Origin of the sequence: Streptomyces sp. NPDC048516 (genome assembly GCF_043199875.1) — a bacterium.
Lineage (GTDB): Bacteria > Actinomycetota > Actinomycetes > Streptomycetales > Streptomycetaceae > Streptomyces.
On sequence record NZ_JBICWS010000011.1, the window covers coordinates 197,097 to 254,047 of the forward strand.

Sequence of the window (56,951 nt, forward strand, 5' to 3'; positions counted from 1 at the left end):
AGAAAACGACAGGGTTGAGCGTTTGCAGCGCACATATGATGCCGTGCGCGACCTGGCGTTGTCCCCGGCCGAGTCGCAGAAGTTCATCACGCGTTTGTTGGAGGAAATGCCGTGCGAGCCATCGACCTGAGAAGCGCGACGTGGCGTAAGAGCTCCTACAGCAACTCCGACGGCGGCAACTGCATCGAGATAGCCGGCAACCTCCCCGCCCTCGCCCCCGTACGTGACAGCAAGAACCCCCAAGGGCCCGCGCTCGTCTTCAGCGCCACCGCCTGGGGGTCCTTCGTTGCCGCCGTGAAGAACAGAGCCGTCTAGAAGACGACCAGCGCCCGCCCGCCCTTGCCCGCCAGCATCGCGTCGAACGCGGCCGGGATGCCGTCGAGGCCGATCCGCTCGGTGACCAGCGCGGAGAGATCGAGCGCGCCGGAGCGGACGTGGTCGGCGATGACGGGGAGGTCGCGGGCGGGGTCGCTGTTGCCGTAGACGCAGCCGGAGAGCGTCCGGCCGAAGTAGAAGAGCTCCAGGGCGGAGAAGGTCACCTGCTGGTCCTGGCCGCCGATGCCGACGACCGTCGTACGGCCGCCGCGGCGGGTCGCCGACCAGGCCGTACGGATGGTGTCGGCGCGGCCCACACACTCCACGGCGACATCGGCGCCCACACCCGAGGTGAGCTTGCGGATGCGCTTGGCGGTGTCGTCGCCCGCCACCACGAACTCCGTGGCGCCGGCCGCGCGGGCCAGCTCCTCCTTCTCCGCTGAGACGTCCACGGCCACGATCGGGCCCGCGCCGGCGATCCGCGCGGCCTGCAGCGTGGCCAGGCCCACCCCGCCGACGCCGAAGACCGCGACCGACTCCCCGGCCCGTACCCGGGCGTTGTGGTGCACGGCGCCCCAGCCGGTGAGCACCGCGCAGCCGAGCAGCGCCGCGTCGGCGAGCGGCACCCCGTCGGGCAGCGGCAGCGCGGCCCGCGCGGGCACCACGGTCTCCTCGGCGAACGCGGCGGTGCCGAGGCCGGGGTAGAGGTCGGTGGCGTCGGCGGCGAGGGTGGCGTACGGAGTGTCCGCGGCGTGGCCTGAGCGGGCGCACAGCCAGGGCTCGGCCAGCCCGCAGAAGTGGCAGTCACCGCAGGACGGCGCCCAGTTGAGGACGACCCGGTCGCCGGGGGCCACCGTGGTCACCTCGGGGCCCACCGCGGTGACGGTGCCCGCGCCCTCGTGACCGAGGACGGCCGGGGCCGGCTGCCGCAGGGTGCCGTTGGACAGGGACAGGTCGGAGTGGCAGACGCCGGCGGCGGCGAGCCGGATGCGGACCTGGCCGGGGCCGGGCTCGGGCAGGTTGATCTCGGTGACCCGCAAGGGGGCGTTGACGGCGGACAGTACGGCGGCGCGGACCACGGAAGGACTCTCCTCGGTGCGGAGGCGGGACGGGCGGGACTGGTGCGGGGCGTGGGTGCGGTGGCGCGGCCGGTGGGGGCGGGGTCGGCCGGCCCGGCGGATCAGAACTGCAGCGACTTGGTCTGCAGGTATTCGGTCAGCCCGTGCGGGCCCAGCTCGCGGCCGATGCCGGACTGCTTGTAGCCGCCGAACGGGGCAAGGGGGTTGAACCGGCCGCCGTTGATGTCGACCTGCCCGGTGTCCAGGCGGCGGGCGAAGGCGACCGCCTCGGCGTCGTCGCCGGCCCAGACCGCACCCGCCAGCCCGTAGACGGTGTCATTGGCGATCCGGGCGGCGTCGTCCTCGTCCTCGTACTTCAGGATCGACAGGACCGGGCCGAAGATCTCCTCCTGGGCGATGGTCATCTCCGGGGTGACGTCGGCGAAGACGGTCGGTGTGACGTAATAGCCCGGCCCGGCGGGCACCTGCGGTCCGCCCGCCACGACCCGGGCGCCCTCGGCGATGCCCTGCTCGATGTAGCCGCGCACCCGGTCCCGCTGCTCGGCGCTGACCAGCGGGCCGACCCTCTCCCCCGGGACGTACTTGGCGGCCGCCGTGGTCGCCAGCTCGACGGCCTCGGCGTACCGGTCCTTGTGGACCAGCATCCGGGTCCAGGCGCTGCAGGTCTGGCCGGAGTTGGCCATGACATTGGCGACGCCGACCGCGACCGCCTTGGGCAGATCGGCGCTGGGCAGGATGACATTGGCGGACTTGCCGCCCAGTTCCAGCGCCACCCGCTTGACCGCGGCACCCGCAAGGGCACCGATCCGCTTGCCCACGGCCGTCGAGCCGGTGAAGGAGACCAGGTCGACCCCCTCGTGCCCGGCGAGCGCCTGTCCGGCGACCGGGCCGAGTCCGGTGACGAGGTTGAAGACACCGGCGGGTATCCGGGCCGCGTCGACGCACTCGGCGAAGAGCTGGGCGACCAGCGGGGTGTCCTCGGCGGGTTTGAGCACCACCGTGCAGCCGGCCGCGAGCGCCGGGGCGACCTTGGCGACGACCTGGTGCAGGGGGTAGTTCCAGGGCGTGATCGCGCCCACCACACCCACCGGTTCGTGCAGCACGGTGGAGTTGCCGATCTTCTCCTCGAAGGAGTAGCTGCCGGCCAGTCCGGCGTACGAGTCGCAGACCGCGAGCGGCACCCCGGCGTGCACCATGGTGCTGAAGGCGAGCGGCGAGCCGAGTTCGGCGGTGACGGTCTCGGCGATCTCCTCGGCGCGCGCGGCGAGTTGGTCGCGCAGCGCGGCCAGCCGGGCCGCGCGCTCGGCGGGCGGGGTGGCGGCCCAGCCCGGCAGCGCCGCGCGGGCGGCGCGGACCGCGGCGTCCACGTCCTGCGCCGAGCCGGCCGGGACGGTGGCGATGACCTGCCCGTCGGCCGGGTTGACGACCTCGATCGTGCCGCTGCCCTCGGCGGGCCGCCAGCTTCCGTCGATGTACATCGCGTCGTGCTGCTTCACGTCGTGGTCCTCCCGAGCCGGCTGCTGGTCGTCCACCCAAACTAGCGCCGGTAGTTTTGTGCGCGCCAGGAATCCGCCACACCGTCCGGGGTGACGGTCACCACGAGCCCAGGACGCGCCCGCAACCTCCCATCCTGGCGGTGGGCCCCATATTCCGGGTCATACGGGGGGAATTCCCAGGGCGAGGGCCCGGTAGGAGACGGAGGGCCCGGCCGTGGTCATCGCTCCATGGGTGAAGGAGAGGGTGCGGACCGGGCGCGGCAGCCGGCTCCTGCCGGGCCTCGCGGTTCCGGTGCCGGTGTCGCCGCCGGCGCCCGTACCGGCGCCGGTCATCTAGAGGATGCCGAAGAGCACACCGGCGCACAGGACCACCAGGGAGGTCAGCGCGGCCCACTTGACGGTGAACTTGGTGTGGTCGCCGAACTCGACCTTGGCCATGCCCACCAGGACGTAGACGGCGGGGACCAGCGGGCTGGACATGTGCAGGGCCTGTCCGACGAGGGAGGCACGGGCGATCTCGATGGGGGCCACGCCGTGGGCGGCGCCGGCCTCGGCGAGGATCGGCACGATGCCGAAGTAGAAACCGTCGTTGGACATGAAGTAGGTCAGCGGGATGCTGAGGACGCCGGTGACGATGCCCATGTGCGGGCCGAGTGCGTCGGGGATGCCGCTGACCAGCCAGCGGGCCATGTGCTCGACCATGCCGGTGCCGGTGAGCACGCCGGTGAAGACGGCGGCGGCAAAGACCATTCCGGACACGTTGAGCACGTTCTCGGCGTGCGCGGCGACGCGGGCCTTCTGGTCCTTCATGTGCGGGAAGTTGACGGTCAGGGCGAGGGCCGCGCCGAGGAGGAAGAGGACCGGGATCGGCAGGGCCTGCAGGATCAGCAGGGTGAGCAGCGCGACGGTGAGCGCGGCGTTGAACCAGTAGAGCTTGGGGCGCAGGGTGGCCCGCTGCGGGTCCAGGACCTGAAGGCCCTCGTCGTCGGCGCCTGTGTCGGTGTCGGTGTCGGCATCAGCGTCGGCGTCGGCGTCGGGCCGGCCGTCGGAGCCGGTGGCCGCACCGCGGTCCGCGTCGGCGTCCGTGCCGGTGCCCGCGCCGCCGGTGCCGCGCTGCGCACCACCGCCGCCGAGCCCCTTGCCGCCGGCACCCGCGCCGACCAGCACCTGCTCGGTCTCTTGCACGCTCCGCTGCTCGTCCGCCGTCTCGGTCACCAGCCGCGTGTCGCCGAGGGTCAGCCTGCCGAGCCGCTTGCGCTCGCGCCGGCCGAGGACGTACGCGAGGGCGAAGACCGCGACCAGGCCGACGGCCAGGGCCGGGATCATCGGGACGAAGATGTCGCCGGCGTCGAGCTTGAGGGCGGTGGCGGCGCGGGCGGTCGGTCCGCCCCAGGGGAGGGTGTTCATCACGCCGTTGGCGGTGGCGGCGACACCGGTCATGACCACGAGGCTCATCTTCAGCCGCTTGTAGAGCGGGTAGAGCGCGGAGACGGTGATCATGAAGGTGGTGGAGCCGTCGCCGTCGAGCGAGACGATCGCGGCGAGCAGGGCCGTGCCGAGCACCACCCGCACCGGGTCGGCCTTGCAGAATTTCAGGATGCCGCGGACGACCGGGTCGAAGAGCCCGACGTCGATCATCACCCCGAAGTAGATGATGGCGAACATCAGCATCGCGGCCGTGGGGGCCAGGTCGCCGATGCCCTTGAGGACGTAGTCGCCCAGGTGTGCGCCCTGTCCGACCAGGACGCAGAACAGCGCGGGGATGAGCACCAGCGCGGCCATCGGTGACATCTTCTTCATCATGATCAGCGCCAGGAAGGCGGCGATCATGACGAATCCGAGGGTTGTCAGCATTAGGGGTACCTCACGTTCGCCCTTGAACATCTGCCGGGGGGTGGCAGTTCAGGTGACGGTAGGTCCCTCCAACTTTTGTTAACAAGGTCTTGACGCGCGAGCAATACGAGCAAAACCCCAGGTCAATACGGATCTCCCCAAACGGGCGTGCGCACAACCGGCAGCCCGCCGCCGACCGGGGCGCCGGGGAGCGGAGCCGGTGCACCCGGCCGGCCCCTCACCCCTCCCCCGCGCCCGCCCCGTCCAGATAGCGCGCCAGATAGGCCCGGAGCAGTTCCTTGGTCTCCGTGACGATGGCGGGATCGCCGGCCGGGTCCGTGCGGAAGGCGAGCTGGAGCAGCGCGTCGGCCGTCTCGACACCGACCAGGAAGGCGGTGCGCAGCCGCTCGTCGGCGGTGTCCAGTCCGAGCGGGCCGGCGAAGAGGGCGCGCAGCCGGTCGGCGACCTCGTAGTTGGCCTGCCGGGAGGCGTGCGGGGCGGGGACGGTGAACTCCACCAGGGCGAAGCCCGGCACGGTCCGCTTCATGGCGAGGTATTCGTCGACCACCACGTCCATCGCATGGCGCCACTGGAGCGGCCGGCCGGCCGGGGCGGTGAGCCGGGCGGTGATGCGGTCCGTGTAGGCGTCGAGATTGCGCCGGGCAAGGGCCTCGGCCATGGCGCGCTTGTTGGGGAAGAAGCGGTAGACGGAGCCGATCGGGACGCCGGCGCGGCCGGCCACGGCCCGGGTACTCAGCTCGTCGTATCCGGTCTCCTCCAGGACTTCGGCACAGGCATCGAGGATTCTGGCCAGGCGCTGGGCGCTGCGCTGCTGGACGGGTGCACGGCGCAGGGAGGCGGACGGGGGGCCGGGGCGGGGGGTCGGCTGCTGCACCCGTCCATCCTGCCCGCCGTCCGGACGGGCGGAGCGCCAGCGCCGCGAACCGGCCGCCGCGGCCGGGAGTCTCCGTTGACGACCCCCGGCGGCAATCCTAAGGTCTTGCATAGGATTCCTTGAGCGGCGGGAGTACGCGATGGCAGGCACGGGCAACGAGCAGGCGAGGAAGACGGCCGAAGGGCTGGAGTACACCACCGGCTTCGGCAACGAGCACAGCTCGGAGGCCGTCCCCGGCGCGCTGCCGGTGGGCCGCAACTCCCCCCAGCGCGCACCGCTCGGCCTGTATGCCGAGCAGCTCAGCGGGTCCGCTTTCACCGAACCGCGCGACCACAACCACCGCTCCTGGCTCTACCGCATCCGCCCGTCGGCCGCGCATCCGCCGTTCGTCCGCGCCGGGCAGCGCGCGGTCCGCTCGGCACCGTTCACCGACTGCGCCCCCGACCCCAACCGGCTGCGCTGGAATCCCCTGCCCGAACCCACCGGCCCGACCGACTTCCTGGACGGGCTGTGGACGCTGGGCGGCAACGGCGACGCCACCCAGCGCACCGGCATGGCCGTCCACCTGTACCACGCCAACACCTCCATGGAGCGGCGGGTGTTCGGCAACGCGGACGGCGAGCTGCTGATCGTGCCGGAGCGCGGCGGACTGCTGTTGCGCACCGAACTCGGCCTGCTGCACGCCGAACCGGGCGAGGTGGCGTTGATCCCGCGCGGCATCCGCTTCCGCGTCGAGCTGCTGGACACCGCGCCCGACGGCGGGCAGAGCCCGACCGCCCGCGGCTATGTCTGCGAGAACTACGGCCGCCCCTTCCGACTCCCCGACCTGGGACCGATCGGCGCCAACGGGCTGGCCAACGCCCGGGACTTCCGCGCGCCGGCAGCCGCCTACGAGGACGTCGAGGGCCCCGTCGAGGTGGTGAACAAGTTCTGCGGCAACCTCTGGACGGCCACCTACGACCACTCGCCACTGGATGTCGTCGCCTGGCACGGCAACCACGTCCCCTACGTCTACGACCTGCGCCGCTTCAATGTCATCGGCTCGATCAGCTACGACCACCCCGACCCGTCGATCTTCACGGTGCTCACCGCCCCCTCCGACACCCCGGGGCTGGCGGGTGTGGACTTCGTGGCCTTCGCGCCGCGCTGGCTGGTCGGCGAGGACACCTTCCGGCCGCCGTACTTCCACCGCAATGTGATGACCGAGTACATGGGGCTGATCGAGGGCGCCTACGACTCCAAAGCGGAGGGCTTCATCCCGGGCGGCGGCTCGCTGCACAACATGATGTCGGCGCACGGGCCCGACCGGGAGACCTTCGACCGGGCGAGCGCCGCCGAGCTGCGGCCGCAGAAGATCGACGACTCGCTGGCCTTCATGTTCGAGACCCGCTGGCCACTGACGCTGACCGAACAGGCCCGGGACGCCGGCCATCTGCAGCGCGGCTACGACGACGTATGGCAGGGTCTGCAACGTCATTTCCGCCTGTGACACCGGGGAACGCCTCGTGACCACCTTCGCTCCCGACTCGCTCGCCCTGAACCGCAAGCTGCCGCTGTGGTACCAGGTCTCGCAGTCGTTGCGCGCCTCCATACTGGGCCGCTCACCCGAGGCTCCGCTGCGGCTGCCCACCGAGGACGCGCTCGCCGCGCACTACGGCGTGAGCGTGCTCACCATGCGCCAGGCCCTCAAGGAGCTGGAGGCGGAGGGCCTGATCAGCCGGCACCGGCGCCGTGGCACCTTCATCGAGCCGAGCGCGCAGCGCGGTGCGCCGGTGCGGCTGCTGGGCTCGGTGGACGCGATCGTGGCCCAGCAGTCCGGGATGAGCACCGAACTGCTGGCGCACGGCCCCACCGCGGTACCGTCCGAACTGTCCGAGTATTTCCCGGACATGGCGGAGGTGGCCGGATTCCGCCGGCTGCGCAGCGACGAGAAGACCGGCGAGCCGACCAACCATGCACTCAACTACGTACGCCCCGAGGTCGCCGAGCTGATCGATCCGGCGGATCTGCTGCGCTGGCCGATGACGAAGGTGCTGCGGGACGGGGTGGGCGTACGGATCAGCCGGATCACCGACAGCGTCGAAGCCCGGCTGGCCGACCCGGAGACCGCCCGGCTGCTGCGGGTTCCATTGCTCAGCCCGATCCTGCACTACACGGGTGTCACCTACGGTGAGGACGGCGGCGTGGTCGATGTCGCCCGGATTCATTACCGGGGCGACCGCTTCTCGTTCACGGTCACGCTTGAGGCGTAGCGTCTGGATTTGCTTCCCACGTTTTCGTCTTCCCGCCGTGGAGGTTTCTCTCCGTTGCTCCCCCACTGCCTATAGGGCCGGGGGGGGAGCAACGGCGAGCGCACCGCGTTAGCGGGCGAAAAAGGCGACAAACCCCCGCGTCGGGAAAGCCGAAAACGTGGGAAGGCTCAAATGCGTTCCAGGCTCCGCCCCGTACTCCGCGGTCCGAGCAGTGCCACGTCCAGACACAGCAGCACCATCAGCCCCGCCGACCCCGCGAACACCGCGGACGCCCCGAGGCCGCTCAGTACACGAAGCGCGACGAACGGCAGTACGACCGAGGTGAGCCGGGACAGCGAGTAGGCGATGCCGATCGCGCTGCTGCGCAAGCCGGTCGGGAAGAGCTCGGTCTGGTAGACGTGGAAGGCGTTGGAGAAGACATTGCTGCACACCGTCAGCAGGAAGCCGAAGGTGACGACGGCCCAGGAGGCGGCGGCGAAACCGAAGGCCAGACCGCAGCCGGCGATGCCGAGGGCCGAGACGATGATCAGCGTGCGGCGCTCGATCCGGTCGATGAGCGGGACGGACAGCGCGGAGCCGACCGGATAGCCGCAAAAGCTCAGCGCCGCGTACAGCAGCGACTCGGTGACGGTGTGGCCCTTGGCGGTGAGCACCACCGGTGCCAGCGACCCGAAGCCGTAGTAGCCGACGGTCTGCAGCACCTGGAAGATCCACCACATGACGGTGCGCCGCCGCTGGTCGCCGCGGAACATCTCGGCCAGCGGCACCTTCCGCTCCGGTACGGTCTCCGCCTCCGGTACCGACGGCAGGCTGCCCCCGCTCTCCCGGGCCACCCGCTCCTCCAGCCCGGCCACGATGCGTTCGGCGTCCTCGCCACGTCCTTGCACCATCAACCAACGGGGGGATTCCGGAAGTTGGCGGCGCATCACCTGGAGGAGCCCGGCGCCCAGCGCACCGGCGACCAGCAGCCAGCGCCAGCCCTCGACGCCCAGCGGCTGATGGGCGGCCACCAGCCGGGCGCCGAGCAGCGCGGCGACCGGAACGCCGAGGAACCCGAAGGTGTACGCATGGGCGATATAGCGGCCGCGTACCGCCCGGGGCAGGAACTCCGCGAGATAGGTGTCGACCAGTACGAGTTCGGCGCCCAGCCCCAGACCGGACAGGAAGCGCAGCACCAGGAACCAGGACAGGTCCGGGGCGAAGGCGCACAGCAGCGAGAAGAGCGAGTACGCCGCCAGGTTGATCATGAACATCCGGCGCCGCCCGAAGCGGTCGGCGAGCACCGAGAGCACATTCGCGCCGACGAACATCCCGAGGAAGCCCGCGGCGATCACCCAGGACTTCGCGGTGGGCCCGAGGTGCCACTGTTCGGTGAGGGCCGCGGCCAGCACCCCGCCGAGGAAGATCTCGTAGAGGTCGAAGAAGGCCCCGATGCCGACGACGAGGGTGATCCGGCGGTGCCACCGGGACGGCGGCAGCCGGTCCAGTCGTGCGGCGGCCCGGATGCCGGCGGGGGTCCCCCCGCGCCGTTCAGGCGTGGGAGAGGTGGTGTCCGTCATGGCGGTCCTCCCCTGAGCAGGTCCCGGCGCGCAGGACGGAGCCAGGTCCGCACCGCGCGGTCGGGCGTACGGCGAGGACCGTACTCCTCCAAGATCAGCAAGCGGAAGACCGCCTGCCCCCTCGCCCCGGACGGTGGAAGTGGCCTGCGGATTCGGTACCGCCGCAGGACCGGTGGATACCATGCCGGGGTCAACCGAACGGTCCGGGAGGGGCTCCGCGTGACGGCGAAGCAGGACGCGCCACGGCTGTCCGATCTCATGCCCTGGTCCGTGGCGCCGCTGCGGCTCGGCCGCTCCTGGGTGCTGGCACCGGATCCGGCCACGCTGCGGGCCCGCTGGGCGGCGCTGGTGGACGCCGAGGACGCGGCGGCCCGCGAGCGGCTGTTCCGGCCGTCCCGGGCCCGGACCCTGCACTCCGCCGTCGGCCAGCTGCCGGGCCAGGCCACGGCGACCGAGCGGCTGTACCGTGCGGGCGGCCCGTGTCCCGAGCCGGTACGGGTGGCACACGGTCCGTTCGACCAGCAGTGGCTGCTGCCCGATCACCGGCTGATCGACGGCGCACGGCCGGAGTTGTGGCGGGTGGCGGACGGACGGCAGCTGTTCGTGGTCGAGTGGGGGCAGGTGCCGCAGGTGCCCGGCCCCGCGGTGGCGTGCTCCGCGCTGCTGCCCGACGGGCGTTCACCGGCCGGCCGTCCCGGACGGATCCGTCCGTTCTACCGGCGGCCCGGAGGACACGAGCCCAATCTCACCCCGGGCCTGCTCGCCCTGCTCGGCAGGCGCCTGGACCGCCCTGTGGTGCCGACGGACCTGCTCGCCTGGCTCGTCGCGAGCGCCCGGCACTCCCCCGAGGGCTGCACCGTGCCGCTCACCGCCGACCCGGAGCTGTGGGACCGCGGCGTCGCACTCGGCGAGCGGCTGCTCTGGCTCGCCACCCGGGGTGCCTACGCCCCCGGGGCGGACGGCGGGCACGGCGGCGAGCGGCCCCGGATGCCGGGCGGCCGGCGCCCGTACGTACGCTCCGCGCTCCCCGCCCGCGGGCTGCCGCAGGACGTCGCCTACGACCCGGCGGAGGAGGCGCTGCTGCTCGATGGCGGCCGGATCTCACCGGTGCCGCCGGGCGCCTGGGACTTCCACGCGGGCGGCGTGCGCGTCCTGGAAGCGTGGCTGGCCGAGCGCACCGGCACGGCCGCGGCGGGCCCGGACGCACCCGAGGCCGGTTCGCTGGCGGCGCTGCGCCCCGCCGACTGGCCGCAGGAGTGGACCTCCGAGCTGCTGGAGCTGATCACCGTACTGGCACTGCTGTCCGAACTGCAGCCGCGGTGCGAGGAGTTGCGACGGCACACGGAGGACGGCGGTCCGCAGCTGACGGCCCGCGAACTGCGGGCAGCCGGTATCCTCCCGGCCCCGGTCTCCGCACACCGCCCGGCCTCGGTGCTCGACCACCACGAGGAGGGCCCGGAAGGGCAGTTCGCACTGCTGTGAGCCGCACTGCCGTGAGCCCCGAGGGGCCGCGGCGGATGCTTTCGGGGAAAGGGGAAAGCCGCCGGCCCCGGCCCGGGTCTCGCCGGAGGGGCCCGGAAGAGACCCGGAAGGCCGGAAGGCCGGAAGGCCGGAAGGCCGGAAGGCCGGAAGGCCGGAAGGCCGGAAGGCCGGAAGGCCGGAAGGCACACAAAACCACCCGCTGCCGGGCAACGGGTGGTGGGGAGTGCTGCGCCGGCCGGGTGGGGGACGGGGCCGGAGCAATCGAGCGGGTGCCTCACGGCATCTTCGGGGCAGGGATTCCCGCCCCGGCGAGCACACCGACGAGCTGCCGGCGCCCTGGGCCTGACGAGCGATCGGACCGCGGTGCCGCGCCGGGACGGTGTGATCGCCCGAGATGCCGCTTCAGAAGCGGATCAGCCGTGACCCCCGAACAGCGAGCGCCGCAGCCTGCGCAGCGGCGCGAACAACGACACCCTGGCGCTGCGACTGTTCCTCGCACGCGAGCGATCACGCGCGGTGAGCTCCTGCATCAGCGAGGTCGCGCCCTCCACCTCGCGCTGCGGAATGGCGGGACCACCCAGCACCGCGAAATGGCGGTCGAGACGCGCACTGGACGCACCGCTCCCGCAATTCATGGCAGGGACTCGCGCCCTGCTACGCACTGTTATCTGTTCCATGACTCTCCCCACCCTACGAGGGCACCCGGCCCGGGCAGGGTAACCCTATCTCTCTCGGAGGACACGCGTGCAGACCGGTCAACGGATTCACCTGCCTCGCCTTGACGTTGACGAACACCATACGGAATGTCACGTACACCGCATGGGCCAGGGCGAGTTGAGCGTCATCGGGCTTCCGCGGGGGCGGCGCGGGGCGCCTGACGGGCCGCCAGGGCGCACGGGGAGAGACGGGGATCTCACTTCCTCTCCCCGGCGACCGGCGAGCGGATGTTTACGCAGCGGAGGCGAACACCGGCAGATAGCCGCCGGACTGCCCGGCGGCGGTGGGGTGGTAGGACTCCAGGACGGGGAAGGTCACGCTGTGCAGCCAGGCACTGCCGGAGCACAGCTCATGGCCGGAAAAGGTGGCGTTGACATCGGCGAAGGTGAAGCCGTGGTCGGCGGCCCGCTTGGCGGTGACGCCGTTGATGTCGTCGGCGGCCGCGTTGATCGCGGCACGGGACTTCTCGGAGAGGCCCGCGATACAGCTCCCGCGGAGCTTGTAGAAGTGGGGGTAGCCCACGACCACCACATGCGCGGCCGGAGCCCTTTGGGAGATGGCGCTGTACACCCCGTCGAGCTGACCGGGCAGGGTGGTGTCGATGTAGGTCCTGGCCTGCGCCACCCGGGCCAGGCAGGCGCTCTCGCCCTGGAGCGCACAGGTCGTCATGGTGTCGGCGAAGCCTGCGTCGTTGCCGCCGATGGTGATGCTGACCAGGCCGGTGGAGCTGTTGAGCGGTTCGAGCTGACCGCTGAGAACGTCACCCGTTCGGGCGCCGGAACAGGCGGTGAAGCGGAAGGAGGAGGGGGAGTGCGCGGCGGCCCACAGGGCCGGGTAGGCCTTGGTGCTGCGCTTGCAGGAGCCGCTGGCACTGTCGTAGCTGCCGGCTCCCACACCGGAGGAGTAGGAATCGCCGAGGGCCACATAGCCCGTGGCGGTGGGGAGTTGGGCCGACACGGCGGCGCTCGCGCCGGTGAGCGCGAGCGCCGTGGTGACGAAGAAGGCGGACGTCAAGGCCGCAAATCGGGACAGTCTCATGGAACCTCCCTTAGCAGGGTCTCTGCCACATTCGTCGTAGCAAAACTCACGGGTAGCCGGAAGTGTTCATGCCAAAAATCATCGGCAGTTCACGGCAAATATCCCGATACGAGGGGATGTTCACCCCTCCCCCCGGGTCACGGCGCTGCCTCCGGGGCGCGGGTGCTTCTCCTCTCCGGTGCTCCTCCTCTCCGGTGCTCCTCCTCTCCGGTGCTTCTCCTCTCCGGTGCTTCTCTCTCCGGTGCCGCTCCTCGTCGGGGCTGTCCGGGCCGGATCCGGGCCGTTCCGGGCCGGTGTGCGGCGGACCGGTCATTCCTCGGCGGGGACCGGGCGGCCGGTGAGGCCGGGAACGAGGAAGGCGGTGGCCGCGATGACGACGGCCACCAGCAGGATCACCAGCGTCGGACGCGTCCCCAGACCGAGCAGTCCGGCGCCGAGCAGGCCCCCGGCGAACATCGCGGTGACCGAGACCAGCCGGCGGCCCGCGACGTGGCTGCCGTACCCCAGGCGCTTGTCGTGCCCCAGCGGTGACCCGCTGACCAGGGCCGTCATCGCCCGGGTCTCCACCGTCGTCGTGAAGTCGGGGGCGGCGGTCCGTATGGCGGTGACATTGCGCATGCCCATCGCCACCGCCATCAGCCCGACGACCACCAGTCGCCGCCCCGGCGGCAGCTCCCGGACCGGCCCCCACTCCCATGCGGCCGCCGCGGCCCCGGCCAGCAACGTCGCCTCCGTCGCCAGCGCGACCGGGAACCACTGGCGCCGCCGCACGGCCAGCGCCGATTCCCACCGCGCCCCGAGCGCCGCCCCCAGGGCGAAGGCGCCGAGCGACACCACCGTCGCCAGGACCGGCAGCCCGCCCTGACCGGCGATACCGAACCCGAGGAAGAGCAGATTGCCGGTCTGGGTGGCGGTGAAGACCTGACCGAGCGACAGAAAGCTGACGGCGTCGAGCACTCCGGTGGCCACGGTCAGACACACCATGATCACCGTGAGGGCGATTCCGCTCGGCGGCTCCACGGGCACGGCTCCTTCCGGCGGTCACCTGACCTCGCGGCACGTCCCCCCAGTCTCCGGACGGCCGGCCCGCGTTGCCGCCATTGCGCCGTCCGAGGGCGGCCCGGCGCCTTCACCCCCGCACGGTTGCGTAGGTTTCCGGCCTTCGTCATGTCTTGACGGTGCTCCGAGCGTTGCGCGACATTGAGGCCCGGCATCCGGCGCTTATGGGGGGCAAAGCTGCCAATGCACACCAAGACCATCGCCCGTCACGGCTCGCACGACCTGCCATCACCCGGAGAGCGGCCGGCGAGCGCCACCGCGTCGCTGCTCGCGGGGGTGGCGGTCGGTATCGGCATCATGGGCGCCGTCCTCGCGCTCGCCGATATCGGCTCACCCCTCCGGGCGCCGTGCACTCTCTTCTTCCTTCTGATGGCACCCGCCGGCGCGCTCGCCGTGGCACTGGGCCGGATGGATCCGCTCGGCCGCGCGGTCGCCGCCGGGGCCGGGGCGCTGGCCATCGATCTGCTGGTGGCGCAGACCATGCTGGCGCTGCATCTGTGGTCCCTGCGCGGCGGCGTGCTCGCGGTGGCGGCGCTCAGCGGCGTCCTGCTGCCGGCCGGCGCGGTACGGCGGCGCACGGCCCGGGCCACCGGAAGCCGGGCGGGTTGAGATGGACGTCGCGGTGTACCGCCCCGGCGAACTGACCGGGGCCGACCGGAGTGCCTGGACCGCCCTGCAGTCCCGGGCACGGTCCCTGGGGACGCCGCAGTTGGCGAACCCCTTCCTCTCCCCCGAGTTCGCGCTGGCCGTCGGCCACTGCCGGAGCGGCGTACGGATCGCGGTGCTCCATGAGCACGGCGAGCCGGCCGCGTTCCTGCCCTTCCAGCGCTCGGCGCTCGGGACCGGGCGGGCGGTCGGCCTGGGCGTCTCCGATGCCCAGGGGCTGGTGCACCGGCCCGGGTTCCGATGGGACGCCCGGGAACTGCTGCGGGCCTGCGGGCTGTCGGTGCTGGAGTTCGATCATCTGGTGGCCGGCCAGCACCCTTTCGAGGCGCCCTCGTTCAGCCGTCATGCCTCACCCGTCATCGACGTGCACCAGGGCTTCGAGGCCTATCTGGCGGGGCTGCGGGCCCGGTCGCCGAAGTTCACCCGCACCACCCTCGCCAAGGAACGCAGGCTCGGCCGGGACGTCGGGGCGCTGCGCTATGTCCACGACGAGCGCGACCCGGCGGCGCTGCGGACGCTCATGCAGTGGAAGTCGGCGCAGTACCGCAGGACGGGGCGCAGCGACCGCTTCGCGCACCCCTGGATCGTCCGGCTCGTGCAGCACCTGTTCCATACCCGCAGCGCTTCCTTCGCGGGGCTGCTGTCGGTGCTCTACGCGGGCGAGCGGCCGGTCGCGGCGCACTTCGGGCTGCGTTCGGAGTCCGTACTCGCCTGCTGGTTCCCGGCCTACGACCCCCGGTTCGCGAAGTTCTCCCCGGGACTGGTGCTGCATCTGCGGATGGCGCAGGCGGCGGCCGCGGAATCCCTCGGGTACCTCGACCTGGGGCGCGGCGCGAAGGACTACAAGGAATCCCTCAAGACCCGTGAACTCCTGGTGTCCGAGGGGTGGGTGATGCGGCGGCATCCGGTGGCACTGGGGCATCGGGCGCGGCGGGCGCCGGTGCGTGCACTGCGCCATGCGGTGCTGGCCAGGCCGGAGCTGTTCGCGCCCGCCGACCGCCTGCTCAAGCGGGTGGGCCGGATCCGGTCGGGGCGGTGACGCATAACCCGGCAGCGGCGGTCGTGCCGGGGTTTTGCGGAGTTCCGGAGGGCGCAACGGGGCGTGCGCCGGTGCATCAATACGGGCGTGCCCCCGAGTGCACCGGCCAGTTGCCGCAAGGGGTATTTGACGTGGAAGGGCGTGCCCTACAGTCCCTGACATCAATACCGACGCACATCCACCCGCACCGGACGATCATCGCAAGAAGGCTCTGGGGAGAGCCCGCGCGACACGATGAAGCGACCGGTGCGGTGCGCGGTGGGGGGGTCCCGTGCGTACGGTCGTCTGCTTGCCGATCACAGCTTGCCGAGGGCCGGAGCACGAGCCGCGCAGCCGGAAACACGCGTGTCTGCTCGCCCTGTCCGCACGGTGAACCCTGCCGTGCGACCGGGGTGTGAACCCCCCTTTCGACCCGGATGACCACAGAGACCGCCCGGGGGTGGGCGGTCCACCGGACGAGAGGGCAAGAAACCCGATGAGCTCGTTCCTTCGCCCGGCCGACGCGGAAGAACCGCCGCTGACGCTGCTGCCGGACCAGGCCGTCTACCGTCCCGTTTCCTCGCACCTGGCCATCGCTCCACCGGTCAGTGTCGTCATCCCGGCGATGAATGAAGCGGAAAATCTCCCGTACGTCTTCAAGACCCTGCCGGACTGGATCCATGAAGTGATCCTGGTCGACGGGAATTCCACCGATGACACGGTCCGGGTCGCCCGTGACCTGTGGCCGGACGTCACGGTCGTACCGCAGCGCGGCAAGGGCAAGGGCGACGCGCTGATCAGCGGTTTCGCGGCCTGCACCGGCGAGATCATCGTGATGATCGACGCGGACGGGTCGGCCGACGGCGGCGAGATCGTCAGCTATGTCTCGGCACTGGTCTCCGGGGCCGACTTCGCCAAGGGCTCGCGGTTCGCCAACGGCGGCGGCACGGACGACATGACGCCCGTCCGCAAGCTCGGCAACCGCGTGCTGACCGCCGTGGTCAACACCAAGTTCGGCGCCCGCTACACCGATCTCTGCTACGGATACAACGCCTTCTGGCGGCACTGCCTGGACGAGATAGCCCTGGACTGCGCCGGGTTCGAGGTCGAGACGCTGATGAACATCCGGGTGGTCAAGGCCGGGCTGCGGGTACAGGAGATCCCCAGCCACGAGTACAACCGCATCCACGGCGTCAGCAATCTGCGGGCGGTGCGGGACGGGCTGCGGGTGCTGCGGGTGATCCTGCGCGAGCGGGGCTCCCGGAGGAACCGGGCGGCCCGGCCCGCGCTGATCACCGGGAACGCCCGGTGAGCGCGGCGAGACCGGCGGCCGGCCCGGTGCCACGGATCTCCGTCGTCATCTGCGTCCACACCGAGGACCGGTGGGACGACATCCTCGCCGCGGTGACGTCGGTGGACGGCCAGTCCCATCCCGCCCATGAGCTGCTGTTGGTGGTGGACCACCACCCCGCGCTGCTGGCCCGGCTCAGGGAGCACTTCAGGGGCGCTCACGCGGGCGCAGCTGATTCTTGTGCGCCCGCAACTCCCGTGCGGATCATGGCCAATTCGGGACCCCGCGGGCTGTCCGCGGGGCGTAACACCGGTGTTGCCGTGGCCGGCGGTGAGGTCATCGCCTTCCTGGACGACGATGCGGTGGCCGAGCGGGACTGGCTGCGCCACTTCGCCGCGGCCTACGCCGACCCGGCGGTGATGGCGGTCGGCGGGCGCACCGAGCCGGTCTGGGCGTCCGGCCGCCGTCCTGCGTGGTTCCCCGAGGAGTTCGACTGGGTGGTGGGCTGCACGTACCGCGGTCTGCCGCCGGGCAGGGTGCGGGTGCGCAACGTCCTGGGCGGCAATGCCTCCTTCCGCAGGGTGGCGTTCGATCTCGTCGGCGGGTTCGCCGTCGGTATCGGCCGGGATGCCGGGCGGCGCCCGCTGGGCTGCGAGGAGACCGAGCTGTGCATCCGGATCAGCCGCTCGCTGCCGGACGCCGTGCTGCTGATCGACGACCGGTCGGTCATCCACCACCGGGTCCCGGCCGTGCGGGAGCGGTTCGGCTACTTCCGCAGCCGGGCGTATGCCGAGGGCTTGTCCAAGGCGCTGGTGACCCGCAGTGTCGGCGCACGGGACGGGCTGTCGGCCGAGCGGCGCCATACGACCCGGGTGCTGCCCGTGGGGGTGCTGCGCGGGGTGCGCGACGCGCTGCTGCGCCGGCCGGGCGGCGCCGGGCGGGCGGGCGCGATCGTGGCCGGCGTGACCGCCGCCGCGGCAGGCTATGCGTGGGGCACCGCACGGGCCCGGGCACGGGGGGCACAGCAACGGTCGCGGTCATGGGCCCTCAAAAAGCCCTTGGGGAGACGGGGAGTTGCCCGGCCGGTGGCAGGTGCGGCCGCCGCGGCGGTACCGGAGCGCGAGGGGGCGGAGGTATGAGCGAACGGCCGCCTGCGGTGCCGATATTGATGTACCACGCGGTGACCCCGGATCCGGCACCCGCCGTGCGGGAGCTGTCCGTGCCGCCCGAGGCCTTCGCCGCGCAGCTCGCGGTGCTGGCCGACGCCGGCTTCACCCCGCTGACCACCGCCGCGCTCGCGGCGGCCTGGCGGAGCGGCGGACCGCTGCCGGCCAAGCCGGTGCTGATCACCTTCGACGACGGCTACGAAGGCGTGTACCGGCACGCGCTGCCCGCGCTCGCCCGGCACGGCTTCCCGGCCACCCTCTTCGTCTCGACCGGCTGGCTGCCCGGTCCGTACGACACCGGTGGCGCCCTGGACACCATGCTCGATTGGGACCAAGTGCGGAAGCTGGCCGCGGCGGGTGTGGAGATCGGCGGGCACAGCCACAGCCATCCGCAGCTCGACGGCCTCGGTGACGCACGGCTGCGGCACGAGGTGCTGCGGTGCAAGGAGATCATCGCCGAGCAGGTCGGCACCCCACCGGAATCCTTCGCCTACCCCTACGGTCACTCCAGCCGGCGGGTACGGCGGACGGTGCGCGCGCTGGGCTTCTCGCAGGCACTCGCGGTGAGCAATGCGCTCGCGGCCCGCCGTCAAGGGCCGTACGCCCTGGCCCGGCTGACGGTGCGGCGCCGTACGGACACCGAGGAGTTCGCCCGGATCATCGAGGGCCGCGGGCTGGTCCGCGCCTTCGCCCGGGACCGGGTGCTCACCAAGGGGTACGCGGTGGTCCGCAGGGCGCGGCAGGCGGTGCGGCTGTGCACGCCGGGCGGCTGAGCACACCGCGGCACGCCCGCGGCGGAGGAAGGGGCAACGGAGCCGGTGTCTGACACCACCACCAAGACCGAGGAGCACACGGAACCGGAGCCCCGGGGAGGCGGCGGCCGCGCGCTCCGGCTCCCCGGACGGGGCGGCGGGAGTCCGCTGTTCCGCAACGCCTATGCGCTGATGCTCAACACCGGCGTCTCCGGGCTGCTCGGCCTGGGGTTCTGGCTGGTCGCGGCCCGTTACTACACGGAGTCCGCGGTCGGCCAGGGCTCGGCGGCCATCGCCGCGATGAAGCTGCTGGCCGGGCTGACGGCGGTGACCCTGACCGGCGCGCTGGCCCGCTTCCTCCCGGTCGCCGGGCGGGGCACCGGCCGGCTGGTACTGCGCACCTACGCGGTCAGTTCGGCCGTGGTGGCCGCCGCCGCGGCCGTCTTCCTGCTCACCCTCGGTCTCTGGGGGCCCTCCTACCGCTTTCTGCACGGCCCGCTGAACGGCCTCGGCTTCCTGCTGGCCGTGGTCGCCTGGTCGTTGCTCACCCTGCAGGACGGGGTGCTGACCGGGCTGCGCAGTGCCCTGTGGGTGCCGGTGGGCAATCTCTCCTTCTCCACGGTGAAGCTCGGGCTGCTGGTGGTCTTCGCCGCGGCGCTGCCCACCGCCGGGGTCTTTGTCTCCTGGGCCGCGGCGATCACGGTATCGGTGATTCCGCTGGGCTGGATGGTGTTCCGGCGGCTGGTGCCCCGGCATGTACGGGCCACCCACCACACCGCACGGCCGCCGTCGCTCCGGGAGATGGGCCGCTTCCTGGCCGGCGACTCAACCGGGTCGCTGTTCTCGCTCGCCGTGGTCTATCTCGTGCCGGTCCTGGTGGCCTCGCAGGTCAGCGCGACGGACAATGCGTACTTCTACATCACCACCACCATCGGCGGCACGGTCAATCTGCTCGCCCTCAACATGGGCGCCTCGCTGACCGTCGAGGGGGCGCACGATCCGGCGCAGCTGGCCCACCACACGCGGGCCGCGCTGCGGCGGATGGCCCGCATCATGCTCCCGGTCTGTGCCGTCCTGTTCCTCGGCGCTCCCCATATTCTGGGGATCTTCGGCCCGGGGTACGCGGAGGCGGCCACGCCGCTGCTGCGCTGGTTCGCGGTGGGGGCGGTGCTGCGGGTCGTGATGGAGGTCCATTTCGCGGTGCTGCGTGCCCAGAGCCGTACGTCCGGACTGGCCGCTCTGCAGGGCCTGTTGTGTGTACTGGTGCTCGGGCTGACACTGGTGCTGCTGCCGCGGATGGGGCTGACCGGCGCCGGTGTCGCCGAGATCTCCAGCCTGGCGGTGATCGTCGCGATCGCCGGTGTCCGGCTGAGCCGGGTAGTGCGCGGGACGGTGCCCGCGCCGGCCACCCGCACACCGGCGGGCGGACCCGCCCCCGACGGGGTGGTGGCAGACCTGTCCGTCCACGGGGACCTGGGGGATGCGGTGCGAGGGGACCGGGCGCGGGGCGAGCCGGCGGTCACCACCGTGCCCCGCTCGCTGCCCGGGGGCGGTCCGCCGGGCCGCCGCGCGCTCCGCGTACGCCTGCGAAGCCGCCCCGACCTCGCGGTCTGGGCCCTGCTGGCCACCGCGCTCGCGCTGTTCTGGCTGCCGCTGCGCGGGATGGGCGACACCGCGTTGGACCGGATGAACGGACTCGGGCTGATCTCGGTGCTGCCCGTGGCGACGCTCACCGGGGTCGCCTTGCTGGTGGCGGCCTTCGGCGCGGCGCTGTCGCTCTCCCGGCCACGGCGGGCGCTGCTCGCCGCGGTGCTGCTGCTGACGGTGGTGGCGCTGCATGCGCTGCCGGCCGTACTGGAGACCGAGCCGCGCTTCCCGACCGCCTGGCAGCATCTGGGTTTCCTGGACTACCTCGGCAGGACCGGAACCGCGGTACCGGACCTGGACGCCCGCTGGAGCTGGCCCGGCTTCTTCGCCGCGGCGCAGTTCGTCGCCGGGGCCTGCGGGGTCACGGACTTCACCGAAGTGCTGCGCTGGTGGCCGCTGACCGTACAGCTCCTCTGCCTGGCGCCGCTGTTCCTCCTCCTGCGGGCGGTACGGGCGAGCTGGCGGGCGAAGTGGTGTGCCCTGTGGCTGTTCGCGCTGTGCGGATGGGTCGGCCAGGACTACTTCTCGCCGCAGGGGTTCACCTACCTCCTCTACCTGGCCTTTGTGGCGATCTTGTTGGTGTGGTTCCGCGAGCCCCGGCCGACGTGGGGCCGGCGCCGGCCGGGCGAGGCGGAGGTGCGGCCGGCCGGCCACGGTCAGCTGGGTGCGCTGCTCGGCGTGCTGATCGCCCTGTTCACGGCGTCGGTGGCGGGCCATCAGCTCACCCCGTTCGTGATGCTCGGGGTGCTGACCTTCCTGGTGCTCGCCCGCCGCTCCAGCCTCTACGGCCTTCCGCTGCTGTGCGGCGTCCTGGTCCTGGCCTGGATCGGGTTCCTGGCGGAGCCCTACTGGTCGGGCCACTTCGACGAGCTGTTCGGCGGGCTCGGCGGCATCGGCGGCAATGTCGCCTCGTCCGTCACCGACCGGATCGGCGGCGACCCCACCCACAAGCTGGTGCTCTACACCCGGATGGCGCTGGCGGGCGGGGTACTCGCGCTGGCCTGCTGGGGAGTGCTGCGACGGCGGAGGGCCGGCTTCATCGAACGCGCGCTGCCGGTGCTGGCCTTCGTGCCCTTCCTGGCGTTCGGGATGCAGTCCTACGGCGGCGAAATGGCGCTGCGGGTCTTCCTGTTCGCGCTGCCGGGCGCCGCGGTACTGGCCTCGCTGGCGCTGTTCCCGCGCGACACCGGCACCCGGCGCGGTCTCGGTCCGCTCGCCGCGCTGCTGACGGGCCTGCTGCTGGCCTTCGGCTTCCTCGTCGCCCGCTGGGGCAACGAGCCGTTCGAGCGGGTCCGGCCGGGCGAGGTCGCGGCGATGGACTACGTCTACGCGCACGACCGGCCGACCGCGCGGCTGCTGTGGCTGAGCAGCGACCCCGTCAACAGCGTCACTCCGGCGATGCCCTGGGGCGCCAAGGACATGGAGCGGGTGCAGTACGCACCGGTCCTCGCGCCCCGCGATCCGGACCGGGTGGGCCCGGTCGTGACCGCCCTGCGGGACGCCGGGCCGCAGTCGTACCTCGTCGTCAACCACGGCCAGTCGGAGTCGCTGCGGCTGGATTCCGGGTACCGCAAGGACTGGGAGGCCCGGCTGCGCGCCGCCCTGGACCGGCGCCCCGAGCTGCGGCGGGTGCTGTCCCGTCCGCAGGCGGCGGTGTACGAGCTGACGCGGCGCCCGGCGGGCGAGGTCCCGCCGCCCCGTCCCGGCAGAGCGGGCCCGCAGGTGACCTGGACGCCGTGGTCGGTGCTCGGTGCGCTGGCGGCGCTCGCGCTGGTCGTGGTGCTGACGGCCCGCGAGGTGCTGCGGGTCGCGGTCGCCCCCGGCGTGCGTCAACTGCACTGGATCCAGGGGATGTTCTGGTTCTCACTGCCGCTGCTGGTGGTGTTCGTGGCGTCGCTGGTGCAGCGGTTCCTGACGATGTCGTGAGGGATGCCGCGCGCACGCCGAGGGGCCGTCCGGCAACGCGGCACGCGCGGGTCAGGGGCGGGGCCAGGTGCGGGGGCCAGGTGCGGGTCAGGTGCGGCCGATCCACCGCACCTCGTAGCCGGCGAGGGTGACGTCCTTGCCGTCCACTCTCGCCACGGCGCGGCGGTCCCTGGTGTTGACCAGCAGCGCCGTCCGGTCATCGGCCAGGCCCCGTACCGTCGTCCCGCCGGTGTCGAGGTCCTGCGGCCGCTCCCCGGGTGGAAAGGCGCGGGAGAACCGGGACAGCAGGTCCATCATGGGCAGCCCCGCTCCCCCGTCGTTCCGTGCGGTGCTGGTCCACAGGCATCCGGGGCAGTGCGCTCCCCCGGTCTCCGGGTTCCAGTAGAAGCCGCCGCCGGCGCCGCCGGCCGCCATCTCGATCAGCGCGGTGGCCTGTACGGCGGTGCGGCGGCGCTCGCTCCAGCCCGCCCGGTCGTCGTTCTCGTCCGGGATCTCGACGTACCACTCCGCCCACCACAGCGGCAGCCCGCTCGCCTTGCGCAGCCAGCGTCCCACGTCGGCGAATTTCCGGGTGGCGGCGAACGCGTCCGGGGCGTACCGGTCGTCCTTGCTGTAGCTGGAGCCGTCGACGACCAGGAAATCCGCGCCGGCCTTGTGCCGGTTCCAGTACGTGAAGGCGTCGAGGGTGCGCCGGTCGATGCTGCCCCAGGGGCCTTTGAGGCCGGAGGCATAGGTGTCGTCGCCCGGGACATAGCTGTCCATCACGAGATAGGGGCCGCCCACCTGATTGGCGCTGTTCACCTTCTTCACCGCGCGGTGGACCAGGTTGTACAGGCGGGTATAGCCCTCGTAATTCCAGCGGCCCTTGGCGTCGTCGAAGAATCCCTTGAATTCATTCCAGACGACGAAGTGCCGGACGTCCGGATAGCGCTGGGCAATCTTTCCGGCGAGCGCGGCGAAGTCCGCGTAATGCGCCGGTTCCGGCGCCTTTTCCAGGGCGCTCCAGTCGGTGCGTCCTGCCGTGCCGCCCTTCATCCAGTCCGGTGCGCAGCACAGGGTCAGCACGGGGGTGCCGCCGGTCTGCCGGATCAGCGCGAGCCGGCGGTCCAGGTCGGCGAAGTCATAGCGGCCCGGACTCGGTTCGGGGTTGTCCGCACCCCAGCCCATCAGGTGCTGGTTCTGCGGCATCGGATGGGCGGACAGCAGCCGGGCGGCCCGTGCGGTGGCCGCATCGGTGCCGTCGTCCGCGCTGAACTGGGTGTGGGTGAACCCCCAGCCCACCGTGGGGCCCGCGACACGCGGGCGCGCGGGCCGCTTCGCATCCCCGCCCTCGTCACCCGGAAGGGAGCAGAGGACCAGCAGTATCGCCAGCACCGCCACCCCCGCCGCGATCGCAAAGCCCCGGCCCTGACGTTCCCCACCATGGCGTCGCACAATGGGCAGATTAGCCAGCGAACCACCCGCTACGCCCGGGTTTCTGAGTAACAGTTCTGTTCTGGTGCAGGGAAAACGCCGGGATAATCCGTGTGCGTGGCGGGCAGCTGTGACAGATCATGGCCGCATGTGTGCCGATCACGTCCAGCCGTCCGCCGCCGAGGAGTCCCTTCCGCTCCGGCTGACCATGGACGACAGCGATGCGCCCGCCGATGTCGTCGATGCGCTCTTCCTCGGGCGATTCGCCAAGGGAGAGCAGCCGTACTCCCGCAGCCGGTCCATGGACCGGGTGAAGTCCGGCCTGACGCTGCTGCCGCCGGACGCACGGGTCCTGCGCTCGGCGAAGGACGAGGACCGCAGCGCCACGCTCGCCGAGGGCGACGGTTTCACCCTGCTGGTCTCCCGCTGGAACCGCGGCGCCGATGTGACGGTCACGGCCGTCACCGACGAACTCGCCGAGAAGGTGCTGGGACAGGCCGCCGACGGCGCGCAGGACGAACCGGAGCCGCAGCCGGAGAACGTGGCGATGGGCTTTTGGTACTTCTCGCCGCGTCGCGGACCGCACCGCACGTCCCGGCAGATCTCGGCGGGCACCTGGGAGGAGATCCGGCCCAACTACACCGCGCCGGTGGCCGAGGCCATGGACCGGCTGATGAAGGTGGCGCCCGGGGAGATCGCCGGCCGGCTGCTGTTGCTGCACGGCCCGCCCGGTACGGGCAAGACCTCCGCGCTGCGCACGCTCGCCCGCTCCTGGCGCGACTGGTGCCAGGTCGACTGCGTCCTGGACCCGGAGCGGCTGTTCAACGACGTCGGCTATCTGATGGACATCGCGATCGGCGAGGACGACAGCACCGGCAAGGGCCGCTGGCGGCTGCTGCTCCTGGAGGACTGCGACGAGCTGATCCGCGGCGAGGCCAAGCACGCCGCGGGCCAGGCGCTGTCACGGCTGCTCAATCTGACGGACGGACTGCTGGGCCAGGGCCGTAACGTCCTGGTCGGGGTGACCACCAACGAGGATCTGGAGCGGATGCATCCGGCAGTGATCCGCCCCGGCCGCTGCCTGGCCCGGATCGAGGTCGGGCCGCTGACCCGCCCCGAAGCCGTGCGCTGGCTCGGCACGGAAGCGGGCATCGGCCGCGAGGGCGCCTCGCTCGCCGAACTGTACGCACTGCGGCGCGGCAGCCGGCCCGCCTCGGTCCCGCCCCAGGACTCGGGTGCCGGTGCGGGGCTCTACCTGTGAACCTCAACGAGCTGGTCGACATGGTCACCCGCTACCTGCGGGGCGTTCGGTAGCGGGTCGGCAGGGAGAGGCCGGCGGACGTCGGGAACACGCACCCGGTTGAACGTCTGTCTGGCCGACCCCGCACCCGAGGTGGCCGTCATCGCAGGTCAACGCCCGCTCCCCGTGGCTTCAGTGCCACCGGAGGAAGTTCGGGTGCGGCCAGCCGCTCCCCGTCATATCCGTGCACCTCCCCGAAGCGCGAGCCCGACATCCAGGCCTCTCGGGCCTCCTCGATGTCCTGCTGCGAACGCCCCACGAAGTTCCACCACATCAGGATCTTCTCCTCGAACGGTTCGCCGCCGAGCAGCATCAGACTGCTGTCGGAGCCGGCGCGCAGGGGCAGTTCGCTGCGTCCGCAGCCGAGGTAGAGGAGGGCGCCGGGGGCGAGGCGCACCCCGTCGACCTCGCTCTCGCCGGAGATGGCCAGCGCCGCGTACTCGAAGTCGGGGTCGACCGGCAGGCGGGCGTCCGTGCCGGCGGCGAGCGTGAGGTCGGCACCGGCCAGCGGGGAGTAGGTGGTGCCGGGTGAGGTGGCGCCGGCCAGCTCGCCCAGGACGACGGTGGCGGACAGTCCGCCACCGCCGGTGATCACCGGCAGCTCGGTGTGGTGCTCGAAGGCCGGGGCGGTGTCACGGTGTCCGCCGGGCAGCGCCACCCACAGCTGGGCGCCGTGCAGGGTCCGGCCATGGCCGGACGGTGACTCCTCGGAGTGGGCGATGGCCCGGCCCGAGGTCATCAGGCCCAGCTCCCCCGGCCGCACGGTCTGCAGGCTGCCGAGGCTGTCGCGGTGCAACACCTCGCCCTCGCGCAGCCAGCTGACGGTCTGCAGGCCCATGTGCGGGTGCGGCGGCACCTGCATCCCGGGCTCACCGGCGATGTCGTCGGGGCCGTAGTGATCGACGAAGCACCAGGCGCCGACCATCCGGCGGCCGAGGTTCGGCAGCAGTCTGCGGACGACGGTGCTCTCACCGAGCGGCACCTGCTTACCGGGCTGGACGTCGCGGACCGGGCCCGTACGGCCGTTGCCGCCGCACGGATGGGGCGCGGGTCTGAGGTCGAGGTTGCTCATGGCGCCACGATAGGCACGGCCGGGGGTACGTCCCGGGCAGGCGCACGAGCTGGGCGGGGTGACGCACCGTCATACATACAGCTCCCGCAGCCTTACGGACAGGCAGGTCACGCAGCCCTCCAGCTTCTCGAACTCGCTGATGTCCACGCCGACCGGCTGATACCCCAGGTCGGTGAAGAGCTCCGCGCTCCTGGGTGCGGAGGCGGCCATCAGCAGGGTGCCGCCGCCGAGCAGCACGACATGGGCGCCGGATTCCTCGGGGACGGGCAGGAAACGGGTGAACGCTGCGGGGTCGTCGACCAGGGGCGGATAACCGATGACGGTGCCGTCCGGGAGGGCGGTCACCGCGGACTTGAGGTGCAGCACCCGGCTCACCGGTACGGCGACCACGCGGGCCCCCAACGGCTCGAAGACGGCTCGGAGCTGACGTATTCCCTCGGCGTTGGTGCGGCCGCCGCGGCCGACGTAGAGGGTGTCGCCGACCTTCAGGACGTCACCGCCGTCGAGGGTGCCGGGCTCCCGGATCTCGTTGACGGAGCAGCCGAGCGCCTCCACGGCCGCGCGGGCGCCGGGCACCTCGGCCCTGCGGACGCCGGCCCCGGGGCGGGCGAGCAGCGCCACATTGCGGAACATCACCATGGCGTCCTCGACGAAGACCGCATCGGGGCAGTCGTCGGCGGGGCCTGCCTCGACGGTGCGCCAGCCGTGGTCGCGCAGCACCTGGACGTAGGCCTCCCACTGGCGCAGGGCGAGCACGGGGTCGACCGGATGCCGTTCGATATGGGTGACCAGACCCTCGGCGAGGCGGGGGCCGGGACGGCGGACGAGCGCGTGCTTGCTGGGCATGCGGATCCTTTCGGGCGTGGAGCGTGGTGGCTGCGGTTCAGGCGTCGGGGTAGGTCGCGCGCAGGGCGTTCTCGACGGCGGCGAGGGCGGCACGGTGGTCCAGGCCGAGGCGCCGGGCGCGGTGGGCGTAGCTCTCGGCGGCCGCGGCGGCTTCCTTGTCCGCGGCCTCCCCGGCCGCCGCGATGAAGCTGCCGTTACGGCCCCGGGTCTCGATCACCCCGTCGGTCTCCAGGGCGCGGTAGGCCTTGGCGACGGTGTTGGCGGCCAGGCCGAGGTCTTCGGCCAAGCCGCGCACGGTGGGGAGTTTGTAGCCGACCGGGAGACTGCCGTCCCTGGCCTGGTCCGCGATCTGGGTGCGTACCTGCTCGAACGGCGCGGCGTCCGCCGCCGGATCGATGGTGAGGGTCAAGGTCTGCGGGGACACGGTGGCGCTCCTGGTGCTGTGGGTGGGGCGGGCGGACGCGGAGCGTGCTCGTACCCCCCGGGGCCTCGGCCCCCGGGAGGGGTGCCGTGCTCGTACCCGTCCGTCGGTGCGCGGTTTTGTCGCATCCATTGTGCGTCAGGAGCGCGGGCCGTGCGGGAAGGTGTGGCGGGCCGTGCGGAAAGGGATGGCGGGCGGGGCGGAAAGGGATGGCGGGCGGGGCGGGAAGGTGTGAAGGTGGGGGTGCTGCACGACGCCGAGGGGCCCGGCCAGGCGGCGGTGTCCCTTCAGGTACACCCCGGACGTCGCGTCCGGCGTGCGGGCCATGCCCCTCGATGCCATGCCCCTCGATGCCGTGGCCCTCGATGCCATGCCCCTCGATGCCATGCCCTTCGATGCCATGGCCCACGAGGACTGGCTGCCGAGCAGGGCGCTTTCGGACGGCCGGGCGCTGCCGCACACCTGGGAACACCCCCCTACCTATCGATCCGGATCTGACCTCGGTGGTGACCGTGGACGGGGAGATCGCCTCCTTCGCCCTGGCCGCAACGGACGGTGACGCCCGCTACTCCACCGCCATGACCGGCACCCGCCGGGCCTTCCGCGGCCGGGGACTGGCCCGGCCTGGCCGACCGGCCGACCGGCCGAGGCCTTCTCCCTCCACCGCGCCCGCGACCCGGGCTGCGCCGAGGCCTTCACCCACCACGACTCCGGCAACACGGCGACGCTCGCCGTCCACCGCGCCTTCGGCTACCGGCCGTTCGCCGCGCCATGGCGGTATGTGCGGGAAACGGCGGCCGGCTGACCCGCCCTGACGCCCGCTCGATCACTTCGGTATGCCGGGCGGGAGCTCGGCGATCAGCGCATACCGCTCGTCGGTCACCTCCTTGCCCCACAGCGCCGGGTCGTGCGAGAGGTCGTCGACGCGGGTGTGTGCCGCCAACGGCCCGACCAGGGCCGTGAGTTCGCCGGCCGGGATACCGATCGGCTCGGCCTCGCCCCAGCGGCCCTCGACCAGCACCAGCCGCCCGCCGGGAGCGAGCAGCCCGGCCCAGTGGCGCAGGACGGCCGAAGGACCGGGCAGCGCCCACAGGACATGGCGCACCAGGACGGCGTCGAACCGCTGCTCCCCCACGGGTGGTTCGGCGGCCTCCCCGACCAGGAACGCGGCGTCGTGGCCCGCGAGCTTGCCGCGCGCCCGCGCGATCATGCGTGGGGAGCGGTCGACGCCCGTGACCCGGTGGCCCTGCTCGGCGGCGAGCAGGGCCAGGCTTCCCGTGCCGCATCCCAGGTCGAGGACGGCGGCGGGAGCGGACGGGAGCCAGGAGCGCAGCCGGGCGGCCCAGGCGGAGCGGACGGCGGGGTCGCGAAGGCCGTGGTCGGGCTCGTCGTCGAAGGAGGCGGCGGCCTCTTCCCAGTAGGCGGCGTCAGCGGTCGGCAGGGCCGATTCCCCCTGGCCGGCAGGGGGGTTGGGGAGGCCGTCGGAGGGCTGGCAGGCCGGGTCGGCAGGCGCGTCGGTACTCATACGCCGATGGTGCCAGGGACCACTGACAACGCCGGGTGAGAGCGTTTCGGCCGGGCGGGGGGGGCGCCCCGCGCCGGGCGCCGGGAAGAGCGCCCGGACAGGGTGAGGGAGTACCGTTGTAGGGGCCGGTCGGATGCGGCGACCCGGGCCCCGGACAGAGCGCCTGCCGCATGGTGGGACCGGCATTGGACCGGTCAGATGAGTGCTTCCCAGAGCAGCCGTCTCTCCGGAGACGGGGTCTTCGACCTCACACGGACGGCCGTGGTGATGGCCGATCGCGCAGGGGTGGCGCAAGGCTGGACCGCGGGCGCCGAGCGGCTTCTCGGCTATCCGGTGTCCGAGGCCGTCGGCCGGCCGCTGGCGGATCTCTTCGCCGGGGTGGGCGCAGGATCGGAACAGGACAGCAGGTGGGAGACCCGGCTGGCGTCGGCGGACGGCTGGAGCGGGCTGGAGGCCGTACGCCACAAGGACGGGCACCGGCTCGACCTGGAGTTCCGCGTGCTGCCGGTCATGGACGCCCACAGCGGCTTCTCGCGTCTTGTCCTTGCCGCCGAGATGGCCCGGACGCCGTGGTCAGGGGCGAGCCGGTCGTTTCTGGAGGGCATTCTCGGCATGTCGCCGATCGGTGTGGCCATGGTCAACGCCGATCTGCAGTTCGTCTGGCTGAACGACGCCCTGGAACAGATGGGCGGTACCAGCCGCGAGCAGCGCCTCGGGAAGCGCCTGGCGGAGGTGCAGCCGGGCCTGGCCGTGGAGGCCATCGAGGCGGAGATGCGCCGGGTGCTGCGTACCGGCACTCCCTCGGTCGGCTACGAATACCTGGGGCGGCCGCAGTCCGATGCCCAGCGCGAGCACGCCTACTCCACGTCGTTCTTCCGGCTGGAGGACGAGGCGGGACAGGTGCTCGGCATCTGCTACATGGTCCTCGATGTCACGGAGGGTTACCGGGCCCGGCAGCGGATGGCGCTGCTGAACAAGGCGGGGGAACGCATCGGCAGCTCACTGGACGTCTGGCAGACCGCGCAGGAACTCGCCGATGCGGCGGTGCCGGATCTCGCCGACTTCGTGACCGTCGATCTGCTCGATGCGCTGCTCTCCGGGGAGGAGGCGGCGCCAGGACCGCTGGACGCGGCGGATCTGCTGACCATGCGCCGGGCGGGAGCGCAGTCCGTCCACGAGGGCTGCCCCGAGGCGGGGGTCGCCATCGGGGAGCCGACCGCCTATCCCCCGTCGGCGCCCGTGGTGGAGAGCCTCACCAAGGGCGAGTCCACGCTGCTGCGGACACTGGATCCCGCCGACGGTGACCGGACTGCCGAGGACCCGGTCCGGGCGGCGCATCTGCGGGCGCTGGGCTTCCACTCGCTGATGGTGGTGCCGCTGCGGGCGCGGGGCGTCTTCCTGGGAGCGGCCGCGTTCGCCCGCTGGCAGGCCACCGGGCCGTTCCAGCCCGACGACCTGGTGCTCGCCGAGGAATTCGTCACCCGCGCCGCGATCTCCATCGACAACGCCCGCCGGTACACCCGCGAGCACACCGCGGCCCTCACCCTCCAGCACAGCCTGCTGCCGCGCGATCTGCCCGAGCAGTGCGCGGTGGAAGCCGCCTACCGCTATCTGCCGGCCGATTCGCTCAGCGGGGTCGGCGGCGACTGGTTCGATGTGATCCCGCTGTCCGGGGCCCGGGTCGCGCTGGTGGTCGGTGATGTGGTCGGCCACGGGATGCATGCCGCGGCCACGATGGGGCGGCTGCGCGCCGCGGTGCAGGCGCTCGCGGACCTGGACCTGTCCCCGGAAGAGGTGCTGGCGCATCTGGACGACATGCTCAACCGGGTCGCCCACGACGCGAACGCCGACGACGGAGTCATCGGAGCCACCTGCCTGTACGCCGTCTACGACCCCGTCAGCTGCCGCTGCACGCTGGCCCGCGCCGGCCACCCGGCCCCGCTGCTCGTCGCCCCCGACGGCGCGGGCAAGCTGCTGGATCTGCCGACCGGCCCGCCGCTGGGGCTGGGCGGCATGCCCTTCGAATCCGTCGAACTGCCGTTGCGGGAAGGGAGTCTGCTGGCCCTCTACACCAATGGGCTGCTGCTGGGTAAGGCCCTCGATCTCGACGGGGGGATCAGCAGGCTGCGGCAGGCGCTGGCCGATCCGCAGGCTCCGCTGGAGGACATCTGCGAGACGGTGATCGGCGGTCTGCCGGGCGGGCGGCCGGTCGACGATGTGGCGCTGCTGCTGGCACGTACCCGGGCCCTGCCCCGGGCCCGGCTGGCCACGTGGGAGATCCCCGCCGACCCGTCCGCGGTCGGCGGGGCCCGCCGGACCGCGGCCCGCCTGCTGCGGGAATGGGGTCTGGAGGAACTCGGCTTCTCCACCGAGCTGATCGTCAGCGAACTGGTCACCAATGCCATCCGGCACGCCTCCGGGCCGATCGGCCTGCGGATGATCCGCGCGGGCGAGCTGATCTGCGAGGTCTCGGACGCCAGCAGTACCACCCCGCACCTGCGCCATGCGCGGACCACCGACGAGGGGGGCCGCGGGCTGTTCCTCATCGCCCGCTACGCCCAGCGGTGGGGCACCCGCTACACCGCCCAGGGAAAGATCATCTGGGCCGAACTGCCGCTCGGCCCCACCACCGGGACCGCCCCGCCGGCCGACCTCGGCACTCTCCTCGAAGACCTCGACGACCAGGCGGACTTCACGGGTGCGGAGGGGCGGTGAGGGGTGGTGAGGGGTGGTGAGGGGTGGTGAGGGGTGGTGCTGAGGGCGGGGAGCCGGGGACCGCAGGGCGAGCCACGGGGGGAGCCGCAGGGGGAGCCGCAGGGGGGAGGGAGCCACAGGGGGAGCCACCAGGGGGGAGCCGCCCGACGCGAAACTCAGGCGCACCAGCCGGGTCGTCACGGACTGCCGACGCAGAGCGGTCCCACCCCCGCTGCCCGTTTCCTCCCCGCCTGCCTGTGCCCCCGCTTAGCCGCTCCTTAAGCCCGCCATAAAGATCCTCAGGAACCCCTCTCCAGGGGCAAATCCGCTGCTCAGCGGGGCTAGCGTGCTTCTCGTGAGGCAGCACACTGCGGGCCGTCGGTGCGCCCTCACCGGGGGACGGCGCAGTGGCCCGCATCCCGCCCCCACCACTGTGCTGCCGCGCACCCCGCTCGATGCAACGGATGAAGGAGACCCCCACGATGACCGCTCGTCGCAAGGCCACCGGGATCGCACTGGCCGGTATCGGCCCGCTCGTGCTCACCGTGCTCACCGCGAGCCCGGCCGCCGCGCACGGTTCGATGACGGACCCGGTCAGCCGGGTGTCGGCCTGCTTCGCGGAGGGGCCGGAGAGCCCGAAGTCCGCGGCCTGCAAGGCGGCCGTGCGGGCCGGTGGTACCCAGGCGCTCTACGACTGGAACGGCGTACGGGACGGCGAAGCGGGCGGCCGGTCCAGGACCCGTATCCCGGACGGCAAGCTCTGCAGCGCCAACAACCCCGAGTACAAGGGCCTGGACCTGCCCCGCGCCGACTGGCCCTCCTCCAGGATGCGGGCGGGCAGCCACACCTTCCGCTACAAGGCCACCGCGCCTCACAAGGGGTTCTTCGAGCTGTACCTCACCAAGAGCAGCTACGACCCGGCCAAGCCGTTGAAGTGGTCCGACCTGGAGTCGAAGCCGTTCGCGAAGGTCACCGACCCGAAGCTGACCCATGGGGAGTACGTCTTCAAGGGCAAGGTGCCGGCCCGGTCCGGGCGCCATCTGATCTACAGCGTCTGGCAGCGGTCGGACAGCCCGGAGGCGTTCTACACCTGCTCGGACGTCGTCTTCGGGAAGGACGGCGGCAAGGCGGCGAAGCCCGCGCCGACCGCCTCGGCGCCGACCGCCCGCCGGCTCGCGGCGGGCGCCGGCAAGTCGTCGATGGACATGAGCGGGCACGGCCACGACGGGGGCGGCGCCGGCACGCCTACCGGTTTTGTCACCCCGGCGGGCGCCGATGCCCCTGCGCCGGGCGGCAGTTCGCAGGCCGGCGGCAACGCCCCGCAGGTCCAGGGCGGCGGCAAGCCGGCCGGCGGCCGACAGCTGGCGGAGACCGGTGGTGACGGCTCCACCGCCCCGATGGCCATCGGCGGCGCCGCCGTCCTGGCCATGGGCGCCGGGGCGCTGTTCGCCACCACCCGCCGCAGGGCCCGGCACCGCGGCTGACGACCGCGCCGGGGGCTGACGCCCACGCCGCGACCGTCCGGGAAACGACGCCGCCCCCTTCGCCCCGGGGACGGCGCCGCCCTGTGCCCGGCCGGCCGCCCCGTTCCGGAGGATGCTCTCCCCCGTAGTGGAGAGTACCCTCTAGAACATGGCCAGGCCCTCCCGCTTCGCTACCCCGCAGCTCCTCGACGCCGCCGTACGGCTGGCAGCCGAGTCCGGGCCGTCAGGCGTCACCATGTCCGCGGTCGCGGCGGCCGTCGGCGCGCCCAGCGGCTCGCTCTACCACCGTTTCGCCGGCCGTCCGGCACTGCTCGCCGAGGTGTGGCTGCGTACCGTCGAGGACTTCCAGGAGGGCTACTTCGCGGCCCTTGAATCGTCGAAGGACCCGCGCGCCGGTGGCCGGGCGGCCGCCCGGCACATCGTGACGTGGAGCCGCACCCACCCGGCCGAGGCCTCGCTGCTCCTGTACGGGGAACACGACTTCGGGTGGGACGACTGGTCCGACGAGCATCTGCTCCGCGCGGAGGAGGGGAACATCCAGGTGCGGGCGGCCATGGCGGCGCTCGCGGGGGCGCTGGGGCTGCACGGCCGGCCGGGCCTGGACCGGGTGACGCTCGCCGTCATCGATCTCCCGTTGTCGCTGGTGCGGCGCCATCTGCACGGCGGATGCCCGCTGCCCGCGCACGCCGAGGACCTGGCGGAACAGTGCACCGACGCCCTGCTGGCGGGCGACCACGGCGAGCCCACCGCCCCTACCGGGTGACTGGCGGCAGCGGTCCACCGCCCGTACGGGACGAGCCCACCACCCGCACGGGCGGTGGGCCGCACCGGCTGCCGGTCAGCCCGACATACAGGTGGTCGGGGTGGCGTGCGCCGGGTCGAGGGCGTTGGCCGTCTCGTGGAAGGCGAGGCGGTCGGCGAGCCCGGTGGCCACATGCTCGGAGATGTCGACGGCACACAGGTCCTGGAGCACGACGTTGTGCACGTCGGGGCCATTGAGGAACTGGGTCCGGTAGGGGGTGACGACCTCGTCGTACTTGGTCGCGATCACGGTGTAGTGCACTCCGGGGACGGTGTCGCCGCCCTCGTTGAGGCGGTTGAGGATGTCCGAGCCGGCGATCTGGTCGGACAGCCCCGGGGTAGCCTTGTCGAGGTACTGCTTGGCGCCGGGGAAGTAGGGCAGCAGGCGGGTCAGCCCGTCCAGGTCGGTGCCGTGGTTGTCGGGTGCCAGCCCGACCAGGGCGTTCACCTTGCCCGCGCCGCCGTGGAACTTCAGGTACACCCGCGGCATCATGCCGCCCTGCGAATGGCCGACGATATCGGCCTTCGAGGCGCCGGTGGCGGCCAGCACCCGGTCGACGTAGCCGGCGAGCTGCTGGGCGGAGGCATCGACCGGCCCCAGCCCGTGGAAGAACGGGACGCCGGGCAGCTGCCCGTAGTCCAACGAGAAGACGCAGTAGCCGCGGGCCACCAAATAGGGCGCGAGACCGAGCCAGTTGTCGATGGCGTTGCCCAGGGTGCCGTGCACCAGGACCACCGGCCGCGGGTGGTCGGCGGAGGGCTTGCAGGAGTAGTTGTTCCAGCCGCTGCGGACGGTGGGGGCCAGCTGGGAGGGGCCGCGCGCAGCGTCCCCGGCCGGGGTGGTGGCGGGCGACGGGTGGGCGGCGACGGCGGGCGCGGTGGCGGTGACGCCGAGGGCCAGCGCGAGGGCGGGAAGGAGGGTGAGCGTTCTTGACCAGCGCAGCTTCATACGATGCTCCTTGCGGGGCGAGGGGACTCCGAAGTGCTCGGTGAGCCGTTCACGCGATCCGGATCGCAAGGGCCAACGCAGTTGACTGGCAAGTAAGTTACGGCTGGGTAAGCGCGGAGTGCCAGCGGTGCGACGGTGAAGGAAGCCGCACAGGACCCTCACCGGACATCCGGGGCGCGAAGCGCCGGGGGCGTGCTGTGCCCGGTCCCACGCGCCGTGTCCGTCCAGGAGGCCGGAACCGCCCGCGCACCGGAGCCGTCCCGTACAGTCGATCACGCCTTGACCAGCGAGATGGCATGAGGGGATACCGATGGAGACGGCAGGGACAGCGGATCTGACCGGCATGGTGGAGGTTTCGTCGGAGGGGGAATTGCGCGCGCTGACCGGCGAGCCCAGCTCCCATGCGGCGCACAAGACCCGCCATCGGCTGCACGACCTGGACCGCCGGTGGCTGGCCCGCTCGCCGTTCTGTGTGATCGCCACCGCCGATGCGCAGGGCCGGTGCGATGTCTCGCCCAAGGGCGATCCCGCGGGCTTCACCCACGTCTTGGACGACACCACCCTGGTGATCCCGGACCGTCCCGGCAACAAGCGCCTGGACGGCATGATGAACATCCTCGGCAATCCGCATGTCGGGCTGGACTACTTCCTCCCGGGGCGCGGTGACACCCTGCGGATCAACGGCCGCGCCCGGCTGCTGCGCGACGCCCCGTTCTTCGACGAGCTGACCGTGAAGGGCAACCGCCCGCGACTGGCGCTGCTGGTGGAGGTCGAGGAGGTCTTCTACCACTGCTCCAAGGCGTTCCTGCGCTCGGAGCTGTGGAATCCGGAGACCTGGCAGCCGGACGCCCTGCCCTCGCGGGCCCGGATCGTCAAGGGCGTCGAGCTCCAGGACATGCCGCTGGAGGAGCTGGAGCGGCACTACGGCCCGGAGTACGCGAAGAGGCTCTACGGCTGAGGCACCGGGGGCTCACCCCCGGGGAGAGGCCGCTACGGCCGGACGGCCCCGGGGCCGAGGGGCTTGGTGCCCGGGGGCGGGGGCGTACGGCCGTGCGGGCCGAGTGTCGCCGCGGGGCGTACGCTCCCTGCGCCGAAGCGCGCCTTGGCCCGGTCGACGGCCGCCTCGATGCGGTGCGCCTTGTCGTCGGAGGGGTCGAAGGTCAGCTGCCGCGCGGCGAGTTCGGCACGGCACAGGTCCTCCGCGCGCAGCGCCACGGACCGTACCCGCGCCCGCTGCAGCCCGAGCGCGGCATGCAGCGCATAGGCCGCCCCGGTCAGCGCGGGCCCGTGCGCGGTCGGCCCGTCCAGCCGCCGGGTGCGGGTCGTGGTGGAGCGGTCGGCGTAGCGGACGGTGAGGGTGAGCGCACGGGCCACCTGCCCGCTCGCGCGCATCCGGGCACCGAGGTCGTCGGCGAGCGAGAGCAGGGCCCGGCGGCGCCTGGCCGGGTCCAGTTCGTCGTGGACGAAGCGGTGTTCCGCGCCCATCGAGCGGGCCGCGGCGTTGGGCGTCACCGGCGTCGGATCGATGCCGCGGGCCCGCTCGTACACGATGCGGCCGGCCCTCGCGCCGAGGATCCGCTGCAGGGTCGCGGGCGGTGCGGCGGCGATCCGGCCGATGCTGTCGAGCCCGTACGCGCACAGGGCGCGGGCGGTGGCCGGGCCGACGCCGTGCAGTGCCGAGGCCGGGCGGCGGTCGAGGAAGGCGGCGACGGCCCCGGCGTCCTCGGGGACGGCCCGGATCTCCCCGGGTGCCGCTGTCTGCGCCGCCATCCGGGCGAGCAGCGGGTTGGCGCCGATCCCGATCGTGCACCGTACGCCGTGCCAGGCCAGGGCGCGCAGCCGCACCAGTTCGGCGATGCCCGCCGCGTCCCGGTCGAAGTAGCGCAGCGCACCGCGCACATCCGCCAGCGCGGCGTCCGGCGGCAGCGCCTCGATCACCGGGGTGAACCGCGCCAGGAGCCGCAGCAGTTGCTCGAACTCTCCGGCGCTCACGGGAGTGTCGTCGGCGGCCCGGAAGCGGATGTGGAGCATGCCCGGCTGCCGCGGGGCGCCGGACGGCTCCGGCGGCACGGCGGGCGGCCCCGGCGCGGGGGTCATCCCGCGCTCCCCGGGCTGGAGTGCCACAACTTCCGTCCGGTGGCGGCGCGTTCGCCCGCGGGCTGGAGGTCGGCCCACGGGTGCAGCTCATAGCCGGTCTCCAGCCGGATGGTGCGGCCCGGGACGGCGTCCGGCCCGGGCTCCCGGCCCGGCCCGTGCCCCTCCCCCGGTCCCTTGTCCGCCCCGTCCTGCCCGTCGTCCGGCCCGGCCGCCGGCTCGTCCGGCCCGGCCGACTCCTCCGGTCCCGCCGCGAGCCGGGCGGCGACCGCCTCCAGCCCGCCCTCGCGGCGGAGTTCGGCCAGCTCGGCGAGGTTCCAGGCGGCGGCGCCGACCACGCTGAGGCTGCGTGGCCCGCGCCGCTGGACCGTACCGCGCACCAGCAGCAGCCAGGAGTGGAAGACGGTGTGCGCGCACGCCTGGTGACTGTCATCGAAGAAGGCGCAGTCGACCAGGCCCGTGCTGTCGTCGAGCGTGGTGAAGATGACCCGGCGGCCGGAGCGGATCGGCGGCGTCTGGGTGGCCGCCTTGGCCCCGGCGACCAGCACCGTCTCGCCGTGCCGGGCGCTGCGCAGCAGCCGGGCAGGCAGCGCGCCCAGCTCGGCGAGGAAATCCCGGTGGTCGGCCATCAGATGGCGGGAGGTGTCCATACCGAGGACGCCCAGCTCGGCGCTGAGCCGTTCGACATCGCTGAGGTCGGGCAGCCCCGCCGGCTCGACCTGATCGGCCGGCACCGCCCGCTGTGCGCCCGCGCCGTCCAGAGCCCCGGAGGGCAGCGTCAACTGGCCGTCGGACGCCTGCCGTCCGTGGCGGTGCAGCTCGGCGAGGTACAGCAGCAGATCCCGCCGGTTCGCGCCGAAGGCGTCCAACGCGCCGACCCGGGCGAGGCGTTCGGCCACCGGGCGGCTCGGCCTGGCCCGCTGCCACAGGTCCTGGAGGGAGTGGTAGGGCTGTCCGGCCGCGATCCGCCGTGCCTCGGCCTCGCTCATGCCGTGCACATCGCAGAGCGCGAGCCGCAGGCCCCAGACCGCACCGGAGCGGGGCCCCTCACCACCGGAGCCGGACACCAGTTCGATCCGGTGAGCGACCGCCGACCGGTTCACATCCAGCGGCAGCACCGGCACCCCGCGCCGCCGCGCGTCCGCGAGCAGCAGCCGCTTCGGATACATCCCGGGGTCATGGGTGAGCAGCCCGGCGTAGAAGGCCGCGGGGTGGTGCGCCTTGAGCCAGGCGGACTGGTAGGTGGGCACCGCGAAGGCCACCGCATGCGCCTTGCAGAAGCCGTACGAGCCGAAGGCCTCGACGATCTCCCAGGTGCGCGCGATGACGTCGGGCGGATAGCCGCGCCGCTCGGCGCACCGGGCGAACCAGGCGCGGAGCCGGCCCTGCAGCTCGGGGTGCGACAGGGCACGCCGCTTCTCGTCCGCCTCGTCCCTGGCGCAGCCCGTCATGATCCGCAGGAGTTCGATGACCTGTTCGTGGAACACCACCACCCCGTAGGTCTCGCGCAGCGGTTCCGCCAGGTCAGGGTGCGGGTAGTGGACCGGCTTGCGGCCGTGCCGGGCCTCGATGAAGGGCCGCACCATATCGGCGGCGACCGGCCCCGGCCGGAAGAGGGAAATGTCGACGACCAGATCGTGGAAGGTGGCGGGCTGCAGTCTGCCGACCAGGTCGCGCTGGCCCGGCGACTCGATCTGGAAGCAGCCGAGCGTCTCGGTCGAGCGGATCAGGTCGTAGGTCGCCCGGTCGCCGGGCGGCACCTGCGCGGGGTCGTCGAGATCGATCCGGTGCCCGGTGGCCCGGCCGATCTCGGCGACCGCATGCGCCATCGCGGACTGCATCCGTACGCCCAGCACATCGAGCTTGAGCAGCCCCAGGTCCTCCACGTCCTCCTTGTCGAACTGGGACATGGCGAGCGGGGACATGGCGACCGGGCCGGCTTCCCCGCCCCCGGCGTGGGGGACCTCGGTGCTGGTGGGCACGACGGGCGTACGGTCCAGCAGCGTGGCGTCGGAGAGCAGCACCCCGCAGGGGTGCATGGCGATCCCGCGCGGCAGCGCGTCCAGCGCCTCGACCAGCTGCCACAGCCGCTCGTCGCCGGCCTCCCGGACCCCGCGCAGCTCCGGCAGCTCGGCCAGCGCCGCCCGCGCGTCACGGGCGCGGATGTGCGGGAAGGCCTTGGCGAGGCGGTCCACCTGCGCCGGGTCCATGCCCAGGGCGGCGCCCACATCCCGTACGGCGTGCCGTACGCGGTAGGTCTCGGGCATCGAGACGGTCGCGACCCGCTCCGCGCCGAAGCGGTCGAAGATCGCCCGGTAGACCTCCAGCCGGCGGGCGGACTCGACATCGATATCGATATCCGGCAGCGCCGCCCGGCGCTCGGACAAGAAGCGCTCCATCAGCAGCCCGTGCTCGACCGGGTCGGCGTGGGCGATTCCGAGGAGGTGGTTGACCAGCGACCCGGCGCCGGACCCGCGGGCCGCGACCCGGATGCCCGTCTCCCTGACGTCGTCCACCACTTGAGCAACCGTCAGGAAGTACGAGGGGTAGCCGAGCCGTTCGATCGTGCGCAGCTCGTCGTCCAGCCGCGTCCAGCGCGTGCGGTCGCGGTCGTAGCCGCGCAGCACCATCTGGGCGGCGCAGCGCGAGCGCAGCACCCGGGCGGCGGTGCGGTGGCCGGCCCCGACCAGCCGGGGCTCGGGGAAGTGGACCCGGCCGAGCCCGATGTCGTCCTGCGGGTCGACCAGGCACGCGCCGGCGGTCTCCTCGGTCATGGTGAGCAGCCGGTGGGCCAGGCCGCGCCGGAATCCGGCCGCCTCGGCGATCCGCTCGGCGGTGTGGCGCATGGTGGCGGCGTCCTTGAGCCAGCGCTCGCCACTGTCCCAGGACTCGGGCCGGTGCCGGTCCACCGGCACCAGACGGCGGGCGGAGTCCAGGACATCGGCGACCGGCCCCTGACCGGGATCGGCATAGCGGACCGCGTTGGTCAGGACGGCGCGGACGCCCTGGTCGACGGCGAAGCCGAGGGTGCGGGCGGCCAGCCGCGGGGAGCCGGGGCCGCTGCCGCGCCGCCCGTGGTCGACGACCTCCAGGCACAGCGCCTCGCCGTACAGCTCGCGCCAGGGGGCGAGGAGCCGGGCGGCACGGTCCGGGCGGCCGGCGGCCAGCGCCCGGCCGACCTCGGAGTCCGGTCCGAGCAGTACGGTCAGCCCGTCCGTGGTGGATTCCAGTGCGCCCCACGGGAGGACGGGCCGCTCGGCCCGGCCGGCGTGGGCGGCGGAGACCAGACGGCACAGGGCGGCCCAGCCGGCCGCTCCGTCGCGGGCCAGGAAGACGGCGCGGGCGGCGGACTCGTCGAGGAAGGCGCCGCCACGCACCGGGGTGCGCCGCCGCGCGGTAGCGGTGCCGACGGGGCCCGCTCCGTGTTCCGCCACGGCGAGTTCGGTGCCGAACAGCGGGCGGATTCCGGCCTCGGCGGCGGCCTTGGCGAACCGCACGGCCCCGGAGAGCCCGTCCCGGTCGGTCAGCGCGAGGGCGTCCATCCCGCGTTCGGCGGCGCGCTCGGCAAGCCGCTCCGGATGGGAGGCGCCATAGCGCAGGGAGAACCCCGAAGCGGTGTGCAGATGCGTGAACCCGGACATCCGCACCTCCTGCACCTCACCCGCCCCCGGCTGACCTTGTGTCCCTCGTTCCTCCCCTCCACCATACCCGCCCATCGAACATTCGTACGAAGATGCGCCCGGGGCCGCCTCCCGCCCTCCGCCGATCGGCCCCACCCGATCTGCGCACCCCCACCACCCGCCGGAAGATTGCGAGCAAAAGCGCCGAGAGCAATCAGCAGCGCCGAGAAGCACCGATACCCCCGGACCGGCAGCTGCCCCCGGACCGGCAGCCGGAAGTGTGGCGAGGAGCAACCGCATGGCCACAACGGACGACGGCGCCCGCACCACCTTCCTCGGGGAGGTGAAGAGCGCGGTGACGCCCCATGCCTCGCTGCTGGTGCTCGGCGTGCTGGGGCTGATGATCGCGTTCATCACCTCGTACACCGGCGCCTTCCACCACCCCAAGCCGACCGGCGTGCCGCTCGCCGTCGTCGCCCCCGCGCAGGTCAGCGGGCAGCTGGTGGGCAAGCTGGACCGGCTGCCCGGCTCCCCTCTGGACCCGCGCGCGGTGCCCTCCGAGCGGGCGGCGCGGCAGCAGCTCGCGGACCGGACGGTCGATGGCGCACTGCTCGTCGCCCCGCACGGCCGCACCGACCGGCTGCTGGTGGCCGGTGGCGGCGGCGCCTCCCTCGCCCAGGCGGTCGAGCTGGTCGTCCGCTCGGCGGAGAAGGCCGAGCACCGCACCGTACGCACGGTGGATGTGACCCCGGCGGCTCCTGGCGACAGCCGCAGCCTGTCGTCCTTCTACCTGGTCGTCGGCTGGTGCGTCGGCGGTTATCTCTGCGCCGCGATCCTCGCGATCAGCGCCGGGGCACGCCCCTCCAACGGGCACCGGGCGGTCATCCGGCTGGCCGCGCTCGCCCTGTACGCGGTCGTCGCCGGACTGGCCGGAGCGATCATCGTCGGCCCCGTCCTCAGCGCCCTGCCCGGCACCTTCCTCGGGCTGTGGGGGCTGGGCGCCCTGGTCGTCTTCGCGGTGGGCGCCACCACCCTGGCCTGCCAGGCCCTGCTGGGCATCATCGGCATCGGCCTGGCGATCCTGCTGATCGTCATCCTCGGCAATCCGAGCGCCGGCGGCGCCTACCCCTATCCGATGCTGCCCCCGTTCTGGCGCGCCCTCGGCCCCGCCCTTCCTCCGGGGGCGGGCACCTGGGCCGCGCGCTCCCTTGCCTACTTCCGCGGCAACGCGGTCACCTGCCCGCTGCTGGTGCTGTCCGCCTGGGCGGTGGGCGGCACCTTGATCACTCTGGCACTGTCGATCTTCCGCAAGAAGGGCGAGGCCCCCTCATGACCATCTCCCCCAACCGGCTGTCCCACCCCGCGGTACGTGCCCTGGTCACGGCCCTCAACGGCAATGACGAGCAGGCCTTCTTCGCCTCCCTCACCCCCGACGCCACCATGTCCGACGACGGATCCGACCGGGATCTGCGCGAGTGGTGCGAACGGGAGATCTTCACCACGCGGGGCCACATGGACGTGCAGTCCGAGTCGCATCAGGGCCTGTCCCTCGTGGCGGACTACCGCAACGACACCTGGGGCGAGATGCGTACCCGCTGGCGGTTCACGGTGGAGGACGGGAAAGTGAGCCGGTTCGAAACCGGGCAGGCGTGATGCCCGGCGGGGCCGATCTGCGACACTGGGAGAACCATGCCGGCGCAAGCAGCGGCTGACATCGGCGTCACGGCTCGACGCCGAACCGGGCCGGCCGGACGAGGGCCGGGAGCCGGTTACGAGCCCGTTCGGGAAGCCGCGGGCAGCCACGGGAAGCCGCGCGGATTGCCGGCCCTCTTCTCCCCCAAGTGGACACCGAGCCCACACCGCATTCGGCCCCGGTACCCGGGGGCATGACGACCGGGTCTCACCATCACCCGGGAGGCATCCGATGCCATTCATCGACATCAAGGTGATCGCAGGGGTATTCACCCCCGAAGAGAAACAGAAGATGGTCGAAGATGTCTCCGAGGCGTTGATCGCCATCGAAGGGGAGGCACTGCGCCCGGTGACGCATGTCGTGATCACCGAGACGCCCAGCGGCGAATGGGCAATCGGCGGTAAGGCCCTGACGACCGAGGACGTTCAGGCCAAGAGGGCCGGCTAGCCCAGGCGATTCCTTGCCTGTCACACGCCTGCCGGACGGGCACCCGGCAGGATCTCCGGCAAGGCTCCGGACCCCCGCCCACGGACCACCGAAAAGACCGAAGAGCACGGTGCCCCGTCACGTGGTCACACCTTCCGTACGGTGACGCCGGCGGCCGTGAGCGCGCCGGTCTCGTCCTCCGGGGCGGCTTCGTCGGTCACCAGGGCGTGCAGCGCGGAGGCGGGCGCGACGAAGGCGAGTGCGGTGCGGGACAGCTTCGCGGACTCCGTGACGGCGATGACGCGCCGGGCGGAGGCGATCGCTGCGCGCTTGACCGCCGCGTCGTCCAGGTCGTAGGCGGTCAGGCCGTCCGCGGCGGTGAGCCCGCAGCAGCCGATGACCGCGGTGTCGAAGCGCAGCGCGGCCAGTGAGGCCTGGGTCAGCGGGCCGGTGAGCGCCAGTTCCCCCGGTCGTGGGTGGCCCCCGGGCACCAGCAGGGTCACCTTCAGGGCTCCGGACAGCGCGTTCACCGCGTGCAGGGACAGGGGCGCGACGGTCAGGCGGCGGTGCTCCAGCGCACGAGCCACCTCGAGACAGGTGGTTCCGCTGTCGAGAACGACGGACTCCCCGTCGGCGATCAGGCCCGCGACTTCGGCGGCGATGCGCCGCTTGACGTCCACCCCGTCCTGCGCCCGCAGCGCGAAGGGCGGTTCCTCGCCGCGCAGCAGCAGGCTCCTGGCCCCTCCGCGGTAGCGCTCCAACACACCCTGGTCCGCAAGGACTTCGAGGTCACGGCGGATGGTCATCTCGGATGCGCCGGTGAGCGCCGCCAGTTCCGCGACGCCGATGCGGCCGGCCTCCTGTACGGCCTCGGTGATCTGCCTCAGTCGATCTGTGCTCGCCATCCCTCAATTGAACATTCAGCGTGTTCGAAACACAATCTTTCGCTACAGGATAATGTTCGTTACGTTCGGAGCGTGGACAGATACCTACGTGCCGGCCGAGTGGCCACCTTCGCGTACTTCACCCTGAACGGTTTCCTCATGGGGATGTGGATCGTCCATATCCCGGGCATCGAGCACCGCGCAGGGATCAGCCACGCCTCGCTCGGCTGGCTCCTGCTGCTGCTCGGTGCGGGAGCCTTCGCAGGCATGCAGGCCACCGGCCCGCTCACCGACCGTTTCGGGTCCCGTACGGTCGTACCGCTCAGCGCGGCACTGTGCAGCGCCGCGGTCGTCCTGCCCGGCCTGGCCGCGAACGTCTGGACGCTGGGGGCGGCGCTCCTCGTGCTCGGCATCGGCAACGGCTGCCTGGACGTCAGCATGAACGCCCATGCCGTCCAGGTCGAGCACGGTTACCGGCGGCCCCTCATGTCCGCCTTCCACGCGGCCTTCTCCATCGGCGGGGTCCTTGCCTCGCTGGTCGGCGCCCGCACGCTCAGTTGGAACTGGAGCCCGGTGACGACCCTCGGCGCGGTGGCGCTCGCCGGTCTGGCCGTCGCCGCCCTCGCCGCCCCCGCGCTGCTGCGCCCCGCCGGCGCCCGCCACACCGTGGACGCCGCCGGCCCTGCCGTGAGCGCCCCTCGCAAGACGCCCCGTCACATCTGGGCACTGGCCGGCCTGGCACTGATGATCATGCTGTGCGAAGGCGTGGCCAACGACTGGAGCGCACTCCATCTGCGCAATGTCCTGGACGCGCCCGCCGCCACCGCCGCGCTCGCGTACGGCTCCTTCGCCACCACCATGACCCTCGGCCGCCTGCTTGCCGACCGGGTGGCCGCGCGCTTCGGCCCGGTGGCCCTCCTCCGCCACGGCGCATCCGTCGCCGCACTCGGCCTGACCGCGGCGGCCCTCTCGCCCTGGATCCCCTTGGCGCTGACCGGCTGGGCGGTGTTCGGGGCCGGGCTCTCGGGGTGCGTACCCCAACTCTTCAGCGCGGCGGGCCATACCGACCAGGGTTCCGCCGCTACCAACGTCTCCCGCGTCGCCGGCCTCGGTTACCTCGGCATGCTCGCCGGGCCGGCCGTCATCGGACCGCTGACCCATGTCATGCCCCTCAACCTCACTTTCTTCCTCCCCGTGTCGTGCTGTGTCATCGCCGCCGCCACGGCCGGCATCGTCCGACCGTCGCGCCGCGCCCCTGCTCTCCTGGAGGCCGCGGCCGTATGACCGATGCCGGCCACCTGAGCCCGCCTCACGAAAGGCTCCGATCGTTCACCGTCGACTGCGACGGCGAAACCCTCAGTTGCGCGGGGATCGAGCCGCTGAGAACGCCCGCGAGCCCACGCACTCCCCTTGCGGCTGTGGTTCTGCACGGCGCGGGCACCGGTGACAAGACACGCCACACCGCTCTGCTGACCGACTTCGCCGCCCGCGGACACCACGCTCTCGCCTGCGACTTCTCCGGGCACGGCAACAGCACAGGTCAGCTCGGGGAGCTCAGCCTGCAACGCCGGTTCCTCCAGGCCCGCGCCGTGATCGACCACTGCGTCCCCGCCGGTTTCGGCCTGGCGCTGATCGGATTCAGCATGAGTGGGCAGACCGTCGCCGACCTCGCCGCACACTACGGCTCGCGCGTCGCGTCCATCGGACTGTGCGCACCGGCGGTCTACGCAGCCGACGCATGGACCGTGCCCTTCGGTGCGGGCTTCACCGAGATCATCCGCACGCCCGGGAGCTGGCGCACATCCCCTGCCTTCGAGGTCTTCCGCTCCCTGTCGGCCCGGGCGGTGCTCGCCACACCGGCCGACGACGCGGTGATCCCGCCGGCGGTCACCCAAGCCATCGCCTCCGCCCTCGGCGCGTCACGCTCGCGCTTCACCCGGTTCGTCCACCCCGGAGCCGACCACCGGCTCGGGTCGTGGTTCGCCGCCAATTCCGCCCCACGCGGCCGCTTCGCCACCGCTGTCCTGCGAGGTACGCCCTACGAGTGCACGCCCCCACCGGCCGGCTGACCGCCGAGGACGCCGGCGCCGCCCGCCGCGGGGCGGTTCGCCGCCGGCGGCCACCGAGGGTTCCTGGTCAACGAGGAAACCCGGCCGGGAGCCCGTCCGCCGCCCCGGGGCTCACATATGTGTTCCGCCGTCGATCCGGATCTCCGTGCCGGTGATGAACGCGCCGTCCTGCGAGGCGAGCATCGCGATGACTCCCGCGACCGTGTCCGGGCTCGCGAAGCCCTTGCCGAGGGCCGGGGTGAGCTTGTCGAACAGGCTCATATCGGCGTCCTTTGGCAGGCCCGGGACGCCGCCGCCGGTCATGCCGCTGGCGATGGAGCCCGGCGCCACGCAGACCGCGCGCAGCCCCTGCTTGCCGTACTCGCTCGCGAGGGCGTGCGTCATGGACTGGATGCCGCCCTTGCTCGCCGCGTACGCCGACATGTAGGGGTGCGCGAACGAGGCGGAGGTGGAGCTGAAGTTGACCACGACCGGCGCGCGGCCTTCCAGGAGGGCGGGCAGCGACTCACGGATCATCAGGAACGTGCCGGTCAGGTTGATCGAGATGACCTGCTGGAAATCGGCCAGGGCGGTCTCGTGGGTGTGCGAGGCGCGCAGGATTCCGGCCGCGTTGACCAGGACGTCCAGGCCGCCGAGGCCGGCCACCGCGGCGGGGACGGCGGTGCGCACCGCCGCCTCGTCGGCGATGTCCAGCACCGTGGTCTCCAGCCGTCCGGCGGCGCCCTCCGCGGCCGCACGGTCGGCGGTGCCCCGCAGACCCGCCGCGTCGATGTCCGCCGCCACCACCCGGCCGCCCTCCGCGAGGATCCGGTGGACGGTGGCCCGGCCGATGCCCGAGCCGGCTCCGGTGATCAGGCTGCGGCGGCCGTCAAAGCGGTTCATGGTCCAGTTCCGATCTCGAGGCGCGGTGGTGCGGTGGTGCGGTGGTGCGGTGGTGCGGTGGTGCGGTGGTGCGGTGACGCATTGGCACAGTACGTCCGCATGGCACAACGTGCCAATCTCGCGTTACGTGCCACTACGGCACGGAATTCCGTAGGCTGATGTCATGCCGACCGCGCCGCGCCCGACCCCGCTCCCCCGCCCCTCACTCACCGCGCGGCGCAAGGCCGAGACCCAGCTGGAGATCGCCCGTACCGCGGCGGCCCTCTTCGCCGAGCGCGGCACCGCCGTCACCGCCGACGACATCGCGCGCGCCTCGGGAGTCGCACTGCGCACCTTCTACCGCTACTTCCGCACCAAGGAGGACGCGGTGATGCCGCTGCTCGCCGACGGGGTGCGGCAGTGGACCGACGAACTGGCCGCCGCACCGGCCGGGCCGGGCGCACCTCCCGTACGCGAGGTGCTGGAGCGGTCGGCCCGCCGGTCGCTGACCCCCGCCGACGAACCGGCCGCGGAGGCGCTGCGCTGGACCCGCGGACTGCTGCGGGCGATGCCGGGCGATCCCGCGCTGCGCGCGGTCTGGCACCGGGTCCACCACGACGCCGAGGAAGCACTGATGCCGCTCCTGGCGCGGCTGACCGGCGCGGGAGGGCTGGAGGTGCGGCTGGCCGCGGCCGCCGCGAACACCGCGATGCGGGTCGCGGTGGAGGAGTGGGCGGCGGGAGACGGGGCGCCGGACGGCCCGCGGGGGCCCGGCGAGCTGGTGGTGCGGTGCCTGCGGGCGCTGACGGCCGGGCTGCCACAGCTCGACGGGGCGCGCGGACGGGACCGGTAAGCCGGGCCGCCGGTGGCCGGTTCTTACCTCAGCGGTCTCCCCCGGCGGTACGGAGGGCGCCTCGGGCCCCCCTCTTCGGCCAATCGCCGGAGATCGAAACCCGCCCGAACGGCCGGTCGGCGGCCGGATTCCTCCCTTCCGGGTGCGGGCGACCTGTGCCAGGGGCATGACCGGCACCGCATCCCCGCTGGCCGAACCCCCCTTTCCTCCGGGCACCCCGCTCCGCCTCCGGTTGCGTTCGCGCCATTACTCTCAGCTTTCAGGCAATGACTCAAAGCGATCGCCTGATGCACACTCAGGATGCTTTCGGGGTGCGGTTGGGCCAGACTCCCGTCCGGTATCTGCACCTTCGAGCAAGGGAGTGTTCGTCATGCGGTACATCACTGGGGCGGTCGCGCTCGGCGCGGCGCTGGTCCTGGGCACGCTGGCCACCACCGCACAGGCCGCCGCACCGGCGCAGCCGACGCGGTCCGGTGGTCTGTACGCCCCGACGGAACTGGTGCTGACGGTGGGCCAGGGCGAAAGCCGTGCGACCGCCACGGTGCAGCGCGCCGTGACGCTCAGCTGTATGCCCGGGGCCAGGGGCAGCCACCCGGACCCGCAGGCCGCCTGCACCCAGCTGCGGGCGGTGGCCGGCGACTTCAACGCGATAACCGGCGCCACCTCGGACCGTCTGTGCACCAAGGAGTGGAACCCCCTCGTGGTGACCGCGGACGGCGTGTGGCAGGGCAAGCGGGTCTCGTACAGCCACACCTTCGCCAACCCCTGCGCGATGCGCAGCGACAGTGACGCGGTCTTCGCGTTCTGAGCTGAGCTGCTTCAGATCCCCGGGCACCGGTGGGTGGTGCCCGGGGATCGTCGTGTGCGGCGGGCACCGTGGGCCGGCGCCGCCCCCGGACGTCGAGCGCGTCCGGGAGCCGGCGCCGTGCGCCAGGGGAGTGTGCCGCCGCGCGCGGGTCAGCCGATCTTCGCGCCGTAGGCCTTCAGGGCCTCCGGGACCGGCTGGAAGAAGGTTTCGCCGCCCTGGGAGCAGTCACCGCTGCCGCCGGAGGTGAGGCCGATCGCGGCGTCGCCGTCGAAGAGCGCGCCACCGCTGTCACCGGGCTCGGCGCAGACATCGGTCTGGATCAGACCCTCGACCGTGCCCTCCTGGTAGTTGACGCTGGCGTTCAGCGCCTTGACGGTGCCGTCGTGGACCTGAGTGGTGCTGCCGCTGCGCTGCACCTTCTCACCGACGGTGGCCTCCGCGGCCTTGGTGATCTTCTGCGTGCTGCCGTTGTAGAGGTCGACCTCGCTGGGGTGCGCGGTGTCACCCGTGTACTTGGCGAGGGAGAAGTCGTCGCCCGGGAACTTGGAGTCCTCGGTGGTCGCGATCGCCGAGCCGCCCTGCTTGTCGGACCAGCTCTTGATCTCGTTGCCGCAGTGGCCGGCCGTCAGGAAGTACGGCTTGCCGTCCTTGACGACGTTGAAGCCGAGGGAGCAGCGGGCTCCGCTCCCCCAGATCGCGTCGCCGCCGCCGATGAAGGGTGTGAACTCACCCTTGCTGTGGCGCACCTCGACCTTGTCGCCGAGAGCCTTGGCGACCTTGGTGAGCCGGTCCAGCTTGGTGCCCTTGACCGTGCGGTCGGCGGTGACCACGACCTTGTTGCTCTGCGGGTCGATACCCCAGGACGTGCCGGGGATGGTCGCCTTCGACTTCAGCGTCCGCCGGGCCGAGTCGAGCTGGGCGAAGGTGTGCTCGACGAGTCTGGCTTCCGCCCCCTTCGCCCGCACGGCCCGGGCCTGCGCCTTGTTCACCACATTGACGACCAGCTTCTTGGCCTTGGCGTCGTAGAAGGAACCGGCCGTGTCCGTCTTGAGGTGGGAGGCCAGGGCCGACGCCGCGGTGGAGGTCAGCTTGGCGAGCGCGGGGGTGCGCGCGGGGGCCGTGGACGCGTTGGCGTTGGCGAGGGTGACAGTGGCGGTGGCGGCGAGCGCAAGAGCTCCCGCACCTGCAACGATGACGCGCCGGTTGGGTATGCGACGGTGCTTCAAGTCAGAGCCTCCGTGGGGGGAAGAGCCCGGAAACTGTGGGGAGTTGCGCGGGCCCGGAGAGTGAGGAATCGGAGCAGGGACGGATCTGCCCGAGGAGCGGATCCCGGGAGGCGCGTCCATGCCAACATGCGGAGCCGAGTATTGCCATCCGCCTCACTCGCGCACAAGACCGGGTTCCGGTCTCACATACGGGAGTTCACCATTTCGCCACACGAAGGCCACACCGATGTCCGTACATCTCGACCCCGAGTGCGGACATCAGCAGGCACACCAGTCGCTCGGCGGACGGCAATGTGTGAGGACTATAGCTGGCCGGAAAACGGCGGCCGGGCACCGGCCCCCGTGCAGCGGAGAACGCCGCAAGTGACTGCTTAAGCAGGCATATACGGCGTCCCAACGGACATCAGGGGTGATATCCCCACTCCGGCGCTACGGCAGCTCCTCGGCGTCCGGAAGGTCCTCCAGTTCCGGGGTCGGCGCGCCCCCCTCGCCGCCCTCGACGGCCGCCTCCGAGGCCCCGGGCCGCGCCGGACCCGCCGACCGCCGCTCGGCGGCCCGCTCCGCTTCGGACACCGCGGTCTGCGCCTGGGCCTGCAGCCCGGAGCGCTCCAGGAACCGCAGCAGTTCGACCGGGAAAGGCAGGACAAGGGTGGAATTCTTCTCGGCGGCGACCGCCACCACGGTCTGCAGCAGCCGCAGTTGCAGCGCCGCGGGCTGGTCGGACATCGCCTCGGCCGCCTCCGCCAGCTTCTTGGACGCCTGCAGCTCGGCATCGGCGTTGATCACCCGGGCCCGCCGGTCCCGGGTCGCCTCCGCCTGGCGGGCCATCGACCGTTTCATCGTCTCCGGCAGCGAGACGTCCTTGATCTCCACCCGGTCGACGGTCACCCCCCAGCCGATGGCCGGGCTGTCCATCATCAGCTCCAGGCCCTGATTGAGCTTTTCCCGGTTGGACAGCAGGTCGTCCAGTTCGCTCTTGCCGATGATCGACCGCAGTGAGGTCTGCGCCATCTGCGAGACCGCGAAGCGGTAGTCCTCGACCCGGATGACCGCGTCGGCCGCGTCCACGACCTTGAAATAGACGACCGCGTCGACCCGGACGGTCACGTTGTCCCGGGTGATGCCCTCCTGGGCGGGCACCGGCATCGTGACGATCTGCATATTGACCTTGCGCATCCGGTCGATGCCCGGAACGATCATGGTGAATCCGGGCCCGCGCACCTCGGAGGCCAGCCGCCCCAGCCGGAGCACCACACCCCGCTCGTACTGCTTGACCACCCGCGCCGCGGCCACGAGGTACACGGCGCCCACGGAGGCCAGCGCCACCCCGGCCGTCACCAGTTCTTCGACCATCACGGCTCCCTGACATGTGCCGCACGCCGTCCGAATCGCGCTTTTTACCATGGTATGCCCGGCCAGGGGAGGCGGGCGAGAAGGCTCACACCGGGCGCGAGCGGGCACGAGCGGGCGCGACGGAGCCCCCGTCCACCGGTGGACGGGGGCCCTTGTGCCGCCGGAGCCGGTCCGGCGATAGGTACGGTTGCCCCGCCGTACGGGTCCCGGTGCGCGCGGACCGGTCCGTACGACGTCAGCCGGCCGGTATCAGTAGACGCTCACCCCGTAGGCGCTCAGCGCCTCGGTGACCGGCTGGAAGAACGTGGTGCCGCCGGACGTGCAGTCGCCGCTGCCGCCGGAGGTGAGGCCGAGCGCCTTGGTCCCGGAGTAGAGAGGGCCGCCGCTGTCGCCGGGCTCGGCGCAGACGGTGGTCTGGATCAGCCCGGAGACGATGTCGCCGCCGCCGTAGTTGACGGTGGCGTTCAGCGCGGTCACCTTGCCGCTGTGGATGCCGGTGGTGGAGCCCCGGCGGGTGACCGTCTGGCCGACGGAGGGGGTGCCGGCGCTGGTGATGTCCTGACTGCCGACCGTGCCCTCGTGGGAGACCGAGCCGGTGTACTTGATGATGCCGTAGTCGTTGCCGGGGAAGCTGCTGCCCGTGGTCGGGCCGATGCTCGCACCGGAGCCGTTGGTCCACGGCGGATTGCCGTCGGTGCAGTGACCGGCGGTCAGGGCGTAGTAGGTGCTGCCGCTGCGGACGTTGAAGCCCAGCGAGCAACGCCAGCTGGGGGCGTAGATGGCGTCGCCGCCGGAGATGAACTTGCGGAAGGTGCCCGCGATCCGGTCGATGCGGACCGCATCGGCGTTGCTGCCCGCGGCCCGCTCGATCCTCGCGATCTCCGCCTGGGAGACCGTGCGGTCGGCGGTGACGACCAGGGTGTGGGTCTTGCTGTCGACCCGCCAGGCGGTGCCCGCGACATCCGCGCCGCGTACCGCCTGGCCGGCGGCGGTGAGCTGGGTGGCGCTGAACGTCCTTGCGGGGGCGGGGTTTTGCGCATTGGCGGTGGGGATGGCGATGGCGCCGACGGCCACCAGTCCGGACGCCACGGCGATCAGCCGGGTGCGTCTCGCCATGCCGCTGCGGGGGGTGGTGCGCTCGTTCCTCACTGATTCCTCCGAGGGGGATCGGGGGGCCGCCGGTGGGCAGCCCGTGAGGCGCAGCCGAAGGGCACGCAAGAATCCGCACGTTCATTTTCGACGTGCCCCTGACAAGCGCTGAGCGGAGTTTCGGGCGCACCGCCCCCGCAGCGCAAGAGGGCCACACGATTGTCTTGTGCCGGATACACGTGCTTCATGGCCGCCCCGCCCGCAACACTCCGCCCCGGCAGCCTCGTTGACGGCTGCCGGGGCGGCGCTGACCCCCTCGGTCGGGGGTGGGACGGATCGGCGGACGACGCGGTTCCGCTCCCCGGCCGGCGAAGCGACGGGCACACAGGGGCCGGGCGGCGGGGAAGGCCGGCGGACCAGGAGGAGACAGGGGATGCGGCCGGGGGTCCTCATGACCGCCGCTCCTTGCCTGCGGGGCGTGCGGGCGACGGCGGGGAGCGGGCCGGTCCGCCCGGCGGCGGGCCCGACGTGGGACGGTACGGCGAGCGCGCCGGGTCCGGGGCGGGCGAAGCCGTCGACCGACCGCGCGGGGCGGGCTTCGAGACGACAGCCGGGCACCGGCCCCTCGACCCTGAGGACATCCGAGCCTGCCATCCTGTCGGCATCCGAGCCCTCGGCCCTGCCCGCGTCCGGCCCTCCGCCCCGCCGGCATCGCGGACCGACCCGCCGGAGGTCCGCCGATCCGGGGCGTCGAACACCGGGACATGTGCGCTGGTCCCGCCCATGAACCTACCCGCCGGTCCGGTCCGCCTCCCGCTGACCGCTTCCCGTCAACGGAGGGTCAGGTACCGACCGTGAGGTTCTTCATACTGTCAGTTTCCTTACGGGGCGCATAAGGTGATGACGCGCCACCCTCTTTGCACCAGATGTGTCACGAACCCCCCGTGCGGCGGCTATCCACTTGGCACACTGTCGGCCTGATGGACGACGATAGGGGTACACACACAGACACCGCGGGTGAGAGGAGGCGTCAATGGGATCGGTGCGCAAGGCGAGCGCCTGGCTTGGCCTCGTCGACGACAGTGATGACGAGCGCTACTACGACGACGACTACGCCGAGGGACCCGATGCCGGCGACTCGGGTGACAGCCCCTGGGTCACCGACCCCCGGGTCCGGGTGGCCGACGAGACCGCCCAGGACCAGGGCACCCGCATCGCCACGGTCACCCCGGAGAGCTTCCGGGACGCCCGCGGCATCGGCGAACTCTTCCGGGACGGCGTGCCGGTGATCGTCAACCTGACGGCCATGGAGCCCTCCGACGCCAAGCGGGTGGTGGACTTCGCGGCCGGTCTGACGTTCGGCCTGCGCGGTTCGATCGAGCGGGTCGCCACCCGGGTGTTCCTGCTGACCCCCGCCGACTACCAGGTCGTCAGCGGCGAGGCCCGCGGCCACCGCAACGGCGGTTTCTTCAACCAGAGTTGAGCGCGACCCGCGTGCTTCCGGCCGGGGGTCCGGGGGTTCGCGGCGGCAGCCGCCGGTGTGCGGGCCCCCGGATCACGCAGCGACCCGGGTCAACGGGCGAGGCCGCTCACCGGAAGGCGTCCAGACCGGTGAGCGCCTTGCCGAGCACCAGTTGGTGCATCTCGACGGTGCCCTCGTAGGTGAGCACCGATTCCAGGTTGGTCGCATGCCGCATGACGGGGTACTCCAGCGAGATCCCGTTGGCCCCGAGGATCGTCCGCGCCGTACGGCAGATCTCGATCGCTTCCCGCACGTTGTTCAGCTTCCCGAAGCTGATCTGCTCGGGGCGCAGCCGCCCCGCGTCCATCCGCAGCCCCAGATGATGGGCCAGCAGGATCCCCTTGTGCAGTTCGACGGCCATGTCGGCGAGCTTGGCCTGGGTGAGCTGGAAGCCGCCGATGGACTTGCCGAACTGCTCCCGCGTCTTCGCGTAGTCCAGCGCCGCCTCGAAGCTGGTGCGGGCGGCCCCCATGGAGCCCCAGATGATGCCGTAGCGGGCGTGGCTGAGGCAGCCGAGCGGACCCCGCAGCCCGGTGACCTCCGGGAGCACCGCGTCGGCCGGCAGCCGTACGTCGTCCAGGACGAGTTCGCTGGTCACCGAGGCCCGCAGGGACCACTTGTGCTTGATCTCGGGGGCCGAGAACCCCGGGGTGTCCGTGGGGACCAGAAAGCCGCGGATGCCGTCGTCGGTACGGGCCCAGACCACCGCGACGCCGGCCACCGAGCCGTTGGTGATCCACATCTTGCGCCCGTTGAGCACCCAGTCGCCCCCGCTCCCGCGCTTGGCGTGGGTCCGCATCGCCGCGGGGTCGGAGCCGTGGTCGGGCTCGGTCAGACCGAAGCAGCCGATGGTCTCGCCGGCCGCCATCCCCGGCAGCCACCGCTGCTTCTGCTCCTCGGAGCCGAAGCGCCAGATCGCGTACATGGCGAGCGAGCCCTGGACGGAGACCAGCGAGCGGATGCCGGAGTCGGCGGCCTCCAGCTCCAGGCAGGCCAGGCCGTACTGGACGGCGGAGGCGCCCGCACAGCCGTAGCCGGTCAGGGACATCCCGAGCGCGCCCAGGGAGCCGAGTTCGCGGGCGAGTTCACGGATGCCGGGCAGTTCGCCGCGCTCGTACCAGTCGGCGATGTGCGGCAGCACGCGGCCTGTGGCCCACCCCCGGACGGTGTCCCGGACGGCACGGTCCTCGTCGGTGAGCAGATCGTCGAGGCCCAGCGGGTCGCCGGGGTCGAACGGCGGGACCGCCGAGGACGCCGAGGACTTGGCGGACGGCTTTGCGGGCATGACGGGGCCTCCGGCGGGTTCAGCGCTGGCGCGAAAAACTAGCAGCGGTAGTTATTCGCTCCCGACGGTACGGCCCGCGGTGCCGCCCGGCAAGGGTCACCGCCGCGCGGCGGGGCAGGCACGCGCAAGGCCGGTCAGGCACGCGCAAGGCGGGGCGGCGACGCCCGGAGGGAGAAGCGCCGGTCAGCGGCCGGAGCTTGCGGGGGCGGGCTCACCGCTGCCGCGGCCGGCACCGGCCGTGCCGTCGCCCGGAGCAGGCTCCCCGTCCGCTTCCGCCCGCTCCGTGGACTCCGCCGCCCGGCGCGGCAGCCGCAGCGCGATCCCCGCGCCGACCAGCAGCAGCACGGCGCTGGCGACGAGGGTGACGTGCAGCCCGCGGACGAACGACTCCCGGGCGGCCTCACGCAGCACCGCCCTGGCGCCCTCACCCAGGCCGGCGGCCACCTTGTAGGCCTCGCCGAGGGAGTGCGCGGCCGAGGCGGAGGCCCGCCCGGGGACGCCGTCCACATGCGCCAGGCCCGGGGCGTAGGCGGCGTTCATGACGCTGCCGAGCAGGGCGACACCGATGCCCGCGCCGAGTTGGTAGGAGGTCTCCCCGATCGCGGCGGCACCGCCGGACTGTTCGGCGGGCGCCTCGCTGAGCATCGACTCGTACGCCCCGAACAGCGTGGACTGGAATCCGAAGCCGAGCAGGACGAAGCCCGTGGACAGCAGCCACGGGCGGTCCTGGCTGCTCATCGCGGTCAGACAGAGCACCGCGACGGCGGTCAGCACGAAGCCGAGGGAGACCATCGCGCGGGGGCCGAGGGCCTGCAGCATCTTCGAGCCGGTCAGGCCGGCGGCCATCGCGGCGAAGACCAGCGGCAGCATCCGCAGGCCGGTCTGCAGCGGGCTCAGCCCGAGCACGAGCTGGAGGTACTGGACGGCGATCAGCTGCAGGCCCACCAGGGCCAGCATGGCCAGCACGATGCAGCCGACGGAGGTGCCGAAGGCGGGCCTGACGAACAGCCGCATATCGATCAGCGGGTGCTCGCGCCGGCGCTGGCGGCGTACGAACAGGACCAGCAGCAGCACGCCGAGGACGATGGGCAGGAGCGTGGTCGGGCCCAGCACGGCCGCGCCGCTGCCGATCCGCTTGACGCCGAGGACGATGCCCAGCACACCGAGCGCCGCGACGATCGCGCCGACCACATCCCAGGGGCCGTTGCGCTCCCCGCGCGACTCGGGCAGCAGCCACCGGCCTATCAGCAGCATCGCGGCCATCATCGGGATGTTGATGAGGAAGACCGAGCCCCACCAGAAGTTCTCGACGAGGAAGCCGCCGAGGACCGGGCCGACCGCGGCGCCGACCGCGGCCACCGCACTCCACACGCCGATGGCCACCGCACGCTCGCGCCGGTCGGGGAAGACCTGCCGCAGGATCGACAGCGTGGCCGGCATGATCATGGCGCCGCCGATACCGAGCAGGGCGCGGGCCACCATCAGGATCTGCGGGTTGGGCGCGAGCGCGGCGGCGGCCGAGGCCAGGCCGAAGAGGCCGTAGCCGAGCAGGAGGATGCGGCGGCGGCCGACGCGGTCGCCGAGGGTGCCGAAGAGGATCAGCAGTGAGGCCGCGATGAGCGGGTAGACGTCGACGATCCAGAGGAGTTCCACCGGGCCCGGTCGCAGGTCCTCGGTGACGGAGGGCACGGCGACGTACAGGATCGTGGTGTCCAGTGCGACGAAGAGCAAACTGACGCAGAGCACGATCAGTACGGTCCAGCGGTTCGCGCCGCCGCCTGTGAGCCGGGGAACACCAGCCGTCCGTCCACTGCCGGACGCGGTCGTCCCGGACATGCAGCACCTCCAGTCATGCTCTCGCGGCCACGGATCAGGGCGCGAAAACGCCCCGGTGGAACCGGCGGCACAAGCGAGTAGAGACGTCAGACTACGCGAGTCCCGGTGGGTGCCGCGTGGCTCACCTCACGATGAGACGCTCATCGCAGCGCCGTGCGTTCCCCACCCCGCCGTCGGCAATCGTTCTTCGGCCACCTGGATAATCTTCCGGATGAACGATCTTGCCTCCGCGGCCGTTCCCGGCCGGCCCCTGTGCGACGTCCCCGCCGCACGGGCCGCGCTGCGCCGGGCCGCGCCGGCGCTGGCGGCCTTCGCGGCGATCCGGCTGCTGGGTCTCGTCGTCCTCGGGGTCTGGTCCACGGTCAACGGCAAGGACTGGCACACGCTGCTGGCCGCCCGCTGGGATGCGCTCTGGTACACCCGGGTCGCCGAACAGGGCTATGGCTACACGGTGCAACTGCCGCACGGAGAGGTGCACTCCGACCTGGCGTTCTTCCCGCTGCTGCCGGCTCTGGAGCGGGGGCTGTCGGCCCTTGTGCCGCTGTCGCCCGCCGACGCCGGGCTGGTGGTGTCCTGGCTGGCGTCGCTGGCCGCCGCCTGGGCGCTGTACGCGACCGGCGAGCGGCTGCACGGGCA

At 72.4% G+C, this 56,951-nt stretch carries 48 protein-coding genes and 1 pseudogene (2 of these 49 cut by a window edge); 25 read left to right on the forward strand and 24 right to left on the reverse strand.

The genetic code is table 11. From position 1 onward, the window contains the following. A pseudogene (locus ACGFR7_RS22910) lies at positions 1–130 on the forward strand (DUF5753 domain-containing protein) (its annotated part extends 301 nt beyond the left edge of the window); the annotation flags it as partial. Next, the gene (locus ACGFR7_RS22915; RefSeq protein ID WP_393322179.1) at positions 112–315 is read left to right on the forward strand and encodes a DUF397 domain-containing protein; all 204 of its coding nucleotides are present in this window, start codon (positions 112–114) and stop codon (positions 313–315) included. The pseudogene ACGFR7_RS22910 and the gene ACGFR7_RS22915, both read left to right, overlap by 19 nt. Here the strand turns inward: ACGFR7_RS22915 and ACGFR7_RS22920 are convergent. The 5 genes from ACGFR7_RS22920 to ACGFR7_RS22940 form a co-directional block, all read right to left on the reverse strand. Beyond that, a complete protein-coding gene (locus tag ACGFR7_RS22920; protein WP_393322182.1) occupies positions 312–1,394 on the reverse strand; it encodes a Zn-dependent alcohol dehydrogenase in 1,083 nt (360 codons plus the stop codon). The two genes, ACGFR7_RS22915 and ACGFR7_RS22920, sit on opposite strands and share 4 nt — an antisense overlap. Positions 1,395–1,495: 101 nt before the next feature. Continuing rightward, on the reverse strand, positions 1,496–2,890 hold the full coding sequence (locus tag ACGFR7_RS22925) for an aldehyde dehydrogenase family protein (protein ID WP_393322185.1): 1,395 nt from the start codon (positions 2,888–2,890) through the stop codon (positions 1,496–1,498). 159 nt (positions 2,891–3,049) lie between these two features. After that, positions 3,050–3,223, reverse strand: a complete 174-nt coding sequence (locus ACGFR7_RS22930) for a hypothetical protein (protein WP_393322188.1) — start codon at positions 3,221–3,223, stop codon at positions 3,050–3,052. Further along, positions 3,224–4,744, reverse strand: a complete 1,521-nt coding sequence (locus ACGFR7_RS22935) for a CitMHS family transporter (protein ID WP_393322190.1) — start codon at positions 4,742–4,744, stop codon at positions 3,224–3,226. A 217-nt stretch (positions 4,745–4,961) separates the two neighbouring features. Continuing rightward, positions 4,962–5,618: a TetR family transcriptional regulator gene (locus tag ACGFR7_RS22940; RefSeq protein ID WP_393322193.1), complete on the reverse strand. Its 657-nt coding sequence runs from the start codon at positions 5,616–5,618 to the stop codon at positions 4,962–4,964. A 139-nt stretch (positions 5,619–5,757) separates the two neighbouring features. Between ACGFR7_RS22940 and hmgA the strand changes: the two genes are divergently transcribed. Further along, positions 5,758–7,107: a homogentisate 1,2-dioxygenase gene (gene hmgA, locus ACGFR7_RS22945; RefSeq protein ID WP_393322196.1), complete on the forward strand. Its 1,350-nt coding sequence runs from the start codon at positions 5,758–5,760 to the stop codon at positions 7,105–7,107. A gap of 16 nt (positions 7,108–7,123) precedes the next feature. Continuing rightward, positions 7,124–7,870, forward strand: coding sequence for a GntR family transcriptional regulator (locus ACGFR7_RS22950; protein WP_393322199.1), 747 nt, complete (start codon positions 7,124–7,126; stop codon positions 7,868–7,870). 167 nt (positions 7,871–8,037) lie between these two features. On the opposite strand, the gene ACGFR7_RS22955 is transcribed toward ACGFR7_RS22950, so the two are convergent. Continuing rightward, complete coding sequence (locus ACGFR7_RS22955) at positions 8,038–9,429, reverse strand: MFS transporter (protein WP_393322202.1); 1,392 nt, start codon at positions 9,427–9,429, stop codon at positions 8,038–8,040. Positions 9,430–9,648: 219 nt separating this feature from the next. Here ACGFR7_RS22955 and ACGFR7_RS22960 point away from each other — a divergent pair, with 219 nt between their 5' ends. Then, complete coding sequence (locus tag ACGFR7_RS22960) at positions 9,649–10,911, forward strand: type ISP restriction/modification enzyme (protein ID WP_393322204.1); 1,263 nt, start codon at positions 9,649–9,651, stop codon at positions 10,909–10,911. A 413-nt stretch (positions 10,912–11,324) separates the two neighbouring features. Here ACGFR7_RS22960 and ACGFR7_RS22965 read toward each other — a convergent pair whose 3' ends face one another. From ACGFR7_RS22965 to ACGFR7_RS22975, 3 genes are all read right to left on the reverse strand, one after another. Beyond that, entirely contained in the window at positions 11,325–11,588 is a 264-nt protein-coding gene (locus tag ACGFR7_RS22965; RefSeq protein WP_393322207.1) for a hypothetical protein, read from the reverse strand. Positions 11,589–11,859: 271 nt separating this feature from the next. Beyond that, positions 11,860–12,666 carry an SGNH/GDSL hydrolase family protein gene (locus tag ACGFR7_RS22970; protein WP_393322210.1) on the reverse strand — a complete coding sequence of 269 codons (807 nt, stop codon included), beginning with the start codon at positions 12,664–12,666 and terminating at the stop codon, positions 11,860–11,862. Between the two features lie 309 nt (positions 12,667–12,975). Further along, entirely contained in the window at positions 12,976–13,686 is a 711-nt protein-coding gene (locus tag ACGFR7_RS22975) for a YoaK family protein (RefSeq protein WP_393322213.1), read from the reverse strand. Positions 13,687–13,908: 222 nt separating this feature from the next. On the opposite strand from ACGFR7_RS22975, the gene ACGFR7_RS22980 reads away from it, so the two are divergent. The 6 genes from ACGFR7_RS22980 (at position 13,909) to ACGFR7_RS23005 (ending at position 22,191) form a co-directional block, all read left to right on the forward strand. Next, positions 13,909–14,334: a hypothetical protein gene (locus ACGFR7_RS22980; protein ID WP_393322216.1), complete on the forward strand. Its 426-nt coding sequence runs from the start codon at positions 13,909–13,911 to the stop codon at positions 14,332–14,334. A gap of 1 nt (position 14,335) precedes the next feature. Further along, positions 14,336–15,430 (forward strand): GNAT family N-acetyltransferase, encoded by a 1,095-nt coding sequence (locus tag ACGFR7_RS22985; protein ID WP_393322218.1) that lies wholly within the window; start codon positions 14,336–14,338, stop codon positions 15,428–15,430. Positions 15,431–15,905: 475 nt separating this feature from the next. Next, entirely contained in the window at positions 15,906–16,721 is an 816-nt protein-coding gene (locus ACGFR7_RS22990) for a glycosyltransferase family 2 protein (RefSeq protein ID WP_393322221.1), read from the forward strand. Further along, the gene (locus ACGFR7_RS22995) at positions 16,718–17,839 is read left to right on the forward strand and encodes a glycosyltransferase family 2 protein (RefSeq protein ID WP_393322224.1); all 1,122 of its coding nucleotides are present in this window, start codon (positions 16,718–16,720) and stop codon (positions 17,837–17,839) included. The genes ACGFR7_RS22990 and ACGFR7_RS22995 overlap by 4 nt, the downstream gene beginning before the upstream one ends. Continuing rightward, entirely contained in the window at positions 17,836–18,639 is an 804-nt protein-coding gene (locus ACGFR7_RS23000; RefSeq protein WP_393322227.1) for a polysaccharide deacetylase family protein, read from the forward strand. The genes ACGFR7_RS22995 and ACGFR7_RS23000 overlap by 4 nt, the downstream gene beginning before the upstream one ends. A 45-nt stretch (positions 18,640–18,684) precedes the next feature. Next, positions 18,685–22,191, forward strand: coding sequence for a lipopolysaccharide biosynthesis protein (locus tag ACGFR7_RS23005; RefSeq protein WP_393322230.1), 3,507 nt, complete (start codon positions 18,685–18,687; stop codon positions 22,189–22,191). An 87-nt stretch (positions 22,192–22,278) separates the two neighbouring features. Here ACGFR7_RS23005 and ACGFR7_RS23010 read toward each other — a convergent pair whose 3' ends face one another. Continuing rightward, positions 22,279–23,625, reverse strand: a complete 1,347-nt coding sequence (locus ACGFR7_RS23010) for a xylan 1,4-beta-xylosidase (RefSeq protein ID WP_393322233.1) — start codon at positions 23,623–23,625, stop codon at positions 22,279–22,281. Positions 23,626–23,752: 127 nt separating this feature from the next. Here ACGFR7_RS23010 and ACGFR7_RS23015 point away from each other — a divergent pair, with 127 nt between their 5' ends. After that, positions 23,753–24,865 (forward strand): DUF5925 domain-containing protein, encoded by a 1,113-nt coding sequence (locus tag ACGFR7_RS23015; protein WP_393322236.1) that lies wholly within the window; start codon positions 23,753–23,755, stop codon positions 24,863–24,865. Positions 24,866–25,004: 139 nt separating this feature from the next. Here ACGFR7_RS23015 and ACGFR7_RS23020 read toward each other — a convergent pair whose 3' ends face one another. The 4 genes from ACGFR7_RS23020 to ACGFR7_RS23035 all read right to left on the reverse strand — a co-directional run bounded on the left by ACGFR7_RS23020 (position 25,005) and on the right by ACGFR7_RS23035 (position 28,768). Beyond that, complete coding sequence (locus ACGFR7_RS23020) at positions 25,005–25,976, reverse strand: pirin family protein (protein WP_393322238.1); 972 nt, start codon at positions 25,974–25,976, stop codon at positions 25,005–25,007. A gap of 69 nt (positions 25,977–26,045) precedes the next feature. Further along, complete coding sequence (gene ddaH / locus ACGFR7_RS23025) at positions 26,046–26,822, reverse strand: dimethylargininase (RefSeq protein WP_393322241.1); 777 nt, start codon at positions 26,820–26,822, stop codon at positions 26,046–26,048. Positions 26,823–26,859: 37 nt separating this feature from the next. Continuing rightward, positions 26,860–27,246: a GntR family transcriptional regulator gene (locus tag ACGFR7_RS23030; protein ID WP_393322244.1), complete on the reverse strand. Its 387-nt coding sequence runs from the start codon at positions 27,244–27,246 to the stop codon at positions 26,860–26,862. A gap of 823 nt (positions 27,247–28,069) precedes the next feature. After that, a complete protein-coding gene (locus ACGFR7_RS23035; protein ID WP_393322247.1) occupies positions 28,070–28,768 on the reverse strand; it encodes a class I SAM-dependent methyltransferase in 699 nt (232 codons plus the stop codon). Between the two features lie 198 nt (positions 28,769–28,966). Between ACGFR7_RS23035 and ACGFR7_RS23040 the strand changes: the two genes are divergently transcribed. The 3 genes from ACGFR7_RS23040 to ACGFR7_RS23050 all read left to right on the forward strand — a co-directional run bounded on the left by ACGFR7_RS23040 (position 28,967) and on the right by ACGFR7_RS23050 (position 33,709). Beyond that, entirely contained in the window at positions 28,967–31,483 is a 2,517-nt protein-coding gene (locus ACGFR7_RS23040; RefSeq protein WP_393322250.1) for a SpoIIE family protein phosphatase, read from the forward strand. Positions 31,484–31,944: 461 nt separating this feature from the next. Continuing rightward, on the forward strand, positions 31,945–32,946 hold the full coding sequence (locus ACGFR7_RS23045) for a lytic polysaccharide monooxygenase (protein ID WP_393322253.1): 1,002 nt from the start codon (positions 31,945–31,947) through the stop codon (positions 32,944–32,946). Positions 32,947–33,094: 148 nt separating this feature from the next. Further along, on the forward strand, positions 33,095–33,709 hold the full coding sequence (locus ACGFR7_RS23050; RefSeq protein WP_393322256.1) for a TetR/AcrR family transcriptional regulator: 615 nt from the start codon (positions 33,095–33,097) through the stop codon (positions 33,707–33,709). A gap of 75 nt (positions 33,710–33,784) precedes the next feature. Here the strand turns inward: ACGFR7_RS23050 and ACGFR7_RS23055 are convergent, their stop codons facing one another. Beyond that, positions 33,785–34,696 (reverse strand): esterase/lipase family protein, encoded by a 912-nt coding sequence (locus tag ACGFR7_RS23055; protein WP_393322259.1) that lies wholly within the window; start codon positions 34,694–34,696, stop codon positions 33,785–33,787. 310 nt (positions 34,697–35,006) lie between these two features. On the opposite strand from ACGFR7_RS23055, the gene ACGFR7_RS23060 reads away from it, so the two are divergent. Continuing rightward, positions 35,007–35,654, forward strand: coding sequence for a pyridoxamine 5'-phosphate oxidase family protein (locus ACGFR7_RS23060; RefSeq protein ID WP_393322262.1), 648 nt, complete (start codon positions 35,007–35,009; stop codon positions 35,652–35,654). Positions 35,655–35,686: 32 nt separating this feature from the next. On the opposite strand, the gene ACGFR7_RS23065 is transcribed toward ACGFR7_RS23060, so the two are convergent. After that, positions 35,687–36,793, reverse strand: coding sequence for a hypothetical protein (locus tag ACGFR7_RS23065; protein WP_393322265.1), 1,107 nt, complete (start codon positions 36,791–36,793; stop codon positions 35,687–35,689). Then, the gene (locus ACGFR7_RS23070; RefSeq protein WP_393322268.1) at positions 36,790–40,431 is read right to left on the reverse strand and encodes a DNA polymerase III subunit alpha; all 3,642 of its coding nucleotides are present in this window, start codon (positions 40,429–40,431) and stop codon (positions 36,790–36,792) included. Before ACGFR7_RS23070 ends, ACGFR7_RS23065 begins: the two co-directional genes overlap by 4 nt. A gap of 277 nt (positions 40,432–40,708) precedes the next feature. On the opposite strand from ACGFR7_RS23070, the gene ACGFR7_RS23075 reads away from it, so the two are divergent. The 3 genes from ACGFR7_RS23075 (at position 40,709) to ACGFR7_RS23085 (ending at position 42,550) form a co-directional block, all read left to right on the forward strand. Further along, positions 40,709–41,743: a DUF3533 domain-containing protein gene (locus ACGFR7_RS23075; protein WP_393322271.1), complete on the forward strand. Its 1,035-nt coding sequence runs from the start codon at positions 40,709–40,711 to the stop codon at positions 41,741–41,743. Then, positions 41,740–42,063 carry a nuclear transport factor 2 family protein gene (locus ACGFR7_RS23080; protein ID WP_393322274.1) on the forward strand — a complete coding sequence of 108 codons (324 nt, stop codon included), beginning with the start codon at positions 41,740–41,742 and terminating at the stop codon, positions 42,061–42,063. Before ACGFR7_RS23075 ends, ACGFR7_RS23080 begins: the two co-directional genes overlap by 4 nt. A gap of 271 nt (positions 42,064–42,334) precedes the next feature. After that, positions 42,335–42,550, forward strand: a complete 216-nt coding sequence (locus tag ACGFR7_RS23085; RefSeq protein WP_393322277.1) for a 4-oxalocrotonate tautomerase family protein — start codon at positions 42,335–42,337, stop codon at positions 42,548–42,550. A 125-nt stretch (positions 42,551–42,675) separates the two neighbouring features. Here the strand turns inward: ACGFR7_RS23085 and ACGFR7_RS23090 are convergent, their stop codons facing one another. Further along, complete coding sequence (locus tag ACGFR7_RS23090; protein ID WP_393322280.1) at positions 42,676–43,434, reverse strand: DeoR/GlpR family DNA-binding transcription regulator; 759 nt, start codon at positions 43,432–43,434, stop codon at positions 42,676–42,678. A 72-nt stretch (positions 43,435–43,506) separates the two neighbouring features. Between ACGFR7_RS23090 and ACGFR7_RS23095 the strand changes: the two genes are divergently transcribed. Next, complete coding sequence (locus ACGFR7_RS23095; RefSeq protein ID WP_393322283.1) at positions 43,507–44,697, forward strand: MFS transporter; 1,191 nt, start codon at positions 43,507–43,509, stop codon at positions 44,695–44,697. A 134-nt stretch (positions 44,698–44,831) separates the two neighbouring features. Continuing rightward, on the forward strand, positions 44,832–45,482 hold the full coding sequence (locus ACGFR7_RS23100) for an alpha/beta hydrolase (protein ID WP_393322285.1): 651 nt from the start codon (positions 44,832–44,834) through the stop codon (positions 45,480–45,482). Between the two features lie 111 nt (positions 45,483–45,593). Here the strand turns inward: ACGFR7_RS23100 and ACGFR7_RS23105 are convergent, their stop codons facing one another. Next, complete coding sequence (locus ACGFR7_RS23105) at positions 45,594–46,364, reverse strand: SDR family NAD(P)-dependent oxidoreductase (RefSeq protein ID WP_393322288.1); 771 nt, start codon at positions 46,362–46,364, stop codon at positions 45,594–45,596. Between the two features lie 163 nt (positions 46,365–46,527). Here ACGFR7_RS23105 and ACGFR7_RS23110 point away from each other — a divergent pair, with 163 nt between their 5' ends. Next, positions 46,528–47,196: a TetR/AcrR family transcriptional regulator gene (locus ACGFR7_RS23110; protein ID WP_393322291.1), complete on the forward strand. Its 669-nt coding sequence runs from the start codon at positions 46,528–46,530 to the stop codon at positions 47,194–47,196. Between the two features lie 370 nt (positions 47,197–47,566). Then, positions 47,567–48,004 (forward strand): subtilase-type protease inhibitor, encoded by a 438-nt coding sequence (locus tag ACGFR7_RS23115; RefSeq protein WP_393322294.1) that lies wholly within the window; start codon positions 47,567–47,569, stop codon positions 48,002–48,004. 149 nt (positions 48,005–48,153) lie between these two features. Here the strand turns inward: ACGFR7_RS23115 and ACGFR7_RS23120 are convergent, their stop codons facing one another. From ACGFR7_RS23120 to ACGFR7_RS23130, 3 genes are all read right to left on the reverse strand, one after another. Continuing rightward, a complete protein-coding gene (locus ACGFR7_RS23120) occupies positions 48,154–49,230 on the reverse strand; it encodes a S1 family peptidase (protein ID WP_393322297.1) in 1,077 nt (358 codons plus the stop codon). 429 nt (positions 49,231–49,659) lie between these two features. Continuing rightward, entirely contained in the window at positions 49,660–50,583 is a 924-nt protein-coding gene (locus ACGFR7_RS23125) for a slipin family protein (protein ID WP_393322300.1), read from the reverse strand. Between the two features lie 249 nt (positions 50,584–50,832). Then, the gene (locus tag ACGFR7_RS23130; RefSeq protein ID WP_393322302.1) at positions 50,833–51,732 is read right to left on the reverse strand and encodes a S1 family peptidase; all 900 of its coding nucleotides are present in this window, start codon (positions 51,730–51,732) and stop codon (positions 50,833–50,835) included. 973 nt (positions 51,733–52,705) lie between these two features. Between ACGFR7_RS23130 and ACGFR7_RS23135 the strand changes: the two genes are divergently transcribed. Beyond that, a complete protein-coding gene (locus ACGFR7_RS23135; RefSeq protein ID WP_393322305.1) occupies positions 52,706–53,155 on the forward strand; it encodes a cell division protein SepF in 450 nt (149 codons plus the stop codon). 106 nt (positions 53,156–53,261) lie between these two features. On the opposite strand, the gene ACGFR7_RS23140 is transcribed toward ACGFR7_RS23135, so the two are convergent. Together ACGFR7_RS23140 and ACGFR7_RS23145 are read right to left on the reverse strand one after the other, a co-directional pair. Further along, entirely contained in the window at positions 53,262–54,479 is a 1,218-nt protein-coding gene (locus ACGFR7_RS23140; RefSeq protein ID WP_393322308.1) for an acyl-CoA dehydrogenase family protein, read from the reverse strand. 183 nt (positions 54,480–54,662) lie between these two features. Next, positions 54,663–56,315: an MFS transporter gene (locus ACGFR7_RS23145; protein WP_393322311.1), complete on the reverse strand. Its 1,653-nt coding sequence runs from the start codon at positions 56,313–56,315 to the stop codon at positions 54,663–54,665. Positions 56,316–56,526: 211 nt separating this feature from the next. On the opposite strand from ACGFR7_RS23145, the gene ACGFR7_RS23150 reads away from it, so the two are divergent. After that, a protein-coding gene (locus tag ACGFR7_RS23150) for a glycosyltransferase family 39 protein (RefSeq protein ID WP_393322314.1) crosses the window boundary here: on the forward strand, positions 56,527–56,951 show its 5' portion. It continues 769 nt past the right edge of the window; 425 of the gene's 1,194 nt are visible here — the first part of the coding sequence; its start codon is at positions 56,527–56,529; the stop codon falls past the right edge of the window.

Coding starts and splice junctions, on each gene's coding strand:
- ACGFR7_RS22930 (WP_393322188.1), bottom strand. CDS start 3,223: ATGACCGGCGCCGGTACGGGCGCCGGCGGCGACACCGGCACCGGAACC.
- ACGFR7_RS22935 (WP_393322190.1), bottom strand. CDS start 4,744: ATGCTGACAACCCTCGGATTCGTCATGATCGCCGCCTTCCTGGCGCTG.
- hmgA (WP_393322196.1), top strand. CDS start 5,758: ATGGCAGGCACGGGCAACGAGCAGGCGAGGAAGACGGCCGAAGGGCTG.
- ACGFR7_RS22955 (WP_393322202.1), bottom strand. CDS start 9,429: ATGACGGACACCACCTCTCCCACGCCTGAACGGCGCGGGGGGACCCCC.
- ACGFR7_RS22965 (WP_393322207.1), bottom strand. CDS start 11,588: ATGGAACAGATAACAGTGCGTAGCAGGGCGCGAGTCCCTGCCATGAAT.
- ACGFR7_RS22970 (WP_393322210.1), bottom strand. CDS start 12,666: ATGAGACTGTCCCGATTTGCGGCCTTGACGTCCGCCTTCTTCGTCACC.
- ACGFR7_RS22980 (WP_393322216.1), top strand. CDS start 13,909: ATGCACACCAAGACCATCGCCCGTCACGGCTCGCACGACCTGCCATCA.
- ACGFR7_RS22985 (WP_393322218.1), top strand. CDS start 14,336: ATGGACGTCGCGGTGTACCGCCCCGGCGAACTGACCGGGGCCGACCGG.
- ACGFR7_RS22990 (WP_393322221.1), top strand. CDS start 15,906: ATGAGCTCGTTCCTTCGCCCGGCCGACGCGGAAGAACCGCCGCTGACG.
- ACGFR7_RS23000 (WP_393322227.1), top strand. CDS start 17,836: ATGAGCGAACGGCCGCCTGCGGTGCCGATATTGATGTACCACGCGGTG.
- ACGFR7_RS23015 (WP_393322236.1), top strand. CDS start 23,753: ATGTGTGCCGATCACGTCCAGCCGTCCGCCGCCGAGGAGTCCCTTCCG.
- ACGFR7_RS23020 (WP_393322238.1), bottom strand. CDS start 25,976: ATGAGCAACCTCGACCTCAGACCCGCGCCCCATCCGTGCGGCGGCAAC.
- ddaH (WP_393322241.1), bottom strand. CDS start 26,822: ATGCCCAGCAAGCACGCGCTCGTCCGCCGTCCCGGCCCCCGCCTCGCC.
- ACGFR7_RS23035 (WP_393322247.1), bottom strand. CDS start 28,768: ATGAGTACCGACGCGCCTGCCGACCCGGCCTGCCAGCCCTCCGACGGC.
- ACGFR7_RS23040 (WP_393322250.1), top strand. CDS start 28,967: ATGAGTGCTTCCCAGAGCAGCCGTCTCTCCGGAGACGGGGTCTTCGAC.
- ACGFR7_RS23045 (WP_393322253.1), top strand. CDS start 31,945: ATGACCGCTCGTCGCAAGGCCACCGGGATCGCACTGGCCGGTATCGGC.
- ACGFR7_RS23050 (WP_393322256.1), top strand. CDS start 33,095: ATGGCCAGGCCCTCCCGCTTCGCTACCCCGCAGCTCCTCGACGCCGCC.
- ACGFR7_RS23055 (WP_393322259.1), bottom strand. CDS start 34,696: ATGAAGCTGCGCTGGTCAAGAACGCTCACCCTCCTTCCCGCCCTCGCG.
- ACGFR7_RS23060 (WP_393322262.1), top strand. CDS start 35,007: ATGGAGACGGCAGGGACAGCGGATCTGACCGGCATGGTGGAGGTTTCG.
- ACGFR7_RS23065 (WP_393322265.1), bottom strand. CDS start 36,793: ATGACCCCCGCGCCGGGGCCGCCCGCCGTGCCGCCGGAGCCGTCCGGC.
- ACGFR7_RS23070 (WP_393322268.1), bottom strand. CDS start 40,431: ATGTCCGGGTTCACGCATCTGCACACCGCTTCGGGGTTCTCCCTGCGC.
- ACGFR7_RS23075 (WP_393322271.1), top strand. CDS start 40,709: ATGGCCACAACGGACGACGGCGCCCGCACCACCTTCCTCGGGGAGGTG.
- ACGFR7_RS23080 (WP_393322274.1), top strand. CDS start 41,740: ATGACCATCTCCCCCAACCGGCTGTCCCACCCCGCGGTACGTGCCCTG.
- ACGFR7_RS23085 (WP_393322277.1), top strand. CDS start 42,335: ATGCCATTCATCGACATCAAGGTGATCGCAGGGGTATTCACCCCCGAA.
- ACGFR7_RS23090 (WP_393322280.1), bottom strand. CDS start 43,434: ATGGCGAGCACAGATCGACTGAGGCAGATCACCGAGGCCGTACAGGAG.
- ACGFR7_RS23105 (WP_393322288.1), bottom strand. CDS start 46,364: ATGAACCGCTTTGACGGCCGCCGCAGCCTGATCACCGGAGCCGGCTCG.
- ACGFR7_RS23110 (WP_393322291.1), top strand. CDS start 46,528: ATGCCGACCGCGCCGCGCCCGACCCCGCTCCCCCGCCCCTCACTCACC.
- ACGFR7_RS23115 (WP_393322294.1), top strand. CDS start 47,567: ATGCGGTACATCACTGGGGCGGTCGCGCTCGGCGCGGCGCTGGTCCTG.
- ACGFR7_RS23125 (WP_393322300.1), bottom strand. CDS start 50,583: ATGGTCGAAGAACTGGTGACGGCCGGGGTGGCGCTGGCCTCCGTGGGC.
- ACGFR7_RS23135 (WP_393322305.1), top strand. CDS start 52,706: ATGGGATCGGTGCGCAAGGCGAGCGCCTGGCTTGGCCTCGTCGACGAC.
- ACGFR7_RS23140 (WP_393322308.1), bottom strand. CDS start 54,479: ATGCCCGCAAAGCCGTCCGCCAAGTCCTCGGCGTCCTCGGCGGTCCCG.
- ACGFR7_RS23145 (WP_393322311.1), bottom strand. CDS start 56,315: ATGTCCGGGACGACCGCGTCCGGCAGTGGACGGACGGCTGGTGTTCCC.